Genomic DNA, 57,671 nt, shown 5'->3' on the forward strand with positions numbered 1-57,671 from the left:
ACGACCATAGAGCATTGGAACCACCTGATCCCATCCCGAACTCAGTAGTGAAACGATGCATCGCCGATGGTAGTGTGGGGTTTCCCCATGTGAGAGTAGGTCATCGTCAAGATTAAATTCCGAAACCTCATTTGCGAAAGCAGGTGGGGTTTTGTTTATGTAGAAGTCCATGAATTTCATCGGCACGTTGCTGAAGCAACGCTCCGGTACACAGAATTTCTTGACGACCATAGAGCATTGGAACCACCTGATCCCATCCCGAACTCAGCAGTGAAACGATGCATCGCCGATGGTAGTGTGGGGTTTCCCCATGTGAGAGTAGGTCATCGTCAAGATTAAATTCCAGAACCCCTGTCTGCAATGCAGACAGGGGTTTTGTCGTTTAGAGGCTTTATGAACTCTGTAAGCGAACAGGAGATACGCCTATCCAACTCAAAAAATCAGGTTCATGGCGCCGACCTATTTTTAAGAGCGCGACACAGGTATTAATGAAAATTGGTCGCACGTTTTGAAGGGAAAAATTTTTACCTCTAAATCTTGTACGACAACCTTTGGTCGGCTTCCTACGTAAAAAGAAGATTCGTCCCACAATTCCCTAAGTTTTCCTCCTGCTTGGCCGAAAGCCTGATGAGCCATGCGTGCACCGAAATAGAGCGGCCCGAGACGCCGTCTATACCGTTACATGGAATGTTCCTCTCGGCACGCTCACCCCCTTTGGCAAAAAGAAGTCGATGAAATGAATCTCAAATTCAGTCATAAAATTCTGTTGGCCGCGTCAGGCGTTGTGGTTTTGGCCTTCGCGTTATTCACTCTTTACAACGATTATCTGCAGCGCAGCACCATCAAACAGAACCTGGAGTCGTCTATCCAGCAGTCGGGTGAGCTCACCGCCAGTAGTGTGCAGAACTGGCTTAGCGGTCGAATACTGGTGCTCGAAAGCCTGACGCAAAACGTTGCCCACCAGGGTAGTGCTGTGGATCTCCCGGGGTTGGTCGATCAACCGGCATTCACCTCGAACTTCCAGTTCACCTACGTTGGCCAAACAAACGGTGTGTTCACCCAGCGTCCGGATGCAAAAATGCCTGACGGCTACGACCCTCGTCAGCGTCCCTGGTACAAGCAAGCCGTGGCTGCCGATAAACCCATGCTCACTCCGCCCTATATGGCCGCAGTGGGTGGGCAGATCGTAACTATCGCTATGCCGGTGAAAAAGAACGGTGAGTTGCTCGGCGTGGTGGGCGGAGATCTGAGCCTGCAAACCCTGGTGAAGATTATCAATTCGGTAGACTTTGGCGGCATCGGTCATGCGTTTCTGGTCAGCGGCGACGGCCAAGTTATCGTAAGTCCTGACGAAGATCAGGTGATGAAAAACCTGAAGGACATCTATCCAGGTACTAACGTCCGTATTGAGAAAGTTAACCAGGAGGTAGTACTTAAGGGCCAGGATCGCATCCTGTCGTTCACGCCTATCAGCGGCTTGCCTGGTGCAGATTGGTATATCGGCCTGTCGATCGATAAAGACAAAGCCTACGCACCGCTGGGTAAATTCCGTACGTCTGCATTGATCGCCATGCTGATCGCCGTAGTCGCGATTGCTGTGCTCTTGAGCCTGCTGATTCAAGTGTTACTGCGGCCCCTTACCACCATGGGCATTGCCATGCAGGACATTGCCCAAGGTGAGGGCGACCTGACCCGCCGCTTGACGGTCACCAGTAAAGACGAGTTCGGTGAAGTGGGCAGTGCGTTCAACCGGTTCGTAGAGCGTATACACGCCTCGATTTCCGAAGTGTCTTCTGCCACACGTCAGGTGCATGACCTGTCTCAGCGTGTGATGGCGTCATCCAACGCCTCGATCATCGGCTCTGACGAGCAAAGCGCACGCACCAACAGCGTGGCCGCCGCAATCAACGAATTGGGGGCTGCCACCCAGGAAATCGCGCGTAACGCCGCCGATGCTTCACAGCACGCCAGCGGTGCCAGCGAGCAGGCCGATGATGGGCGTAAAGTGGTCGAGCAAACTATCCTGGCAATGTCGGAGCTGTCGCAGAAGATCAGCCTGTCCTGCACTCAGATCGAAACTCTGAACGCCAGCACTGACAATATCGGCCACATCCTTGATGTGATCAAAGGCATCTCCCAGCAAACCAACTTGTTGGCACTGAACGCTGCAATCGAAGCGGCACGTGCCGGGGAAGCTGGGCGCGGGTTTGCCGTGGTCGCCGACGAGGTGCGTAACCTTGCTCACCGTACCCAGGAGTCGGCTGAGGAGATTCATAAAATGATCACTTCGCTGCAAGTGGGTTCGCGTGAGGCAGTGACCACCATGAATGCCAGCCAGACCTCCAGCGAAGAAAGTGTCCAGGTGGCCAACCAGGCTGGAGAGCGCCTGGTCAGCGTAACGCAGCGAATTGTTGAGATCGACGGCATGAACCAGTCCGTTGCTGCAGCCACCGAAGAACAGACTGCCGTGGTGGAAACCCTCAACGTCGACATCAACCAGATCAACCTGCTGAACCAGCAGGGCGTGACCAACCTCAACGAAACCCTGAAAGACTGCGATGCGTTGTCGCAACAGGCCAATCGGTTGAAGCAGCTGGTCGATAGCTTCAAGATCTGACCCGCTGAGTGTCTGAGTAGGGGCGAGCCGTTTCGCTCCTACCGCTTACCCAGCAAGCGGCGAACATTGTCCAGCGCGCCGTCGGCGAAGCCCTGCACAAACTGTTCAAATCCTGCCTGCGCCGTGTCTATTGGGTCTGCAATGATGGTCCAGGTTACCCTGGAGCAGTGCGCTCCCAGCGCTTCTACCTTGATTGCCGCCCACAACCTGGCCACGCCCAGGGTGTTGTAGATCGTGGTCCAGGTCATGTGCATCGCGTGCTCATCCCGGCTATTGAGCTGTTCTACGACGCGGTTGCCATCGCGGAAAAATTTCGTGCGTAAAGCGCCCACTCCGGTGCCCGTCATTTCGATATGCGTCAGGGCAGGTATGAACGCATCGAAGCCTGCAAACTGCCCGACCATGTTCCAGAGACGGGTGGCATGGCAGTCGATCACCATAGAGGAGACTATCGGCTGGCCGTTCGGGTTATGAATTAACGTATCGGGTTGCAGCGGTTTCATGAAGTTGTCCTGAGCGGTTCAAAGAAAGCCGATGGCCTTGAGGTAATTGCAGCCTTTACTCAGCAGTGCCGGGTCTTTTTTGGGGTACTGCTCACCCATCTGCTGAACGCCGCGTTGCGCGTTGTCATGGCGGATCATCAGGGTGTCGCCGATGTCTTCATCCAGTCGATCAAGGTAAAAACCGAGCACGCCAAACATTGCATTGTCCTGGCTCACCGTTCGCAGCGCGCGCTGCCAATGCGCAGCGCTCACCCGTTCGAACCGGTGGCCCGCCCGGCTGAACGCGTCCAGGTAGCGCTCCCAACTCAATGGTTGTGGGTTGTGCAGGTTGAACACGCTTCTGTCGGCTTGAAAGCGGGTGCAGTGGAACGCAATGAAGCGCGCCACAAAGTCCACGGGCATCAGGTCGAAATTCAGATCCAGCCGAGGCAGCATGCCCAATTGCAGCGAGCCCTTGAGCATCAGCATCAGGCGATTCTTCTGTGGTTGGCAGACACCGTTACGGCTGTTGAAACTGATATTTCCAGGCCGATGGATGTTCACCCAGGCTCCTTGCTCAACTGCACGTCCCAGCACCCGCTCGGCTACCCATTTGGACAGGTTGTAGCCATTTCGGATGTACAGCGGCAGGGTAGTCGCCGCTGGAGCTTCGAGCACATGCCCCATCGTGTCGATGCTACTGGCGGCCGACAACGTCGAGACAAAGTTGAAGACCTTCTTGCAGTGGGTTTCGCACAGACGCAGGCATTCGAATATGGGGTTGACGTTGTCTCTGGCCAGTGAGGCGTAGTCCATGACGTGATTGACCCGTGCTGCGTTGTGCACCAGCGCGCCAAAGTCTGCGGCGAGGGCTTCATACACATCGCAGGCCAAACCCAATCGAGGCTGGTTGATGTTGGCGGGGAATACTCGTATCCGGCTCAAGTCCAGGTGTTCCAGGTGGTATTCACGCAACGCCTGGGTAAAGCGAGCCATCGCAGGATTCCCCGGCAATTCACGCACCAGGCACGCCACCTCCGTTGCACCGGCAGTCAATAACGCTTCGACAATATGGATGCCGACGAAACTGTTGGCTCCCGTCACGATCACCTTGTGTGGATTGCCTGAGCGGCACTCTTGCAACGAATTGATCACCCATTCCCGTTGAGCATCCTGGACCGCCTCGGCGGAAGATGAACCGGGTAGTTCACCATCCTCCATCAGCGTTGCAAGCGTACGAATCGTCGGTGCTTCAATGAAATGGCTCAACGCGAAACTACGGCCAAACTGCTCGCGAACACGCAGCAACAACGTCGACAGCAAAATCGAATGGCCGCCCAGTGCAAAGAAGCTTTCATCGATGGGCAACTGGCTGGTGGGCACGCCCAACAGCTCGCCCCATAGGTCGCGTAATCGCGCTTGAAGGGGTGTGCGCGCAGCGCGGGGAGTGGCCTGAAAAATGGAGTGGAAGGGTAGGGCCAGCAGTTCCTTGCGGTCGACTTTGCCATTGTTACAGTGCGGCATGGCTGGCAGTTCCACCCAGAAACCGGGTTCCATGTAGTCCGGTAGCCACTGGCGCGCGTGCTGCTGTAAGGCCGCCAACGTAGCGTTGGGTTCGGGTTGGGCGACGAAGGCGCAGATCCTGCTTTTTTGGTCGATCACCACTGCCAGCTCGCGATACAGCCTGCTGTTACGCAGGCACTGTTCAATCTCCCGGGGTTCGACTCGAAAGCCGCGGATCTTTACCTGATCGTCGCGGCGCCCACCCAGCACAATGCCTTCGGCGGTCCACTGCGCCAGGTCGCCGCTGCGGTACGCCCGCAGCGTTTGGCCGCCCGGCACCAACAGTTCGACGAATGGGCTGTTAGCCTGCGGCGGCGCATTCACATATCCCAGGCTCACGCCGGGCCCGACGATGTACAGTTCGCCCATCACCTGCTCATCCACCGGCTGCAGATCGTCATCGAGGATCAGCACCTGGCTATTGGCGATGGGGCGGCCGACATTACGATTGTTGTCATCGGGGGCGAACGTCCGGTGCGTAATCAGTACTGTTGTTTCGGTGGGGCCATAGAGGTTGTGAAGCTGGCACTGCCCTGCCAGCCGCTCGATTACATGGGGTTCGCAGGCGTCGCCACCGGTGAGCAGATGCGTAACGCCCAGGGGGTTATCCAGCGGTAGGATATTGAGCAGCGCAGGCGGCAGGAAGGCGTGAGTGACGCGCTGTCGGCGGAGCAATTCCACCAGTTGTACAGGGTCGCGTCGCTGTTCCTCGTTAGGCACGATCAACTCGGCGCCGGCAATCAGGGCGGGGAAGATTTCGATCAATGACGAGTCGAAACCCAAGGGGGAAAACTGCAAGACGCGGCTCCGTTCATCTTGCGTCATGCAGGACCCGAACCAGGCCGTGAAATGCGCCAGGTTACCTTGGCTGAGTAGTACACCCTTGGGCTGGCCAGTACTGCCCGATGTATAGAGCACCATGCACGGTATATCCGAACAAGGGCGATTGTGCGTCAGCGAGGACGCGAAGTTGGCGTTGTGCGGCTCGACGGTGCTGACATCCAGTGCAATGAAATGCTCGCGTAATGGATGCTGGCCGGCATCCAGCAATACGTGGGCCCCGGCGTTTTCGAGCATGGCCCGATGGCGTTGTGTGGGTTGATCAGGTCCCAGTGGCAGGTACACCGCGCCACTGCCCAGTACGGCAAGAATGCTGGCATACAATTCCGTGTTTTTTTCCAGGCATACGCCGATCACCGCGGGCGTCTCAAGCGCTTCCATCAGCGGACGCAATCGCTGCTGAATCGCCATGGCCTGTAGGTGCAGTTGGCGATAGGTTACGGTGTGCCCCGCAATGTTCAGCGCCGGCCGGTCGGCGAACAGATGAAGGCTGGCTTGCACGCGTTCGATCAGCGGTACCTGGGCTTGCTGGATCAGATCGGGGTTTGTCGTACGATTGAATCGATGCATAAATGCCAACGGCTCAAGCCCGTGCAAACTGTGCTCGGACCACTCAGTGGCAATCGCGCTCGTAGAGAGAGATTCGGGGTCACGTGAGAAGCCACTGACTAGCAGCGCGACCCAATCCACCAGCGCGTTTGTTGCGTGTTGACGCAGTCGCTGGCCGTTGCCACTGGGCTCCTCGGCGATGTCCAGCACGGCAGACAAACGTCGGTCATGGCCATAGGCGCGCAATTGCAGCGCGGGTAACCCACAGTCGGTTGACGGACCAACCCCCACTCGCAGACTTATACAGGTGGTTCCGCCCGCGTCATCCGGCAACGGCAGGCTACCGTCTTCAATCCACAGGTCGGTGGCCTCATCCCCCGACACATGGCCGTACTGTTCCAGCATTGGCCTGATTGCGCCAAGTGCCTTGCTTGTGCCGCACCAGCCGATTGTCAGGCGCCTCATGGCGACACCGACAGGTAGTCGTTCAGCACCTGCCCCACACTCGGCGTCTGCAACAAGCCGCTGTGTTGCAGGAAGCCCATGATATTGCCCATCAACGGGTGCTGGCGGGTGATGGGGAATGCCAGCGCCGATACTTCGTCGCGCAGCACGCCGCGCAGGTCCTCGCTGATGTCGAGGTGTTCGATCAGATGCAGGTCGAAGTTTTTCTGCAGGTCGTTGGTCAGGTAATGCGCCAGGAATGTCGGCAGTACGTGAGCGATGCTGTCACGGTCGTCCGGGCTCGCGGCCTGCCAGTAAATGCGCACCAGCCGCGTCCAGAACTGCGCGTGGCGCCCTTCGTCAAACAGGTGGTCGTCCATCAAGCCTCGTATGGAGGCCTTGACACTGCGGTCCTTGGAAAACGCTGCTACATCGTGGGTGACGGTGTTTTCGGCGATGGCCACGCCAATCAGCTCCACAGCATCGCTCAGGTGTGCGGGAGCCTGTGCCTGCGCCGCCGGCAGCGCGCGACTCAGTTCGATATGCCCGGGCAGGTCGAGCGGTTGTATGCCCGTCATTGCGACAGTCTGTTGCATGAAGTCCAGTGCCACCAAGGCGTGGTAGTCCTCGTCCACCACAACCGTCATCGCATCAACGCGACAGGCAAGGGGGAAGGGCAGCGAGAAGCGATTCTTGGCAATGTTGCGTGCGGTCTTGTCGACGATTTCGGTTTCGAAAATAACCACGTCGTTGATGAATTTATAGAAGCTTTGCACCAGCACGAAGTCGCGCCATTGCGGGCAATGTTCCACGAAGGTCGCGCTGAGTACCAAGGGCTGACGGCACAGCGGGTAGATCAGCTTGTCATCGTTTTCCAACCAGCGGCGAGGACGGGTTCGGATGGTTGCGCGGCGTTCCCAGTCGTCGGCAATAGTGGTGTAGCCAGCGGTATTCATGGGTGCACCTCTTGCAGCGCGGCCTGCACCTCGTCCCAGAACGTGATACGGCTTTCTACGGCGGCAAGGGCTGCGTCGTGGGCTTGTTGCGGATAAGTCGGGTCTGAGCCCACCAGGCGTCCGAGCAACTGCTCGGCTGCTGGCCCATGATGTTCAGTGTCCAACTCGATATGGCGTTCGAAGTAGCCACACAAGGTAGGTGCCTGGCGATGGATGAGCGTATCAGGCTGCAGGATGTGCTCGAACATACTTGGGATGACACGTTCACGACCGTGAAGGAATGCGGCTGCTACGCAATGGGTAGGAGCGTTCAGCGCAATGTGCAACGTGTCGCTGACGAAGCGTTCCGCGCCAGCAGGAACATCGGCCATGCGCAGGGCAGCGCTTGCTTCCACGCCTTGGTGCTGCAGCGCAACGAAACGTTTTATCGCCGAGGTACTGGCGCCGACCTCGACCATGGCTTCCAGGTACCACTCGAAGTGGCTGCAGTGGCCTTGCCTGGGATGGGAGTCTGACTCCTCGCCCAGCACTATCTCATTGATAAGGCGTGCAGCTTGCGGGTCGGCCGGTGGCAGCCAGGGCAGGCGAGTGCAGGTCAGGTCTTGTTGCAGGCGTTTGGTGAGTGTCATGAAGTCCCATACAGCGAACACATGGTTTTCCATAAATAGTTGTAACTTTTTCAGTGAAGTTATTTCCTGGAATAACGGATGACTGCATAACTGCAGTTTTCTTTGTTCAAGTAATGATTGGTACATGGTTGATGCCTATAAATTGTTGCGTTTGCTGTTAAAGCAGCATTGGATTTTTGTGAGTGACAAGGAGATAAACAGATTTAAACCAGGGTTGGCACGCACGAGCGCTCACACGTATGGCGCTGCGCCGTCGAATTAAATGTCTGGTTTAGTAAGGGAGAATAATAAGCGGGTTAAACAAATTGGCGAGCATATGAATGCAGTAGATGTTTTTCTAAATAATATAAGCTGTCGGCAAGTTACTTTATAAGAGTGGGAAGTTTCTTCGGCGCGGGGTACTACCCGATCAGGTAGTTAACCCCGCAGCGCTGTACGGGCAAGATGAGCGACCTTGTTATGGCGTCTTCTTACCGGTGGGTTCCAGGCTATTGAGATAGGAAGTGATCACGTCCATCCCGCGCATCAAGTGATTACGCAGCGTCAGGATGCTTTCCTCGACTTTCTTCTGTGCCACCAGGTTCAGCAGTTCACGGTGGTCTTCCTGGGATGTCTCACCCAGCCCCATCGCCTCGAGGTTGAAACGCAGGAAGCGTTCCTCTTCATTCAACCCATGCTCCACCAGCTTGAGCAGCCGCTGGTTGGGGGCCTTGCCATACAGGGTCATGTGAAACAGGCGATTGAGATGGCCAATCTCGGTGTAGTCTTTTTCCTGTTCCAGGGCACAGATGAACGTGTCTGCCTCGACGATATCGGCTTCGGTCAGCAAGGGAATCGACAAGCGCAGGGCTTCAGACTCCAGCAACATCCGCAGCTCATAGGTCTCAGCTGAATTGTCTTCGATCAAAGGTGCAACCACGGCGCCCTTGTGGGTGACCACATGCAGCAGTGACTGGGCCTCCAACTGGCGCAAGGCTTCACGCACCGGCATGCGGCTGACCCCGAACAGGCTGGCCAGCTCTTGCTGACGCATGGCGGTACCGCAGGGCAAGCGGCCATCGAGGATTGCATTGCGCAAGGTTTCTTCAATCACGGAGCGAGCAAGATGGGCGGGAATAGGGCCGGTGATCTTGATGCTGTTCAAAGGGTTCGGCTTCTGCGTCACGGTTACGCTATCCTCCTTATAATAGTGGTGGCTAATTGGATCCAATGCACACTAGAGGCTGCCCATAAGCTTGTCAAACGGGCACGGTTTCGGCTTGTAAGCGTTTCAACGCGCGACTCCGGCGGCCCACGCCTGGGTTTTGCCGGGTCTGACACGGCACTGAGATGTTACGACATTCCCGCATATAGATATTCTTTAACGGTATTTAAATTGCCGTTCTTATACCTATAAAGTCACTCTCCTGTCTGACCGGGAGTGAACTCATGTCCGCCACCTCTACTGTTCCAACAGCGACCCTTACCGCCCAAGCCTTCGAGGTTCGCCCACTGCCCGGCAGCGTGGGGGCCGAGATTGTCGGCCTGGATTTGTCCCTGCCGGTCAACGACCAGGATTTCGCCCGCATTCATCGCGCGCACCTGGATCACCACGTCGTGGTGTTCCGCGACCAGCGTATTACCCCCGAACAACAGATCGCTTTCAGCCGCCGCTTTGGCGTCCTGCAGATTCACGTGCTCAAGCAGTTCCTGCTGGCCAATCACCCGGAAATCCTGATCGTCTCCAACATCATCGAAAACGGCCAATCCATTGGCCTGGGTGATGCGGGCAAGTTCTGGCACTCGGACCTGTCTTATAAAGAGCTGCCAAGCCTGGGCTCGATGCTCCACGCTCAGGAGTTGCCGTCCGAGGGCGGCGATACCCTGTTCGCCGACATGCACAAAGCCTGGGACCAACTGCCCGAGCACCTGCGCAAAGCCGTTGAAGGCCGCAGCGCCGCGCACTCTTATACCGCGCGCTATAGCGAAACCAAATTCGAAGGCAACTGGCGCCCGACGTTGACGCCTGAGCAGCTTGCCCAAGTCGCGGAAGTGGTTCACCCGATCGTGCGCACTCACCCGGAAAACGGCCGCAAGGCGCTGTTCGTCAGCGAAGGCTTCACCACCCGCATCGTCGGCCTGCCGGAAGACGAAAGCCGCGACCTGCTGACCCAGCTCTACGCCCACAGCGTGTTGCCGCACAACATCTACCGCCACCACTGGCAGCCCCACGACCTGGTGTTCTGGGACAACCGCTCGCTGATCCACCTGGCCGCCGGTTGCCCGAGCCATCTGCGCCGCAAGCTGTTTCGCACCACCATCCAGGGCGACGCGCCTTTCTGATTCGGAGCATGACCATGTCCAGGAAAATTCCATTTGCACGGCTGGCCGCCACCGTCGGCCTGGGTGTCAGCCTGTTGGCCGGCAGCCTGGTCGCTCCGACGGCTGCACAGGCCGAAGGCGAGATCCGCATCGCCGAACAGTTCGGTATCGTCTACCTGCTGCTTAACGTGGTGCGCGACCAGAACCTGATCGAAAAATACGGCAAGCAGGAAGGCATCGACATCAAGGTCGACTGGACCCAGCTGTCCGGTGGCGCGGCGGTCAACGACGCACTGCTCTCCGGCTCGATCGATATCGCCGGTGCTGGCGTCGGCCCTCTGCTGACCATCTGGGACCGCACCCACGGCAAGCAGAACGTCAAGGCCGTGGCTTCCCTGGGCAACTTCCCCTACTACCTGGTGAGTAACAATCCCAAGGTCAAGACCCTTGCCGATTTCACCGACAAGGACCGTATCGCCGTGCCCGCGGTGGGCGTGTCGGTGCAGTCGCGCTTCCTGCAATACGCCGCCGCCAAGCAATGGGGCGACAAGGAATTCAATCGCCTCGACAAATACACCGTCGCCGTCCCGCACCCTGATGCCACCGCTGCCCTGATCGCCGGCGGCACCGAACTGACCGGGCACTTTTCCAACCCGCCGTTCCAGGACCAGGCACTGGCCAACCCTAACGTGCATGTGGTGCTGAACACCTACGACCTGCTGGGCCCGAACTCGCCAACGGTGCTGTTCGCCAGCGAAAAATTCCGCAACGACAACCCGAAGACCTACAAGGCATTTGTCGAGGCGTTGACCGAAGCCGCGCAATTCGCCCAGAACGATAAAGGCGCTGCGGCCGACACTTACATCCGCGTCACCAAGGCCAAGATCGACCGCGCCGAGTTGCTGAAAATCATCGACAACCCGCAGTTCGAATTCAGCGTCACGCCGAAAAACACCTACCCGCTGGCGGAATTCCTCTACCGCGTCGGCGCCATCAAAAACAAGCCTGAATCGTGGAAGGACTACTTCTTCCAGGACGCCAAGCCCCTGCAAGGAAGTTGAGATGAACGCGCCCTTGCAAGGCCACACGGCCAGCAACCTGCACACCACTACGCCGTTGCTGGCGGTGGATAACGTCAGCCTGGAATACCGCACCCCCGAGCGCGTGGTGCGGGCCACTCACCAAGTCAGTTTCGAAATCGACCCGGCGGATCGCTACGTGTTACTCGGCCCATCGGGTTGCGGCAAATCCACGCTGCTCAAGTCCATTGCCGGGTTTATCAAACCCTGCGAAGGCGAAATCCGCCTGCTGGGGCAAAAGGTCGAACAGCCGGGCCCGGACCGCATCGTGGTGTTCCAGGAATTCGACCAGTTGCCGCCGTGGAAAACCGTCAAGCAGAACGTGATGTTTCCGCTACTGGCATCGAAGACCCTACCGCGTCGCGAAGCCGAAGAGCGGGCGCTGCACTACCTCGACAAAGTCGGCCTCAGCGCCTTTGTCGATGCTTACCCGCACACGCTTTCCGGCGGTATGAAAGCCCGCGTGGCGATCGCCCGCGCCCTGGCCATGCAGCCGAAAATCCTGTTGATGGATGAGCCCTTCGCCGCCCTCGACGCCCTGACCCGGCGCAAGATGCAGGAAGAATTGCTGCTGCTCTGGGAAGAGGTGCGCTTCACCTTGCTGTTCGTCACCCACTCCATCGAAGAAGCGCTGGTGGTGGGCAATCGCATCCTGTTGCTGTCGCCGCACCCGGGGCGCGTGCGCGCGGAAATCCACAGCCATCAATACGACCTGCACAGCCTCGGTGGCGTGGAGTTCCAGGCGTCGGCGCGGCGGATTCATCGCCTGCTGTTCGATGAAGCGCCCGAGGCCGAACGTGAGTTGGGTTTCGCCGACATCCGCATCGCTTACTAAGAGGGCAGCCCAATGCGCCAGGAATACGAAATTACCCTTGAGCCGTTGCTCAGCGTCCCCGTGGAACGCGAACTGCCCTTGCGCCAACGCCTGTGGCAACAAGGCTGGCTGCGCAAGGGCTTGATCCTGATCGTGCTCGCGATCCTTTGGGAAGCCGTGGCGCGCTACCAGAACAACGACCTGCTGCTGCCGAGTTTCCTGCAAACCTTTCACGCGCTTTATGACGGCCTGCTCAGCGGCGAACTGCTGAGCAAGGTGAGCATCTCGCTGGTGGTGCTGATCAAGGGTTACCTGATCGGCATCGTGCTGGCGTTTGCCCTGACCACCCTGGCGGTGTCGACGCAACTGGGCCGCGACCTGCTGAGCACCCTGACCTCAATGTTCAACCCGCTGCCGGCCATCGCGCTATTGCCGTTGGCGTTGCTGTGGTTCGGCCTGGGGCAGAACAGCCTGATCTTCGTGCTGGTGCATTCGGTGTTGTGGGCGCTGGCGCTCAATACTTATTCAGGGTTCCTCGGCGTGTCCGAAACCCTGCGCATGGCCGGTCGCAACTATGGCCTCAAGGGCATGCGTTTCGTGTTGTTCATCCTGATCCCTGCGGCACTGCCATCGATCCTCGCCGGCCTGAAAATCGGCTGGGCCTTCGCCTGGCGCACACTGATCGCCGCCGAGCTGGTATTTGGTGCGACCAGCGGCAAGGGCGGCCTGGGCTGGTACATCTTCCAGAACCGTAATGAGCTGTACACCGACAAGGTATTTGCCGGGTTGGCGGTGGTGATACTGATCGGCCTGCTGGTGGAAAACCTGGTGTTCGACACCTTCGAGCGGCTCACCGTGAAACGCTGGGGCATGCAGCGCTGACACACCCATCCTGCTACGATTGCGGCCAGCTCACTCCCGACTGATCACGAGTGCTTGCCATGCAACTACCAGACATGAACCTGCTGGTCGCCCTCGACGCCTTGCTCGACGAGGGCAGCGTGGTGGGCGCCGCGCGGCGGATGAACCTCAGCCCGGCGGCCATGAGCCGCACCCTCACGCGTATTCGCGACGCGGTGGGCGATCCGATCCTGGTGCGCGCCGGTCGCGGCCTGGTGCCGACGCCCAAGGCCCTGCAGTTGCAGGGCCAGGTGCGCAACGTGGTGGAGCAGGCCGCGCTGTTGTTTCGCTCGGCGGACCAGGTGGACCTGAGCACCCTGCGCCGTCGCTTCAGTGTGCGCGCCAACGACTTTTTCATCGGCGTGTATGGCGGTCGACTGTTCGACACCATGGAGCGCATGGCGCCACTGTGCGAGCTGTGTTTCGTGCCTGAAGGCGACACCGATGATGAAGCGCTGCGCGAAGGACGGCTGGACTTGCGCGTGAGCAACACCATGCCGGTCACCCCGGAAGTGAAGGTGCAGAACCTGTTTTCCACCACCTTCGTGGGTCTGGCGCGGGAGAACCATCCGTTGTTTGACGAAGAGATTACCGCCGCGCGCTTCGCCAGCTATTCCCATATCAGCATCTCGCGGCGTGGCATCGCCCGTGGCCCGATCGACACTGCACTGAATGCCCAGGGCCTGGAGCGACGCGTGGCGATGATTGCGCCGGGCTTTCACGGGGCGATGTTCATGTTGCCTGACTCCGACTTGATTCTGCCGGTGCCCAAGGAAGCGCTCTACAGCGCCAATCGCCTGAAGCTGCCCCTACGCGCCTTCCCGTTACCGATCTCCTTGCCGACCCTGGTCCTGGCCCAATCCTGGCACCCGCGCTTCGACAAAGACCCCGCTCATAAGTGGCTGCGCGAAACCCTGCGCGAAAGTTGCCACGCCACCTGGCTGGAAGCCCAACCCACCTAAACATCAAGCGTACACAGGGCAAATGTGGGAGGGGGCTTGCCCCCGATTGCGTTGGATCAGATAGAAAATCTGTGTCTGGCACACAGCAATCGGGGGTAAACCCCCTCCCACATGTAGATTTGTGTCGGATTCAGGATTGTGTGTGGTGCAGTTATAAGCTGCCAATAAGTAACTTTTTGTCATGGATGTGCCTGATTAAACTGCTCGGGTATTTCTAATCCTGAGTTACCTGTTCATGACTTCCCTCGCTGCCCCCACCCTTGCGGCCGCAGCCAAACCCATCGCCATCACCCCGCCTGTATTTGGCCCGCGCATCATCATCGGCCTGGTCGGCGTGTTGCTCGCGGTGCTGGTGTCCGGTCTCAACGAGATGGTCACCAAGGTGGCCCTCGCGGATATTCGTGGTGCGCTGTACATCGGTTTTGACGAAGGCACCTGGCTGGTCGCTGCTTACACGGCCACCTCCGTGGCGGCCATGGCCTTTGCGCCCTGGTGTTCGGTGACGTTTTCCCTGCGGCGCTTCACCCTGTGCGCCATCGGCCTGTTCACCCTGCTTGGTATCCTTTGCCCGTTTGCGCCGAACTACCAAAGCCTGTTGCTGCTGCGTACCGTCCAAGGCCTGGCGGGCGGCGCATTGCCGCCGATGCTGATGACCGTAGCGCTGCGCTTCCTGCCGGCCAACGTCAAGTTGTATGGCCTGGCCGGCTACGCGCTTACCGCTACGTTCGGGCCGAGCCTCGGCACGCCGTTGGCGGCGCTGTGGACCGAATACGTCGGCTGGCAGTGGGCGTTCTGGCAGATCGTCGGGCCGTGCCTGCTAGCCATGGCCGCCGTGGCCTACGGCTTGCCGCAAGACCCGCTGCGCCTGGAGCGCTTCAAGCAGTTCAACTGGCGCGGCCTGCTGCTGGGATTTCCGGCGATCTGCATGCTGGTGATCGGCATTCTGCAGGGCAACCGCCTGGACTGGTTCGAGTCGGGCCTGATCACCTTCCTGCTGTGTGGCGGCAGCTTGCTGCTGGTGCTGTTCATGTTCAATGAATGGTCGCACCCGATGCCGTTTTTCAAGTTGCAGATGCTCGGCCTGCGTAACCTGGCGTTTGCCCTGATCGTGCTGGCAGGCGTGCTGATGGTGCTGACCTCGGTGATCATCATCCCCTCGAGTTTCCTCGCCCAGGTCCAGGGTTATCGCCCCCTGCAAACCGCGCCGGTGATGCTGTTGATGGCGCTGCCGCAATTGATCGCGCTGCCACTGGTGGCGGCCTTGTGCAACCTGCGTTGGGTCGATTGCCGCTGGGTGTTGGGGATCGGGCTGGGCCTGTTGGTGCTGTGCTGCGTGGGCAGCACGCACCTGACCTCGGCGTGGATTCGCGATGATTTCTACGGCCTGTACCTGCTGCAAATCTTCGGGCAGCCCATGGCGGTGTTGCCGCTGCTGATGCTCTCCACCGGCAGCATTCAACCGGCGGATGGGCCGTTCGCCTCGGCCTGGTTCAACACCGTCAAAGGCCTGGCCGCCGTGATTGCCACTGGCGTGCTGGATGCGCTGACCACCCAGCGCCTGCACTTTCATTCAACCATGTTGGTGGACCGCCTGGGTAACTCGCCCCTGGTCGACGGCAATGCGCCCGGCCTTGCCCACCGCCTGCACGAACAGGCCGTGGTGCTGACGTCTTCGGATCTTTATTACGTCATGGCCGCTGTCGCGGTGGCGTTGATCCTGCTGATTTTCTGGATGCCCACGCGGATTTTTCCGCCTCGCGCACCGACCTAGCCACAAGGATTTCCCATGAAACGCAAAGACAAAATTGCCGTCTCCGTTATCGCCGTGTTTGCCGTCGGCGTGCTGGTGTATCTGGTCGCGCCGGGCCTGCTGGGCAGCCAGCGCCAGACCACCAACGACGCCTTCGTCGCCGCCGACTTCACCCTGGTGGCGCCGCGTGTGGCGGGCTTTATCAAGGAAGTGCTGGTGGAGGACAACCAGCGCGTCAAGGCCGGCCAACTGCTGGCGCTGATCGACGACCGCGATTTTCGCGCCGCCGCCCAGGCCGCCGACGCCGACACCCTGGTCGCCCAGGCCCAGCTGAAAAACGCCACCGCGACCCTGGAGCGCCAAAGCTCGGTGATCGCCCAGGCCCAGGCCACCGTGGCGGCAGACCGTGCCGAAGTGGCCTTCGCCGAACATGAACTGAACCGCTACAACCACCTCGCCGGCGTGGGCGCGGGCACCGTGCAGAACGCCCAGCAAGCCAAGACCCGCATCGACCAGGCCACTGCGCGCCTGGCCAATGCCACGGCAGTGCTGGCGGCTGAACGTAAGCAAGTGGAGATCCTCGCCGCCCAGCGCGATGCGGCGGAAGGTGGACTCAAGCGTGCCCAGGCTGCGTTGGAAATGGCCAGCTATCAGCTGTCTTACACGCGCATCGTCGCGCCGGTGGATGGCATGGTCGGTGAGCGCGCGGTGCGGGTGGGGGCCTATGTGACGCCGGGCAGCAAGATCCTCGCGGTGGTGCCGTTGGCCGAGGCCTACGTGGTCGCCAATTTCCAGGAAACCCAGCTGTCCCCTATGCATGCCGGCCAGGCCGTGCAGGTGCGGGTCGACAGCCTCGACGGGGCGCTGCTCCACGGCCACCTGGAGAGCCTCGCACCTGCCACAGGCGTGACCTTTGCGTCGGTCAAACCGGATAACGCTACCGGCAACTTCACCAAGGTGGTGCAGCGTATCCCGGTAAAAATCGTCCTCGAACCCAACCAACCGCTGACCGAGCGCCTGCGGGTCGGCATGTCGGTTGAAGCCAGCGTCGACACGCAGCCGGTCAAGCAGCGTGAGGTGGCCCAGCAATGAGACACCTTGCCTGGCTCACCCTGAGCGTTATCAGCCTGGGCGCGTGCACCGTCGGCCCGGATTTTCAGCGCCCGCACACGCCGCACGCCACGCAGTGGAGCGAACCTCAGGGTCGACAAGCCGCCAGCCGCGCTGTCGGCGAGCCGCTGCAAGAGCGCTGGTGGGACGTGTTCCACGACGAGCAACTGTCGGCGCTTACCCGCCGGGCGCTCACCGATAACCTCGACCTGAAACTGGCCAGCCGCCGCCTGCAACAAAGCCGTGCGGTCCGCCAGGTGACCACCGCCGAGCGTTATCCCACTGTCGACGCCACGGGTGCCTACCAGCGCAAACGCAACAGCGGCAAAGGCTTGAACGACCCCTCCGGCGAAAACGGCCGTTCCGCGTTCAACCAGTGGGACGCGGGATTCTCGGCGTCTTGGGAACTGGACTTCTGGGGCCGCGTCAAACGCGAAACCGAAGCCGCCGACGCCACCCTGCAAGTGGCGGAAAACGACCGCCGCGCCGTGCTGTTATCGGTGCTGGCCGAGACCGCCCAGGACTACATCCAACTGCGCGGCGTGCAAAATACCCGCGCGGTGACCGAGCAAAACCTCGACGTCGCCCGCCACAGCCTCAAGCTCTCGCAACTGCGCCTGGCCGACGGCGTGGCCACCGACCTGGACGTCGCCGAAGCCGCCGCCCAGGTCGCTGCCATCGAAGCGCGCCTGCCGGATTTACAGCAACGCCAGGACCAGTTGATCAACGCCCTCAGCCTGTTGATGGGCGAGCCACCGCAAGCCCTGCACGCGCAATTGTCCAAGGACGCCGCCGTACCGCAGACCCAACACCAAGTCGCCATCGGCCTGCCGTCGGAACTCGCCGAGCGCCGCCCCGACATCCGCCAGGCCGAGGCGCGCCTGCACGCCGCCACCGCCAGCATCGGTGTGGCCAAGGGCGACTTTTACCCGCGCATCACCTTGTCCGGCAACCTCGGCTCCCAGGCCATGCAACTGTCGGATTTCGGCTCGTGGAGCTCCCGCGCGTTTGCCTTCGGCCCGCAATTGAGCCTGCCGCTGTTCAACGGTGGACGCCTGCAAGGCATGGTGAACCTGCGCGAAGCCCAGCAACAGGAAGCGGCCCTGGCCTACCAGCAAACCGTGCTGCGCGCCTGGCATGAAATCGACGATCAATTGACCCGCTACAACGCCAGCCAACTGCGCCGCGACAGCCTCGCCGAAGCCGTGCGCCAGAACCAGATCGCCCTGACCACCGCGCAGCACCAGTACGTCGAAGGCGTGGTGGATTTCGTCAACGTACTCACCGTGCAAAGTGCGCTGCTGGCCACGCAGGAGCAGTGGGTGGAGAGTTCCACCGGGGTGTCGCTGGCGATGGTGGGGTTGTACAAGGCGTTGGGGGGAGGGTGGGAGTCGGTCTACCCAGTGGCAATGGCTCAGCATTGAAATTGGAGTATCCGATGTAGGACCGTTCTTGATTTTTGCTGCCTTAAACCTTGGTGAACCTTGATCGTTAAGCTTTCAGTCCGATTATTACCTGTGAGCCTTTCCGATGTCTGTCATCGAAAACCCCTACGCGCCTCCACAAGCTGATCTGCGCACTCCAGTCTCCGCCATCCAACCTACATTCTTCGTGGTCGCGCCGCGCAAGCTGGTCCTGATGGTATTGCTGTCCCAAGGTTTTTATCTCTTCTATTGGTGTTACCAGCAGTGGGCCTGCTATCGGCGGGCTACTGGCGCAAAGGTGTTGCCGCTGGTGCGAGCGTTCTTCTCGGTGTTTTTTCTGTATTCGCTGGTGATGAAAATCAGGCAGAAACTGGCGCTTGACGGTACGCCGTACCGCTGGTGGCCGCGAGCCATGGCGCTGGGGCTTATTGCGTGTGGGTTGTTACCCTTTACCTACGTTTTTTTCGTCACCGCCATGACGGCAATGAAGTTGAGCGTGTGCTTGATGATCGTGCAGGTAGCGCTGTTCGTGCAGGTGCAAGGCGCGGTGAACCTGATCGAGGGCGACACACATGGCGAGGCGAACAATCGCCTGACTTGGGCTAACGCAATCTGGATCGTTATCGGGCTGGGCATGTGGAGCCTGGGCTTTATAGAGGCGTTTTACGAGCAAGGGCTGTCGTGATTGTCCTCAGGGCGCAGTGTTTTTTAAGACCGCAAAAGCATAAAGATGACAACGTCTTGCGTTGAACAACCTTCCTGTAGTTCCAGGCTGATCAGTTTGAACAGGATGACGATGTCTTGCCTTTTCATGGGGCCCCAAAAGCGAGCGTCCTCTGTCCGCGGACAGAGGACACTTTCTTGTATGGGTTGACACTCATGTCAACGGTTTTGCAAAAACACCACATACCCCCGAAACCACTCACTCCCCTGCAAATACCCCGGCTCCTCCCACTCCCCACCCTGAATCAAACCGATCTTGAACGGCAGCCCCATGCGGTTCATCCGTGGCAAATACGCCGCGTAATCCGGGATGCTCTGGCGCCCTTGATAAGTCTGCACCACCACTTCATCCACCACGCCCTTGAGCTGGGCGATGGCGGTGGGGTCGGCGTTGCTGCTCCAGTCCATCAGGCCGGTGATGCTCAGGCGCAGCTCAAAGGGCAGGCGCTGGCGCAGGTCGCGCAGGAAGTCGGCGTATTCGTGCAGGTATTGGGTGCGGGCGTCGAAGTCGATCTGGACGCCGACCACCGGGTTGCCCGCGTCGCGCCAGCGTTGTACCTGGCCGAGCAGTTGGGTGTAGACCTGTTCGGGCCAGTGCAGGGTGTGGGTGCGGTAGACCACCCAGACGTCGCCTCGGGTGAGGCGCGGTACGCTGATGCCTTGGGCGATCAGTTGCACGCCGCGCTGGGGCGCGCGGCGGGTGGAGTTGATCTGGCCCTGGAGGATGTACAGGGTCTTGGCCTGCTTGAGTACCGGCTGTGGCGCGACGCCGCTCCACAGCCAGAAGGCGTCATAGTCACGGGCATCGACGGCGCCGAACGCCGGGCTTGCCAGCAACAGCACGCCCAGCCACAGGCGTTTCACCAGTAGTACTGCAGCGATTTGCCCCACTGGGTGTCGGCGAAACCACTTTTCAGTTGGCGGAACCAGGCTTTGCGCACGGCGGGTTCGACGTCCTGGCCGCCGCAGCTGTTGTAGCCGGCCGGCGCGTAGCAGTTGATGGCGCGGAACAATGCGTAGGCTTTGTCGGTTTTCGGCGCCTTGGCGTTGGCGATGACCTGCTTGTAACCGTCGAGCCGCGAGAAGGTTTCACCCTTGAAGTCCGATGCGCTGCTGCCCAGGCTGCCGGCGGCGCGGGCCTGTTCCAGGGGCATGCCGTCCAGGCCGTTGCGCAGGATGAATTCGCCGAAGCAGTTCAGGGCCTGGGGGTTCTTCGCGTCGGTCTGCAAGGTCGCTGCGGTTTGCGCGATGCTCGGGCAGGCGTAGCCGGATTCGGCCTTGTCGCCGTTCCACTGGAACAGTTTAAGCGTCTGGCTGGCGCTGTAGACGTAACCCAGGCTGGTGCCCAGTTTGTCCTCGGGGGCCTGGGCCGGCAGTTGCTTGAGGTCCTCGGCGAACGTGGCGAACTGGCCGTGCAGCAAGTCTTTGTAGAGCAGCACGAATTGCGCGGTCTGGCGTTCCAGCGGATCGCTCGCCTGGGCGATCTGCTGGCGCAGCAGTTCAGCCCCGGCGACGTTGCGCAGCAGGATGTAGCGCACCTGCCTGGCACTGATCGGCGAATCGCTGGCGAACACCTTGGCCAGTTGGCCGCTGCGCTCGTAGTTCATGGCCAGGGCCAATTCCAGCTGGTCGCGTTGCAGCGGCAGCTTCGCCAGTGGCAACAGTTGCAGCCACACAGCCTCTGCGCCTTTCCAGTCTTGCTTGGCTTCCAGGGCCAGGGCGCGCAGGGTCTGCTGGCTGAAGGCGAAGTAGTTCAGGTTCGACGGCACGCTCTGCGGCAACTGCTTCAAGGCGGCGTCCGGTTGATGCTCGATGTACAGCGCGCACACGGCCAGCAAGTACTCATAGAGCTCTGGCTCGCCGGCGAACGCGGCCTTTTGCTTCTCGAGGTCGGCGCGGCTGAGGGCGGGCTGGTTGCCGCCGCGCATCACCATCAGGTCGCTGACGAGCTGGATCATCGGGGTCTTGACGGTATCGCTATTGACCATCAACAGCTTGAGGTCAGCTTCTTCTATCAGCTCATCCTCAGACACATTGCGCTGCTCGTCGGTGGCCGTCAGTGCCCAGGCGAACGCGTCGGCGAGCTGGGTGTTGTCGTCGGCCAGCCAGTACACCCGCCGCAGCAGGCCGTGGGCCGAGGCCGCGTATTCGCCCTGTGGATAAGTCTTCAGGTAGGCGTTAAAGCCCTGCTCGGCCGTGGCCAATGCGGGCTTATCCACACGGTCCAGGTGCGGCACGCCGTCTTCGTCATAGGTGTCGGCCTGGGCCTGGTTGAGCGCTGTGCGGGCGGTCATGTACAGCGCGGTTTCCTTCAGCCACGGCGATTGGGCACTGCCGACGCTGGCAAAGCCTTGCGCGGCTTCGGCGAAGCGGCCGCTGTAGAAATCGGCGGCGGCTTGCAAGTAGGTGCGAAACAGTTGGCCGTCGGCTGACTGGATCTGCTGCGGCTCGACGATCACCGGGCCATCCCAGGTGCAGGTGGTGAGCAGTTGCAGCCGCGCCTTCGCCAGCAGCTCGCGCTCGGCCGCCGGCATATCGGCCTTGACCACTTGGCGGATAAACGCCGTGGCGCTGTCATCGTCGTTGCTGCGGCAGCGGCTGCCTTCGCCATTGAGGAACGCTTCGCCGGCGGTTTTGTATTCCTCGCGCTTGATGCCCAGGGGCGTCAGCAGGGTGTCGAGCTCGGCGGTAGGCGAATCGTCCGAGTCGGGCTCAGTCTCTGCACTGGAGGCTGCGGCCAGGCGATACACCGGGAACGGCACCGGGCCGAAACCCTGGGCCAGGTCATCTTCGCTCAACGCCTTGGGCGCCAACGGCGCGGCCTTTTTGTCGGCCAGCAATAGGCGCAGGTTGGCCCGGCTGTCATTGCCTGGGCTCAGGAACGGCACGTTGTTGCAAGGGTCCAGGCTGTCACGCGAGACACGCCAGTCGGGGTAGCACGAATCGTCGGAACTGGCCTGGGCCTGCTGGGAAATACCGGCCAGCAGGGCCAGTGCCAGGGGAGAGAGAAAACCGATGCGCATGACGTGTCCTTGATCCTGGGTCCTTGGAGGGCGCCAATCATAACGTGTTCCTACTCAGGCTTCGGTGAAGCCCTACACAAATTGCTGATTTGTCGGGGGGGAAGAGTGGCAATTTAGTCTTGCTGCCCTAGACTGCGGTCATCTTCAGGGAGAAGCATGCGCATGACGCACCTACGTAAATGGATATTAAGTTTTTCCTGTGTGCTGGGTGTGGCAACCATGGCCATGGCCGACGATCCGCTGCTGGATCATCCCTCCACAACCACCGCCGCCAGCACCGACAGCGAAGCCCGTGGCGTATTGCGTGCCCGTGACCAGGCGATGTTGGCCAGTGAGCTGTCCGGGCGCATCGTCGACCTGCCGTTCAGCGAAGGCGAGTCGTTCAAGAAGGGTGACACCCTGGCGCGTTTCGATTGTTCGGCCTACCAGGCCCAACTCAATGCAGCTTCAGCCGCCAGCCGGGGTGCCGGTGAAGAGCTGGCCCATAACAAGCAATTGGCCGCGCTGAATTCCGTCGGGCGTTTTGAAGTAGCCCGCGCTGAGGCCAAGCTCTCCGAAACCCAGGCGCAGTCCCAGGTCTACCAGGTGCAGGTCAAGCGCTGCAGCGTGCTGGCGCCGTATGACGGCCAGGTGGTGCAGCGCAAAGTCCAGCGTTATGAAAGCGTTTCGGCGGGTGCGCCGCTGCTGGAAATCGTCGACAACCGCAGCCTGGAAATCCACCTGCTGGTGCCATCGCGCTGGATGGGCAAGCTCAAGCCCGGCCAGACCTTCAGCTTTACCCCGGACGAAACCGGCCAGGCGTTCAGCGCCACCGTAAAGCGTTTGGGCGCCCGCATCGATGAAGGTAGCCAGACGCTCTTGCTGGTTGCCGCTGTGACCAATGCCACGGGACTGATGGCGGGCATGAGCGGTACTGCCCACTTCGCGCAACTGCAATGAACGCCCCGATGCCGGGCAATACCGAGCGGGTATTCGCCCAGTTTCTGGCGCTTGAGCACCAGACCCGTGCCGCCCGAACCACCGAGCAGTTGGCCTACAGCCTGGTCAACGATGGCCAGCCGTTGTTCGGCTACCGCCATGCTGCGCTGCTGATCGCCGGCAAGGTGCGGGCGGTGACGGCGGTGAGCAGTGTCGATCCGAATGCGCCGTTTGTGGCGTTCGTCGAGCAGGCCGTGGCGCAATTGCACAAGCAGGCGCTGGTCCAGGCCGCACGGGTGGTACCGACCGAGCAATTGAGCGCCCAGGTGCAGGCCGACTGGCAAAGCCTGTCCGCCGGCCATGTGTTCTGGCTGCCTTTTATCGACCCGCAAGGCCGCGTGTTCGGTGGTCTGTGGCTGGCGCGGGACACCCCGTGGAACCCGGCCGAGCAGGTGTTGCTGGCGCAGTGGGGCGATACCTGCAGCCATGCCTGGCTCGCCCTGCAACCGCGCCAGCCGTGGCGGCTGCGCCTGACCCGCAAGCGCCAGGTGCTGGTGGGGGTTGCGTTGTTGCTCGCGCTGCTGATCCCGGTGCGCCAATCGGTATTGGCGCCGGCTGAAGTGGTGCCGCTGGCCGGGCAGGTGGTGGCAGCGCCATTGGACGGGGTGATCGCCGAATTCCTGGTCAAACCCAACCAGGTCGTCAAGACCGGTGACCTGCTGCTGCGCTTTGAAAGCACCACCCTCACGGCTCAGGCCGACGTGGCGGCGCGCGCCCTGGGCGTGGCCGAAGCGGAACTCAAGGCCAATGCCCAACGTGCCTTTGCCGATGCCGAATCCAGTTCGCGCATCGACCTGCTGGCCGCGCGGGTCGAGCAAAAACGTGCCGAACGTGACTATGCCCGCGAGTTGCTTAAGCGCAGCGAAGTGCGCGCCGAGCGCGACGGTATTGCGGTATTCGCCGACGCCGAACGCTGGACCGGCAAACCGGTGCAGACCGGCGAGCGCCTGTTGCAGATCGCCGACCCGGCCCAGGCCGAGTTGCGCATTGAACTGGCAGTGGGCGATGCGATTGCGCTGGAACCGAACGCCCAGGTCGCGCTGTTCCTCGACAGCGACCCATTGCAGCGCCATCTCGCTACCCTGCAACGCGCCGCCTACGAGGCCCAGCCCACTCCGGGCGGGCAATTGGCTTATCGCCTGGACGCGCAGTTCGATGGAGCGCCGCCGCGTATTGGCCTGCGCGGTACCGCGAAAATTTTTGGCGAGCGCGCGCCGCTGGCCCTGTACCTTTTGCGCCGACCGCTGGCGGGCCTGCGCCAGAGTGTGGGCCTGTGACGAGCCTACCCAAGCTGCGCGAAGACCTGCAACTGTCCAGCGCCGGCGCCGCCCTGGATGGCTCGCCGCGCTGGACCTTGGCCGATCCGGTGCGCGGGCGCTATTTCAAGCTCGGTGCCACCGCCATCCGCCTGTTGCGTCACTGGGCTTTGGGCGACCCGGAAAAAGTCTTGCAAGCCGCCAACCGCGAGCCGGGCCTGCCCTTGGGCGGCAGCGAGGTGGACGAGCTGCTGAGTTTTCTGCGCGCCCACGACCTGATCGCCGCCCTCGACCCCGAACAACGGGCCAGCTACCTGTATAAAGCCGCCGCACAGAAACAAAGCCTGGGGAAAGTCCTGCTGCACCAATACCTGTTTTTCCGCATCCCGCTGTGGCGTCCGGACACTTTTCTCAACCGGGCGTGGCCGTGGCTGGCGCGCTTCGGGCCGGGCCTGTTGCGCTATGGTTTGCCGATCATCCTGGGGCTCGGCGTGTTTCTGGTCGCGCGGGACTGGCAGCGGTTCCTGGCGACCTTCCCGCACCTGTTCAGCCTGGGGGGCGCCCTGGCCTTTGGCAGCGCGTTGTTTTTCGCCAAGCTGTGCCATGAGTTCGGCCATGCGTTCATGGCCAAGCGCGCCGGCTGCCGGGTACAGAGCATGGGCGTGGCGTTCATGGTGATGCTGCCGATGTTCTACACCGATGTGAGTGACGCCTGGCGCGTCAATGACCGCCGCTCTCGCCTGATGATCGGCGCGGGTGGGGTGATGGCCGAATTACTGCTCGCCTGTGTCGCGCTGCTGGCCTGGTCGCTGTTGCCGGACGGCCCGGCCCGCACGGCGGCGTTCATGCTGGCCAGTGCCACGTGGTTGACCACCTTGGCGATCAACCTCAACCCGTTCATGCGCTTTGATGGTTATTTTTTGATCAGTGACGTGTGGGGTGTCGATAACCTGCAAGGCCGCGCGTTCGCCCTGTGCCGCTGGCGCCTGCGTGAGTGGCTGTTCGGCTACGGCGAGCCGGCCCCGGAGCCTTGGTCGCCGACGATGCAGCGGCGCCTGCTGTGGTGGGGCTACCTGGCGTGGTTGTGGCGGGCGGCGTTGTTCCTGGGGATCGCCTTGGCGGTGTACCACCTGTTTTTCAAATTGCTCGGGATCTTCCTGATGCTGGTGGAGTTGGTGTGGTTCATCTTCCTGCCGATCTTCAAGGAATGGCGCGAATGGTGGAGCCGGCGCAGCCAGGCCTATGCACCGAGGGTGCTGCTGACCGGCCTGGGGTTGCTGTTGATCCTGCTGGCGCTGGTGGTGCCATGGCGCAGCGCCGTGGAGCTGCCGACGATGCTCGAGGCGGGACGCGCCAGTGCGCTGCATGCACCGGTGGCGGCGCGGGTCAAGGGGCTGAAGGTCGTCGATAGTCAAGCGGTGACTCAGGGCCAGGTGCTGATTGAGCTGGAATCCCCCGACCTTGATGCCCGGCAAAGTATCGTGCGCCGCGAAGTGGAGATCCTGCAGTTGCAGATGCGCCGCCAGGCGGGTCGCAGTGAAACGGCGGCGGACGCGGGCATCAATGACCAGCGCCTGTCCCAGGCCCTGGCCGAGTACCGTGGCCTCGCCGCGCAGCGTGAGCGCCTGCTGCTGCGAGCGCCCCATGCCGGCATCGTGCGCGATGTGCTGCCGCAGTTGAGCGTGGGCCGCTGGCTGTCACCCAAGGACGCGCTGGCGCGGGTGGTGGAAGACGGCGCCCGTCTGCGCGGCTATGTGGCTGAAGCCGAGTTGTGGCGCGTGGCGCCGGGGGCGACCGGGCGTTTTATCGCCGATGACCCGATGCACGCCGCCATCGCGGTGGAATTGACCGACATCGACGCCAACGGCGTGGCCTACCTGGATCAAGAGGCGTTGACCTCCGACCACCATGGGCCGATAGCCGTGCGCCGTGACGAAAACCAGCGCCCGGAGCCGGTACAGGCCCAATACGGCGCCCGCTTGAAAAGTGTGCAATCGATCCCGACGCCCCATCAGCCGCTGCGCGGTGTGGTGGTGTTACAAGGGCGCAGCGAGTCGGTGCTGGGCGTGGCCTGGCGACGGGTCGCCGCATTGGGGGTCAGGGAAAGCGGGTTCTGACAGGAGTTGAACGCGATGTTGAACAAGGAAGGCGCTTTGGCGCAGGGCCTCTCGGTGCGCCCGTCACGCAGTACCGACGAGCCGTTTTTGCACAGGCTTTACCGCTCGGCACGCGCGGACTTGCAGTGGATCGATGGTGAGCAGGCCCTGGTGGAAGAGGTCATCGCCCAGCAGTTTCAAGTTCAGGAACGCGGCATGGGCGAGCACTTTCCGGGTGCGCTGCATTACGTGATCGAGAAACTCGATACCCCCATCGGCGCCTTGAGTGCCGACTTCGGGCCCAATGAAATCCGCGTGTTGTACCTGGCGTTTATCCCTGCCGCCCGAGGCCAAGGCTTTGGCCGGGCAGTGCTGCAGGGCGTGCAGCAAGCCGCACAACAGGTGTGTTGCCCAGTGGCCACGGTGGTCTGGGCGAGCAACCCCCATGCGCGCCAGCATTACCTGGCGCTGGGGTTTCGGGTGGAAGAAGCGACGCCTGCCGCTCAGCGCTTGGTGTGGTACCCGTCTCAGTTGAACACGATGCAGAAATAACCGCGCTGCGCGTCACGGCCCATGGCGGGCTCGCGGGACACAAACACGTGTTCCAGGCAGGTGTGCGCCAGTGGCAAACGGCACAGGCCATCGACGAAGTCGGTAGGTTCCAGGCTATTGAACAACACACTGAACGCCCCGCGAGGGCTGCCCGGCATGCTCGCTTGCGGTGCATCGTTCAAGCGTTGGATCTGGATCGGCAGCGCCGAACCATCGGGCAGGTACAGCACGCTGGTGCGGTTCAGCAACGGCCGAAAATGCTCAGGGGTGACCAGGTTCAACATAGGGGGCTCCGCGTCAGAAGGGCCGAGGCCTGTAAGCCTCGGCCACGTGCAGGTGTCAGCTGCGTGATGGAAAGATCCCGTTCAGGGCAATGCTGAAGTTGATCGCCAGGAACGGATTCATCGACCCCATCGGCAGGCCTTGGCCCGCAGGCGCGAGGGTTCCCGTCACCGTGGAGGCGACGCCCTTGAGCGGCACCGGGCTGACGCCTTGTTGGTCGGAGTAGATCGTGGCACTGCCCGGTCCCGCGCCGGAAGCACCGATAAACGCGTTGGTGGCGGTGGGCACCGTCACTGGGTTGCTGGTGACGCTGGTCAGTTGCACCGAGGTGCTGATGGCGAGCGTTGTTGCATCGTGGGTGTGGGCGGGCAGGTTGGCCAGGGTGGCTGTGACGCTTTCGGTGCCGGCGAATTCGCCCATGACCCGTGGCGACAGCCCTGCACCGTTGCCTTGGCCGATGGGTAGCCGACCTTGCAGGTCCGGTAGCTTGAACGTTTGCACGCCATCGCCGCCGTAGGTGACGCCTATCAAGGCGAACAGCGTTTGGAACTGGCTGAGCGAAAGGGTCTGACCGGCGCACAAGGCCCAGTCTCGTGGAGCGAAATTAAAGGCGAAGGGTTGGATGGTGCCGATGAATACTTCCATGATTCGTTCATCCTTGTATGGGCTTTACGGGGTGTGACGCCAATCGATCGGGCGTCATCGCAGAGCGTAGACGCAGCGCTCGCTCGCTGCCTGGCGCTTTCGAAACAGCGAGCGAACCGGGGGCTTTTGACCTAGAGTGGCGACTGTTTGTGCATGCACGGGTTTTGCTTTGGAAACAGGCAATGGCAGGGGAATTGAGGTGCGACGGTCTGTGGTAGAGCAAGACGAAAAGGCTGCGGCCGTTACCGCGTACAACGGCGCCTGGGCAGGCGCCGGATGGCTGAGCCGGCTATGGTGGTTGCCGATCCTGGCGCTGGCCATGGCCGTGCGTTTTTATGGCCTGACGGCGGCGGCGATCTGGGGCGACGAAGGCTCCAGCCTGCTGCTGAGCGAATACGCCGTGGGCGACCTGTGGTTTCACGCCGCGCACGATGTGCATCCACCCCTGTACTTTTTCATGCTGCGCGGCTGGATCGAACTGTTTGGCGACGGGATCTGGTCCATACGCAGCATGAGTGCGCTGCCCGGCGTGGTGGTCGTGGGGCTTGGCGTCTGGCTGACACGCCAGCTGTCGACCCAGCGTGCCGCCGTATTGGCCGGCGTACTGCTGGCGCTGATGCCCACGGCGGTGCGCTATAGCCAGGAAGTGCGGATGTATTCGCTGCTCGGCGTGTGGCTGCTGGCCGCCACGTTGGCGCTGGTGTATTGGGTGCGCCAACCCGAACGCAGCCGCTGCCTGGTGGCCTACGTGTTGCTGATGGCCGCCGGTTTCTACACCCACTACTTCACCGCGTTGTGCGTGCTGGTGCATTGGGCGTGGCTGGGCGTGCTGTGCACGTCCCAGCGGCCTGGCGAGCGCCTGATTCTGCGTCGGCAGTGGTGGCTGGCCAACGTGGCCATCGTGCTGTTGTACCTGCCGTGGCTGCCGAACCTGCTGGGCTTGGTGCAGCATGTCGATGAACTCAAGGTGGGCGGCGATATAGGCTGGGAAGACCCGGTCAGCCTGCTCTCCGTGCCGTCGATGATCTGGCAGTTTCTGCTCCAGGATGAGGGCCTGGGCATTTGGGCGCCGCTGTTCTGGCTGTTCCCGTTGCTGCTGCTGGGTGTAGTGGGTGTTACGGCCTGGCGTGATCGCGAGCGTTATCGTCCGGCCAGCCTGTTGGCGCTGTTCTTCCTGTTGCCGCTGTTACTCGTCTACGGCGTGTCGTTTATCTCCCCGGTGTTTATCGAGCGTTACCTCACCGTATACGCCCTGGGCTTGCCGATTCTGGTGACGATAGCCATCGACCGCTTGCCCTCGCGCCTGTCTCTGCTGGGGGCGGCGCTGTTCGTGCTGTTGGTCGGTGTGGAACTACTGGGGCTGAAGAACAACTTCACGGTGGATGAACATGACCAGTTCAACGGCCCAGTGGAGTTCGTCAATCGCAACTACCAGGAAGACGACCGCATCGTTCTCAGTGACATGCTGTGGTACCTCAGCTACGTGTATTACGACCAGACCGACGCCCAGTTGCAGCTCTACACCCCGCCCAAGGCCGATGGCACGCCAACCCGGCCGAATGCCTACGGCTTTGGCACCCTGGTGGACCAGGACGGCGGGCGCATCTACCTCGACCGCTTGTCGGATTTGCCGGCCGATACCCGGCGTGTCTGGCTGATCAGCAGCAACGAACAGCCGGACGAATTTGCGCCGCTGCCAGCGGATTGGCGACTAGTCAGCCAACAAGACGGCGGTGGGGCGAGGGCGCGTCTTTATGTGTTGTGCCGCGGCCCCGAGCCCTTGCGACCGGAAGGTTGCCGCTAATACCCATTCGTTATGAAAGGAATATCAAAATAGTGGCAACTGCGTCCTAGTGGTGCGTGCAATCTTCAACTACTCTTCGGCGACAAATGGATGTTGTCCTACAAAGTGGTGAACGGATGCAGTATCACTTTATCTCCGGACTGCCGCGTTCCGGTTCGACTCTGCTCTCTGCGATTCTCCTGCAGAACCCGCGTTTCCACGCAGGCATGAGCAGCCCAGTGAGCCCTTTGTTCAACGGGGTGCTGGCGCAATGCAGCGCCGGCAGCGAGTTCGGCTCGGTAATCGATGCCAGCACTCGCCGCCGTTTGTTGCGCGGGCTATTCGACGCCTATTACGCCAACCAGACCTCCACCCCGGTGGTGTTCGACACCAATCGCCAGTGGTGCGCGCGCATGCCCGCACTGCATGACCTGTTCCCCCAGGGCAAGGTAATCGCCTGCGTGCGCAACGTGGCGTGGGTCTTGGACAGCCTTGAACGTCTGTACCGCGCCAATCCGTTCGAGAACACCAAACTGTTCAATGACGATGACGAGCGCAACACCGTGTACAGCCGTTGCGAAACCCTGGCCCAGCGTAATCGCTTGGTGGGCTTTGCCTGGACGGCGCTCAAAGAGGCGTATTACGGCGAGAACGCCGAGTCGTTGCTGATCGTCGATTACGACTTGTTGAGCCAGGCCCCGGAGCGCGTGATGCGGCTGGTGTATGAGTTCATCGGTGAACCGTGGTTCGAACATGATTTCAATCACCTGACCTACGACGCACCGGCCTTTGACGAGGCGCTGGGGCTTGCCGGCCTGCACAAGGTCAAGCCCAAGGTCGCGCCACAAGCCCGGCGAACCGTGTTACCGCCGGACCTGTTTGAAAAGTATGCCGCGTTGTCGTTCTGGCGCGATGGGTCTGCCAGTGCAGCCAATGTCATTCGTATGAAAACCGACGCCGCGATCAGCTGATTGCGGTTTTTCTTTTTTGCGTGTTCAAAGCGTTCGAGTCCAGGTGATCGTCATGTGGTGGAGCAAAGGCAAATCGCGGGTAACCGAAGGTGCACACGCCCTGGCATCGCCAATGATCATGTTCCTGGAGCCGCGAATGCTGTTCGACGGTGCAGTGGCCGCAACCGTGGTCGATGCCGCGCAGCCGGATGCCCAGCCTACGGCCGAGGCGGCCAAGACCCCCACGGCGGATCAGCCGGCGGACACTCACGCGCCCCAGGGCCAGGTCGATGCAACCCAGGCGGCGGTGCCGGGCAAGAGCGTGCTGTTCGTCGACTCACGAGTCAAGGATTCCGCCAGCCTGCTCGAAGGCGTGGCGACCGGTACCCAGGTGGTGCAACTGGATGCGACCAAGGACGGTTTGCAGCAGATCGCCGACTACTTGGATAGCCACCAGGGCGTCAGCTCGGTGCAGATCATCGCCCACGGTAACGCCGGCGATTTGTGGTTGGGCAACAGCTACCTGTCGGCGGATAACGTCCAGGCCCGCAGCGAGGTGCTGGCGCAGATCGGCCAGGACATGAATGTCGGTGGCGATATCCTGATCTATGGCTGCTACACCGCCGAAGGCGAGCGTGGCTTGAGCCTGGTCGATTCATTGGCGCAGTTGACCGGCCGCGACGTGGCGGCGTCAACCGACCGCACCGGCCTGGGTGGCGACTGGGACCTGGAAATCGCCACGGGCAATATCGAAAGCGCCAACGTGTTGTCGGCCAGCGCCATGAGCGAGTATCAATGGGGCCTGGCCACCTGGACCGCCACCAACAACCTCAATGCCGGCGTGGGTTCCCTGCGCGCGGCGCTGACGTCCGCGCAGAACGGCGACATTGTCACGTTCAATAACACCATGACCATCGGGCTGACGTCGGTGCTGGTGATCGACAAGAACGTCACTATCGATGGTGACCTCAATAACGACAACGTGGCCGACGTGACCCTCGACGGCCAGTACCGCACACAGGTCATCAATGTGACGGCCGGCACCACGGCCACCCTCGATGGCTTGGTGATTACCCGTGGCATGGCGGCAGGCAACGGCGGTAACGGCGGCGACGATGCGCTGGTGAGCAAGGGCGGCGGCATCTACAACGCCGGTACCTTGACCCTGAAAAACGTCACGGTGACCGCGAACGCCGCTTCGGGCGGTGGCGGTGGCGGCGGTGTAACGCCGCAATATGCCGGGGGCGGCGGTGGCGGCGGCGGCGCGATCACCGGCGGTACCGGCGGCAAGGGCGGCGACACGCTCAACTCCACGGGCTCCAACGGCACGGCGGGGCAGGGCGGTGCGGGCGGTGGTTTCTTCAATATTGGTGGGCGTGGCGGTTCCACCACCGGTGGCGCCGGCGGTGCGGCGTATCCGGGTTATAGCACCGGTTCGGCCGGTGGCACGGCCACCAGTGGCGGATTGTCCATCGGCGGTGGCGGCGGTGGTGACGGCTATGACGACATCGGTGGCGCTGGCGGCGGTGCAGTCGGCGGGATCTACAACGATACCGGCGCGACCTTGCGGGTCATCGGTAACTCGGTCATTTCCAATAACGTGGGTGCCGGCGGTGGTGGCGGTGGCGGCGGTGCGGGGGGTAGCTATCTCCAGGCGGGCGGTGCGGGTGGCGTCGGCGTCGGTGCTATCTGGAACAAGGGTTCGATCCTGATGACCGCGGCCAACTTCATGGCACTGGCCGGTAACGTCGGCGGCAGCGGCGTAGGGGGTACGAGCGCGGGCTCTGCCGGTGTTTCTCCGGCGTCGGTGGTCAATATCTATGGCGACGGCGGCACTCTCAACACCAACTATGTGCCGGACGAGACACCTCCCACCGCGACCGTCGTGGTCGCCAATACCAACCTGAACTCCGGCGGTACGTCGCTGGTGACCATCACCTTCTCCGAAGCCGTGACCGGCCTCACTGCGGCAGACCTGGCAGTGCAGAACGGCAGCGTCGGGACCTTGACCAGTGGCGACGGTGGGATCACATGGACGGGGACGTTGACCGCAGCCGGCAACATTGCTGACACCACCAACATCATCACCCTGAACAACACCGGCGTGACCGACTTGGCTGGCAATGCCGGCGTGGGCACCACTGACTCGAACAACTACATCGTCAACGATACCGTGGCACCCACGGCGTCCATCGTGGTCACCGACACCGCCCTCAGGATCGGCGAAACGAGCGTAGTGACCATCACCTTCAGCGAAGCAGTCAGCGGTTTCACCACCGCCGACCTGACCGTTGCCAACGGCTCAATCAGCGGCCTGAGCAGCAGCGACGGTGGCATCACCTGGACGGCCACGCTGACGCCGGACGCGGCTATCACCGATGCCACCAATCTCATTGTCCTGAATAAAACCGGCGTGGCAGACCTCAGTGGCAATGTTGGTGTGGGCTCTATCAATTCCAATAACTACGCCGTCGACACGCAACGCCCGACCGCCACCATTGTGGTGGCCGACAACGCGCTAAGCGTCGGCGAAACCTCGCTGGTGACCATCACCTTCATCGAAGCGGTGACAGGCTTTACCAGCGCCGACCTGACGGTTGCCAACGGTACGGTCACCGGCCTGAGCAGCGGCGACGGCGGTATCACCTGGACCGGCACGCTCACGCCGAGCGCCAGCACCAGTGACACCACCAACCTGATCACCCTGGACAACACCGGCTTGAGTGACCTGGCGGGCAACGCCGGCAGTGGCACCACCGACTCCAATAACTATGCCATCGATACCCTGCGCCCGACCGCCACCATCGTGGTGGCCGACAACGCCCTGAGCATCGGCGAAACCTCGCTGGTGACCATCACCTTCAGCGAGGCCGTGACCGGTTTCACCCTGGCCGACCTGACCGTTGCCAATGGCGTGTTGAGCGGGCTGAGCAGCAGCGACGGCGGTATCACCTGGACCGCGACGCTCACGCCGAGCGCCAGCACCAGCGATGCCACCAACCTGATCGTCCTGGCCAATACCGGTGTGGCGGACGCGGCCGGTAATGCTGGCAGTGGTACCACCAACTCCAACAACTACGCTGTCGATACCCAGCGCCCCACCGCCACTATCGTGGTGGCCGACAACGCGCTGAGCGTCGGCGAAACCTCGCTGGTGACCATCACCTTCAGCGAAGCGGTGACAGGTTTTACCAGCGCCGACCTGACGGTCGCCAACGGCACGCTTACCGGCCTGAGCAGCGGCGACGGCGGCATCACCTGGACCGGCACGCTCACGCCGAGCGCCAATACCAGCGATGCCAGCAACCTCATCACCCTGGACAACACTGGCGTGAGTGACGCGGCGGGCAACGCCGGCAGCGGCACCACCGATTCCAACAACTACGCCATCGACATGCTGCGCCCGACCGCCACCATCGTGGTGGCCGACACCGCGCTGAACATCGGCGAAACGTCCCTGGTCACGATTACCTTCAGTGAGGCGGTGACCGGTTTCACCCTGGCCGACCTGACCGTTGCCAACGGCAGCCTCAGCGGCCTGAGCACCAGCGACAACATCACCTACACCGCGACCTTCACCCCGAGCGCCGGCACCAGCGATGCCACCAACCTGATCACCCTCAATAACACCGGCGTCGTGGATGGGGCGGGCAACGTCGGCAGTGGCAACACCGACTCCAACAACTACGCCATCGATACCCAGCGCCCGACCGCGACCATCGTCGTGGCTGACACTGCGTTGAGCGTCGGCGAAACCTCGCTGGTGACCATTACGTTCTCCGAGGCGGTCAGCGGTTTCGACAATTCGGACCTGAGCGTGGCCAATGGCACATTGAGCGCGGTCAGCAGCAGTGATGGTGGTATCACCTGGACCGCCACCTTCACACCGGCCCTCGGTATCAGCGACACGTCCAATGTGATTACCCTGAACAACACCGGCATCAACGATGCGGCGGGCAACACAGGTACCGGCACCACCAGCTCCAACAACTACCAGGTCGACACCAACGTGCCGACGGCGACCATCGTCATCGCCGATACCATGCTGAGTATTGGCGAGACATCGTTGGTCACGGTGACCTTCAACTCGGCGGTCAGCGGGTTCGACAATGCGGACCTGACCGTCAGCAACGGCACGCTCAGCACTCTGAGCAGCAGCGACGGCGGCGTCACCTGGACGGCCACGTTTACGCCGAGCGCCAGTATTTCCGACACCAGCAACGTGATTACCCTGGACAATACCGGCTTGGTCAACGGCGCCGGCAACGCGGGTGTGGGCACCACCGATTCGAACACCTACGCCGTCGACACGGTGCGCCCGACCGCGACCATCGTCGTGGCCGACACCGCCATTGCCGCCGGCGAGACCTCGCTGGTGACCATCACCTTCAGCGAGGCCGTAACGGCGTTCACCAGTGCTGACCTGACCGTCGCCAACGGCTTGATTTCGGGGCTGAGCAGCAGTGACGGCGGCATCACCTGGACTGCAACTTTCACGCCGACCAATGGCGTCGCCGACACCAGCAACGTCATCACGCTAAACAATGGTGGCATCGTTGATTTGGCCGGCAACGCCAACGTCGGCACCACCGATTCCAACAACTACGCGCTGGATACCCAGCGCCCAACTGCAACGATTGTGCTGGCCGATCCCTCCCTCAGTGTTGGAGAAACCTCGCTGGTGACCATCACCTTCAGCGAGGCCGTGACCGGTTTCAGCAACGATGACCTCAGCGTTGCCAACGGCACCCTGAGCGCTGTCAGCAGCAGCGACGGCGGCGTGACCTGGACCGCCGTCTTCACCCCGACCCTCGGCGTGCGCGACGCGACCAACCTGATCACCCTGGACAACACCGGCGTGAGTGACGCGGCGGGCAATACCGGAAACGGTACCAGCGATTCCGCCAACTACAGCATCGATACGCAGGTGCCGACGGCAACCATCGTGGTCGCCGATACATCGCTGAACATCGGTGAAACCAGCCAGGTGACCATCACCTTCAACGAAGCGGTGAGCGGTTTCGACAACAGCGACCTGAACATCAGTAACGGCACGCTGAGCAACGTCGTGTCCGCCGACGGCGGTGTTACCTGGACCGCCATGTTCACACCGAACGCCAGCACCAGCGACACCACCAACCTGATCACCCTGGACAATACCGGCTTGGTCAACGGCGCCGGCAACGCAGGCGTCGGCACCACCGATTCCAACAATTTCACGATTGACACCCAGCGCCCAACCGCGACGATTTCCGTAGCTGACAACAACCTGGGCATCGGGCAGACCACCACGGTGACCATCGGCTTCAGTGAAGCGGTCAGCGGTTTCGATCTGTCAGACCTGAGCGTGGCCAATGCTGTCTTGTCCAACCTGGCCAGCAGCGATGGCGGTAAAACCTGGACCGCCACCTTGACGCCGACGGCGGCCATCAGCGATGCCACCAACCTGATCGTACTGGACACCAGCCTGGTGAATGATGCCGCGGGTAACGTCGGCAGCGGCATCGTAATTTCCAACAACTTTGCGATTGATGGGGAGCGACCTACCGCGATCATCAGCGTCGCCAACCCCAGTCTGACGGTCGGGCAGACCACCACGGTGACCTTCACCTTCAACGAGAAGGTCAGCGGCTTCGAGCTTGATGACCTCAGTGTGGCCAACGGCACCGTGTCCAACCTGGCCACCAACGACGGCGGCAAGACCTGGACTGCGACCCTGACACCCACGGCGAACATCAACGATCCGAGCAACTTCATCACGTTGGATTCCAGCCTGGTGGTAGACCTGGCGGGCAACGCGGGCAGCGGTTTTGCCAACTCCAACAATTTTGCGATCAACACCATTGCGCTGACGGGCGATCCCCTCTTCCGCGTCACCGTTCCGGTTGCGCCCCAGGATGCGCCGAACCAGCCGTTGCAGCCGATCATCTTCGGCCGTCCGGGTGGCGATCTGGGTTCGCCCATCGGTTTCCCGCCGCTGTTCGAGCAACGTGAGATGGGTGGCGGCTTGCCGCCCATCGGCAGCATTTTCATCAACACCGGCGCGTCGTCGCCCAGCTTTATCGCCCAGGTGTTCAGCGCTGACGGTAGCGGGGACGGCAGTGGCCAGGGTTTCCTTGGCTTCGGCGGCGGCGACGGCGGGGTATTTGGCTCAAGCACGTTGTCAGGCCTGTTCAACCGCGATACCGGTGGCAGCGACTCAGGCTTCAAAGCGTTCGACAACCAGTCGATCAAGAGCGGCGGCGATGCGGCCCAAGGCCTGCGCGGCGTCTTTGGCGCACCGACCCTTGGCCAACAATTGCAACAGATCAACGAGAGGGAGCGTCACCAGGTGATGGACCTGGCACACGCACTGCAACAAGTCGGCATCAGCGAAATGCAGGCTTGAACACAACTAATTTCGACGCAGGAACAGGGGCAGTACAAGGATGAATACACGTCATAAGTTGTTCGGCGCCAGCGTGCTGGTGCTGGCGATCAGCGGTTGCGCGGTCACCAGTGAGCCGATTGAGCGCAGTGTCAGCGAGCAACGCGCCCGCAATGATCTGCACGGTATGTACACGGGGCAGGAACCCCTCAGCGGCCCGCTTACCTTGCACCAGGCCATGGCCCGCGCCGTGAAATACAACCTCGAAGGCCGTTTGAAGGTAATGGAAGAAGCCTTGGCCAAGCGTCAGTCGGACCTCTCCAGCTTTGACATGTTGCCGCGCATGGCGCTGTCCGCCGGCTACGCTGGGCGCAACAACACCAACGCCTCCAGCAGCCAGAGCGTGCTCACCGGCACCCAGTCCCTGGAACCGTCGACCTCCCAGGACCGCGACCGCCGTGTGGCGGACTTGACCATGGTGTGGAACGTCCTCGACTTCGGCGTCAGCTACATCAGTGCCAAACAGCAAGGCGACCAGCGCCTGATCATCCAGGAGCGTCGGCGCAAGGTCATCAACACCATCGTCCAGGACGTGCGCTCGGCCTATTGGCGAGCGGTGGCGGCCGAGCGTCTGCTGACCCAGATCGACAGCCTGATGGTACGGGTCGACCAGGCCCAGACCGACAGCCAGAACATGAGCGAACAGCGCATCGGCGACCCGATCCAGGCCCTTGGATACCAGCGCTCGCTGATCGAAGCCACGCGCCAGTTGCAGGAACAGCGCCGCGCCTTGTCCCTGGCCAAGACCGAACTGGCGACCTTGATCAACTTGCCGATGGGCACCGACCTGAAACTGGCCACGCCGGACGATTACGTGGTGCCCCAGCTCAAGGTCAACCTGGCGAGCCTGGAACAGGAAGCCCTGGCCAATCGTCCCGAACTGCGCGAGCAGGACTACCAGACCCGCATCAGCGCCGCCGAAACCCGCAAAGCCATGCTGCGCCTGCTGCCCGGCCTGGAGTTCTCCGCCGGCGGCCATTACGACAGCAACTCGTTCCTGGTGGACAACCGCTGGGCCGACTACGGCGCCAAGATCACCTGGAATCTGTTCAACGTGATCTCCGCCCCGGCCGCCATCGACGTCGCCAAGGCCGGTGAAGAAGTCGCTACCGCTCGGCGCCAGGCCATGTCCATCGCGGTATTGGCGCAGGTCTACGTGGCCAACGCCAACTTCCAGGACGCCGTGCGCCAGTTCAAGACCAACGAACAACTGGCCAATATCGACGGGCAAATCCTCACCCAACTGCGCAACCGTCACGAAGCGGCGGGCCTGGGCGAACTCGACCTGATCCAGGGCGAGCTCAACACCCTGCAAGCCGACCTGCGCCGCGACCTGGCCTACGCTGACCTGCGCAACGCCTACGGCCAGATCTTCGCCAGCGCCGGTCTCGACCCGCTGCCGGAGCAACTGGACTCCGACCGCGTGCAAAGCATCGCCACCGCCCTGGCCAGCCGTGAATCGGCCTGGGCCGCCGGCAACATCACCGCACCGGTGCCGCGTGCCCTCGTCCAATAACCTGGTGGCGCCGACGGCGAGCATCACCCGCCGTCAACGCGAGGCGCGCAATGGCCATCGCGGTGTGGCGATCCTGCTCACCGGCTTGCCCGCCTCGGGCAAGTCGACCCTGGCCCAGGGCCTCCAGGCCGCGTTCTTCGAACAAGGCCGCCAGAGCATCGTGCTCGACGGCGATGCCTTGCGCGTTGGGCTCAACAAAGACCTGGGCTTTGCCGACAGTGACCGCCTGGAAAACATCCGCCGCGCCAGCGAACTGGCGGCGCTGCTGGTGGACCACGGGCAGATCGTGATCCTGGCGCTGATTGCGCCCCTGGTGCAATTGCGCGCGGTCTTTGCCGAGCGCCTGGGGGCTGACTATCGCGAAGTGTGGTGCAGTGCCTCGCTGGCCGTCTGTGAGCAGCGCGACCCCAAGGGCCATTACGCCCGCGCACGGCGGGGCGAGCTACCGGGTTTTACCGGCATTGGTTCGCCCTACGAGCCACCGCCCCACGCGTCGCTGGTACTGGATACCGGCGTGCTGTCGGCACCGCAGAGCGTCGAGCGGCTGTTGGCCTGGCTGGCGCCTGAACTAGACTCTGGGAAATCCTCTTCTTAGGAGTCCGCCATGCAATCGCCCGTGCACAGCTTGCCGTCACTGTTCAAACAGCTTGGACTGCCGGATGACCCGGTCAGTATTGATCAGTTTGTGACCGCCCACTCGCCACTCAAGCCGGATCTGAAATTGGCAGATGCGTTTTTTTGGACAGACAGCCAGAGAGCGTTTTTGCGTGAGGAAATTTTGGACGATGCGGATTGGGCGGAAGTGGTGGATGAGTTAAATCTGATGTTGCGGGGTGGGCGAGGGGTGTAAAAAAATTAGAGAAATCGCGAAAACTTGAAAAAATCGGGTGAGAGTTGAAAAAAAACTGGGCTTTAATCGCGTAAGTGAACTTTTTTTGAGGTTGCGCGATGTCTTTTGTTGGTTATGCCCATCTCCATCAATCCCTCGGGTTAAAAGCCATTGCGCCTACCCGGGCCGCGATGATCAAGCCAGTCACCCGGATTTCGATCATAGGTGATTGCCTCGCGGTTCCTCAGGCTGTTGCGCCCGTCACTGGCGCAGTGCTCGACCATATTCTTTTCGCCCTCAAACACGAAGGTATCAACCTTGGCATTCTGGCTCAGGCGCTTGAAACCGTCAGCGCAGACCAGTTATTGAACGAGCTGGATAAGGCACCTAACGGAGTATTTATTCGCAAGGTCTGTTACTTATGGGAAGGCCTGACCCTTCAGCAGCTCAATTACAGCAAGCCGATCAATAGCCGCGTTTCTCCCTTGTTTGACCCTCAACGTTACGTGACGGGACCGTCAACGCGTAATTCCCGCTGACGCATCGACTTTAATGGGCTGGGCTCTTTGGCTTATTGCGCGACCGTAGAGCGGACGCCGGAAATTGACGCTTTACGGAGCCTCGACATCCTCGGCCGCGCCAAATCCTTCATGGCCACCCTCCCACCCGAAATGATGGACCGTGCCATCCAGTGGGCCTACTTCCACGAAACGCGCGACTCGTTCGCCATCGAAAAAGAACAACCCAGCGAAGAAAAATCCCGCCGCTTCGTTCATCTATTACGTCAGGCCCACGAAGGCCGCTTGCTGACCGAAGACTACTTGGTAGATCTGCAGAACAACACCGTCTCCAACCCCTTCGACAAAGCCGTCGCGTTTCGCCATGAGCAGAATCATCTGCACAACGGCCTGCGCGGCGCGGCGGGCGTCAGCTATGTTCCTCCAGCCCCTGAACTTTGCCAGGAACTGATGGAAGAGCTGATGGCCTTCGCCAATCAGCCTGTACGTGAGGTCGACCCCTTGGTAGCGGCGGCAGTCACTGCGTTCGGCTTCGTATTCCTGCACCCGTTTATGGACGGCAACGGGCGATTGTCGCGCTTCCTGATCCATCAAACGCTCTGCCATTACGGGGCACTGGAAAACGGCCTGCTGCTGCCGGTGTCCGTCGCGATGAAGCACGAAGAGCAAGCCTATCTGGCTGCACTCAAAGCATTTTCCCAGCCGACGCCTGAATTCTGGAACGTCACGTGGCTGGACGGCGATCAAATGGCCTTCGACTTCATCGGCCACCCCTCGATCTACCGCTACTGGGACGCCACTCACTGCGTCGAATTCACCCTGCAAATGGCCCGCCGCGCGCTGGAAGTGGAACTGCGCGAAGAAACCGAATTTCTGGACCGCTACGACCGCGTGATCAAGGCCGTGAATCAACGCTTTGATGTGCGCGGCAGCGATTTGTCGAAGTTGGTAATGATGTGCCTGGATAACGAGGGCAAGGTTTCCAAGCACCGACGCAAGCAGTTTCAGTACAGCGTGTCGGAGGAGGTGTTTGAGTTTATTGAGGAGGCGGTGGGGGATGCTCTGCGCGACATTGGGAAATTTCCTATCGACTAAACGGAAGTGGACGATAGTGGCCGGTGGGAGGGAGTCGCTATTAACAGGCGCTAACTCCCTGCTCTGGACACAACATGAAACGCCTGGTCCCACACAACGAAATTGAAGGCTATGAACTCACAAAGATCGAGAGTCCCTATTTTGCAGGATTAAAAGTTCGAGAGTTTTTTCGTGCCCCATATGCGCTGCCCGGGTTGAGTGAATTGCTCAGTGAGTGCGGTCTTTCTCCCGTTTGCTGCTCTGCTGAAAAAGACCAACGGCGGGTTTTGGATAAACAGGCAGCCGGTGAGTGGTTGTTTGTGATGGACTATCCCTTTCTCCCTTTAAGTCGCGAATGTCGCGTAAATATGGACATCTAATGGGACGCCGACTTTATGTTGGGCCTGGCAAATGGGAGAAGGTAAGCATCGATTACGATGGAATTAAAAATACCGCGATACTCGCTGCTAATCGGTTAGTTTCAGCAGCTGATGAGGGAAGGGTATTTCTCTCGGATGGGAAAGGTCTCGCGAACACCACTAGAGTTATGACTCAACGGTGGGTAAGGCTTGATAGTCGAGATGATCAACTTGCCCACCGATCAGTTGAGCGTCGGTATGGAGAGCTGCGGCATATAAAACAACGTTATCTGGAGGGCGATGACAACTGGCAGGTGGGTGGTAAGTCATGGCATTGGCAGCCTGTAACACCGGATGTGGCCTATGAGTACAAGGAAGCAGGAAAATGACGCGCAAGCATGTTTTTTGGTTTTGGGGAGCCATGGATGCCCTCTATCTGATTCGGTATGCAGTGGCCAGCGCAATAGCGGGAAGAATTCCTTATTTGAGCGATCTTGAAAGTGCTTTATGGGGGCTGCGTGATCATAGTGTTGTGCAGTTATACATGTTCGGCTTTGCCATGCTGCTGCAAGTTTCCATCGTAATCTCGTGCTTGCTGTTCTTTCTTGGACATGAACAGGTGAGGTGGGTTACTTACCTTCAAACACCCTTGCGATTGGCTTTTATTGTGCCTTCTGTTTCGCTGTTGCTGGTAGGTGCTCAGTTTTTTCCTAACTACAACTTGGTGTTAATGGCTGCGTTAGTCGTTGCGTCCGAGGCAGTGAAAATCTGGAGCGTCTGGCGGTGGAGCAAAAGGTGCTGATGTTTTCCAGCAGGGCCGCTTAGGAGACTGAGCGCTCAATAAGCCGGTTGCACAGACCCAACCATCCACTTGGTCACGGCCACACGGATCCCCCTGCGCGATGTGATGGGCCAAAACAAGCGCCGCCTGGATGGCCAGGCCGCACAGCAACCCTGAAGCCGACACCGATCCAAAGGTGGGAGGGGGCTTGCCCCCGATGGCGGTGGATCATCTAATGAATCTGTTCACTGACGCTCCGCTATCGGGAGCAAGCCCCTCCCACATTCGTCCTGCGGTGTTGTCACTGAATCGCTCCATCCATCGCTAAATTGTTTCTAAACTTGACGCAGTTCGATGCGTCCATCATATTGATAGTTAGCAAACTAACTGTATGCGAACTATCCAGTGCCTCAATCCCTCGAACAACTCCAGATGAACCTCAGCAGCAGCATGGTGGTGGGCGCCCGTAACTGGCGCAAAATCTGCCAGAGCACGCTGGTGAGCTATGGCATCTCCGAAGCCTGCGCCGTGCCGTTGTTGATGATCGGCCGCCTGGGCGACGGGGTGCACCAGGTAAAAGTCGCCCAGGCCTCCGGGATGGAAAGCCCGTCGCTGGTGCGCCTGCTCGACCGGCTGTGCCATGACGGCTATGTGTGCCGTACCGAAGACATCCACGACCGCCGCGCCAAGGCCCTGAGCCTGACCGAGCGAGGTCGCGAGTTGGTGCAGGCGGTGGAGATGCAACTGGTGCGCCTGCGTCGCGAAGTGCTGGCGGACATTGCGACCGCCGACATGGAAGCGGCACTGCGTGTACTGCGGGCTTTTGAGGCGGCGACGCTTTGAGCGGATTTTTTACCGGCTTTCCGCCCGCCCGTGACTGGTTCTATGGGGTTCGTACATTCGCCGCGTCGATGATCGCGCTGTACATCGCCATGCTCATGCAAATGCCGCGTCCCTACTGGGCGATGGCCACGGTGTATATCGTCTCCAGCCCGTTTGTCGGCCCTACCAGTTCCAAGGCGTTGTACCGCGCCATCGGCACCTTGATGGGGGCGGCGGCGGCGGTGTTTTTTGTGCCGATGTTCGTGCAGTCGCCGTACATCCTGGTGGTGGTGATCGCATTGTGGACGGGCACCTTGCTGTTCCTCTCGATGCACCTGCGCACCGCCAACAACTATGCCTTGATGCTCGCCGGCTACACCTTGCCGCTGATCGCCCTGCCTGTGGTGGATAACCCGTTGGCGGTATGGGATGTCGCCGAGGCGCGTACCGAAGAAATCTTCCTCGGTATCGCGGTCGCAGCGGTGGTGGGCGCCATGTTCTGGCCACGGCGGCTGATGCCGGTGTTTGATGGCTCGGTGGCCAAGTGGTTCAGCGACGCCCAGGTCTATAGCCAGCGCTTTCTTTCGCGCAATGTGCAGCCGGAAGAAGTCAGCACCCTGCGCGGCGGCATGGTTGCCACCTTCAATACCCTTGAGTTGATGATCGGCCAGTTGCCCCACGAAGGCGCGCGGCCGCAGACGGTGCGCAACACCAAGGAACTGCGCGGGCGCATGATCCATCTGTTGCCGGTGATCGATGCCCTCGACGATGCGCTGTACGCCATCGAGCACCGCGCGCCGCAGTTTCTCGACCCGCTCACGCCGCTGCTGGAAGCCAGCCGGCAGTGGCTGGAAAACACCACGGAAAGCGCACCGCTGGAACTTTGGCGCGCCCTGCGTGACCAGGTCGACGCCCTGCAACCCCACGGCGAAGCGCTGGACGACCGCCACACGCTGCTGTTCTCCAACGCCCTCTACCGCCTTGGTGAGTGGATCGACCTGTGGCAAGACTGTCGCAGCCTGCAAGCCGCCATCCAGTGCGAGAGCCAGGACTCCTGGCGCGCCGTCTACCGCCACTGGCGCCTGGGCCGGCTCACGCCGTTCCTTGACCGTGGCCTGATGTTCTACTCGGCGTTTTCCACCGTCACCGCGATCATTGTCGCTTCGGTGCTGTGGATTCTGCTGGGCTGGACCGACGGCGGCAGCGCGGTGATCCTGGCAGCGGTGGCCTGCAGCTTTTTCGCCTCGATGGACGACCCGGCACCGCAGATCTATCGGTTCTTTTTCTGGACCGCCATGTCGGTGCTGTTCGCCAGCCTCTATCTGTTCCTGGTACTGCCCAACCTGCATGACTTCCCGATGCTGGTGCTGGCGTTCGCGGTGCCGTTTATCTGCGTCGGCACGCTGACCGTGCAGCCGCGTTTTTACCTGGGCATGCTGCTGACGCTGGTAAACACCTCGTCGTTCATCAGCATCCAGGGCGCCTACGACGCGGACTTCCTCAACTTCGCCAACGTCAACCTGGCCGGGCCCGTGGGCCTGTTGTTCGCCTTTGTGTGGACGTTGATCGCACGGCCGTTCGGCGCCGAACTGGCAGCCAAGCGCCTGACCCGTTTCAGCTGGCGCGACATCGTCGGCCTGACCGAGCCCGCCACCCTGAACGAACACCGCTACCTGGCCGTGCAAATGCTCGACCGCCTGATGCAGCACCTGCCGCGCCTGGCGTTGATTAACCAGGACACCGGCAGCGCCCTGCGCGACTTGCGCGTGGCGCTCAACCTGCTCGACCTGCTGGCCTATTCGCCGCGCATCCTCGGCGTACCGCGGGTGCTGCTCAACCAGGTGGTGGAAGGCGTGGGCGGTTACTTCAAGGCCTGCCTCAAGGCGGGTGAACGCTTGCCCGCGCCCAGTGGTCTGCTGATGACCCTCGACCGCACGCGCCGCGCCCTCAACGGCCAGGGCCTGCAAGACGAAGACGATACCCGCCTGCACCTGCTGCACGCGCTGGCCGGCCTGCGCCTGGCGTTGTTGCCGGGTGTGGAATTCATTGGCGGCACGGAGATGGAAGCGCCGCTACCCGATGGAGCGCCTTTATGATCGGTGATCTGGATATCAGCGGGGTGTTCCTGCCCACGCTGCTGGTGCTGATGGGCATTACGTACGTGTTGTTCCTGGTGGTGCACGGGCTGTTGACCCGCGTCCACTTCTATCGCCTGGTCTGGCACCGGGCATTGTTCAATGTGGGGCTCTACGCGCTGTTGCTGGGCGCGGTGGACTCACTCAGTCGATACCTGATGACATGAAAAAACCTTTTTTGACCATCGGCCGTGTAGTCCTGACGTTGTTGATCGTGAGCTTCGCGGTCGTCGTTGTGTGGCGCATGGTCATGTACTACATGTTTGCGCCCTGGACCCGTGACGGGCACATCCGTGCCGACATCGTGCAGATCGCGCCGGACGTATCCGGGCTGATCCAGCGCGTCGATGTGCGTGACAACCAACTGGTGACCAAGGGCCAGGTACTGTTTGCCGTGGACCAGGACCGCTTCAAGCTGGCCTTGCGCCAAGCCCAGGCCGCCGTGGCCGACCGCCAGGAAACCCTGGCCCAGGCCCAGCGCGAGTACAAGCGTAACCGTGGCCTCGGCAACCTGGTGCCCAGCGAGCAACTGGAAGAAAGCCAGTCCCGCGTTGCCCGCGCCCAATCGGCCCTGGCCGAAGCGCAAGTGACGGTGGATTCGGCCCAACTCAACCTTGACCGCTCGGTGATCCGCAGCCCGGTGGACGGCTACGTCAACGACCGCGCGCCGCGTACCCAGGAGTTCGTCACCGCCGGGCGCCCGGTGCTGTCGGTGGTGGACAGCAATTCGTTCCACATCGACGGCTACTTCGAAGAGACCAAGCTCGACGGTATCCACGTCGGCATGGGCGTCGACATCCGTGTGATCGGCGACAACGCCCGCCTGCACGGGCATGTGCAGAGCATCGTCGCCGGTATCGAAGACCGCGACCGCAGCAGCGGCTCGAACCTGCTGCCCAACGTCAACCCGGCGTTCAGCTGGGTACGCCTGGCCCAGCGGATTCCGGTGCGCATCGCCTTTGACGATGTACCGGCGGACTTCCGCATGATCGCCGGGCGTACGGCCACCGTGTCGATCATTGGCGACAAACCCCATGAGGGAGCCAAGCCATGAAGCAGCTTTGGGCAACCGCTGCGCTGGGGTTGTTGCTGTCGGCCTGCCAAGTGGTGGGGCCGGATTACAAGCTGCCGCGAACGTCTGCCGTCAACCGTGCTGACCTGCAGGGGCACCTGGCGGGTGAGGGCAACAACGTGGTGTCGGCGCCAGTGCCGGCCGACTGGTGGAAGCTCTACAAGGACCCGCGCCTGGACGAGTTGGTGCGCCAGGCCATGGCCTCCAACACCGACCTGCGCGTGGCGGCCGCCAACCTGCAGCGCTCGCGCTATCAGACCCAACAGGCTGAATCCGCCGGCGGCTGGAGTGCCGGTGCGAAGGCCGAGGTGCAGCGCCTGCAGGAATCCGGCGAAGCTTTTTTGCAGGCGGACAAAGTGCCGGTGGATAACATCGGCAGCGTAGGCATTACCACCTCATATCAATTCGATCTGTTCGGCACCTTGCAACGTGGCATCGAAAGCGCCCAGGCCAGCGCCGATGCGGCCCAGGCCGCCGTGGATATTGCGCGCATCACCCTGGTGGCCGATGTGGTGCGCTCCTACACCCAGGTGTGCGCGGCCAACGAAGAGCTGGCGATTGCCAACGAGTCCCTCGACCTGCAAGCCCAGAGCACCAAGCTGACCCAGCGCCTGCGCGACGCGGGCCGTGGTGATGAAACCCAGGTCACCCGCTCGCAAACCCAATACAAATCCTTGCGCGCCGACATGCCGCGCTACGAAGCGGCGCGCCAGGCCGGGCTGTTCCGCCTGTCGATGCTGCTGGCCAAGCCCGTCGACCAACTGCCGGCGGGCACCGGCAGCTGCGCCGAGTTGCCGCACATCGCCCAACTGTTGCCGGTGGGCGACGGTGCGGCACTGCTCAAGCGTCGCCCCGACGTGCGCCAGGCCGAACGCCAACTGGCCGCCGCCACCGCGCGTATCGGCGTGGCCACCGGCGCGTTGTACCCGGACATCGCCATCGGCGCCACGGTGGGCACCGTGGGTCTGCTCGACAACCTCGGCCAGCCGGCGACCAACCGCTGGGGCTTCGGTCCGATGATCAGTTGGACGGTGCCGACCAACGGTGCCCGTGCGCGTATCCACGAGGCCGAAGCCGCGACCCAGGGCGCGCTGGCGCATTTCGACGGTGTGGTACTCAACGCCATCCGCGAAACCCAGACCGGCCTGGCGCAATACACCGCCGTGTTGCAACGGCGCGAGGCGCTGGCTGACGCCGAGCAATCGGCCCAAGAGGCTGCGGACCAGACCCACCGGTTCTTCCAGGCTGGCCGTGAATCGTTCCTCGCCGACCTGCAAGCCACCCGCACCTACACCGCGATGCGCGCGCAACTGGCGGCGGCGAACACCCAGGTTGCCATGAGCCAGATCGATCTGTTCCTGGCCCTGGGCGGCGGCTGGGAAAGCGGACGAACGCAAGCGTCACAGCCCGGCAAACCCTGAGCGAATGACTATGCTTTGTCAGGTGGAGCGCACTGCGGTTTGACGGGCAGGCGCTCCCCAGACACTGCTCGCGTTTGCTCATGGGGATTCCAATAATGAAAAACCCTTATGCTCCCGCTTTCTGGTGCGTGCTCTTCGCACTGGTGTTGTTATCGGCCGCGTATTTCTACGGCGTCATGCTCGCCCATCAACTCGACAAGGCCATGGTGTTTCTCGACAGCGCCTGCCTGGTGATCGGTTCCTTGTCCATCGGCGTGGTGGCCTGGGCCTCCTACCAGAACCAACGCGTGAAGAAAAAACTCCTCGAACAAGGCAAGACCCGCGTGGCGATCTGGGATACAAAGGTCGCGCTGCGTCGGGTCGAAACCGTGTTCGACCGCTATTTCTGGGGCAGCTATTGGCAGCCGGGGCGCACCTTCCAGGAAGTCATGGGCGACCTCACCGGCACGCCCCTGGAAAAAAGTCTCGAAGTTCTGAAAAAACAGTGTGTGTTGCTTGATCGGCAGGTCGCCGATGGCAGGCATTGGCTGAATAACGCGCGGGAATTGTCCGACGTTGCCACGCAGATGGCCCGTGAGCGCTACCAACTGGACTTCTGCGACCCCAAGACCGACACCCCCGGCAATGCGGTCATACACCGCGAGTTTGAGGTGCTGGTGTACACCTGGACGGCGCGCCTGAAGACCTTCGACCACCAGCTCGACGAGATCGAATTGGAGTATTCCTGACGTAGCAGTGGTCGAGTAGAACGAGGCCGCGTTCGAGGACGAAGTCCTCGTAAAACCAGCACGCACGGTTTTTGATAAGCCAAGGTGTGTGGTTTTACGACTGCTTCGCAGTCGAACGCGGCCTCGCTGCGCTCGACCGCTGCTACGGAGCCTATGCTAACCTCTCCCGGATTTTTCGGCGGGCTTGAGCCAACCCCAACAGGGTCCAAGGAAGACAGCCCACTTCTCACAGGATTTGATCAGGTCACTTCATGAATAAGCCAGCAGTCGTTCTTTTGGGTTTTGTTGTCGCCGTAGGCGTCGTTAGTGCAGGCGGCGCCTGGTACACCGGTAAACAACTGGAGCCGGTGCTGCAAACCGCGATCCAGAACGCCAACAAGGAACTGCGGACCTCCATGGCGGGCGTCGATGGCACCGTGGACCTGGAGCTGGTGTCCCTGGAGCGTGGCGTGTTCAGCAGCACCGCCCATTACCGCTTGAAAGGCCAGGGTTCGGTCTTCGGCGAAGACAACCCTAATCCGGAACTGCTGTTCGTCGACCATATCGAACACGGGCCGCTGCCGTTCTCGCGCCTGGTGACGCTCAAATGGCTGCCGGTCATGGCCACCAGTCACTACGAACTGGAAAAGAACGCCACCACCGAGAAGTGGTTCGCTGCCGCTAAAGACGTGTCGCCGCTCAAAGGCGTGGCCAATATCGGCTATAGCCGCTCGGTCAACGGCAACATCGAATTGCTGCCCCTGGAGTTCAAGGACGCCGCAGCTTCGGCGAGCTTTTCTGGCGCCAACCTGAATTTCGACAGCACCGCCGAAGGCCAGAAGGTCAAGGCTGACGGCTTCATGAACAGCTTCAAGATCGCCGGGCTAGACAGCAAGGGCGAACACTTCGAAGCTCAATTATCTGGCCTGACCCTCGCCAGCAACCTGGAAAAATCCACCTTTGGCTTCTACACCGGGCAAAACACCGTTGAGCTGACCGACAGCAAGTTCACCTTCGGCCCGCAGAAAGCCGTGCTGACGGTCAAAGGCTTCGAGCAGAAAGACTCCAGCGAAACCAAGGACAACAACCTGGCCGGCCGTGTCGACTACAAGATCGACGAGATCGGCTACCAGGGCAAACCCGTGGGTTCGGCGGCCATGGCCTTGAGCATGAAGAACGTCGACATCCCGGCCATGCTGGTGCTGACCAAGCTTTACCAGGACAAGATGCAGCCGGTGCAAGCCGCTGCCGCAGCGGGCGAGCCCGCACCTGAGCTGCAACTGACCGAAGCCGAGCAGGCCCTGGCCGAAGCGAACGTCAATCAGGTCCTGGCCGCCAAGCCGCAAATAGCCGTGGAAAACCTGTCCCTGAAAACCACCCATGGCGAAAGCAAATTCAACCTGCTGGTGGACCTGGCCAAGCCGGCCTCCATGGAGCTGCCACCGGTCGAACTGGGCAAGCAGATGATTGCATTGCTGGATACCAACCTGACCCTGTCCAAGCCGATGATTGGCGACGTTGCCGCCTTGCAAGCGCAACTCGGTGGCGTGACCGACCCGAAAGCCATCGAGCAGCAGTCCCAAATGGCCGCCGAGATGGTCAGCGGCATGGCGGTCGGCACTCAGTTGGCGACCCTGGTCGGCAGCGACGTGGTGTCCAAGTTGCACTACGCCAACAATGAAGTGACCTTCAACGGCCAGAAGATGACCGTCGAGCAATTCATTGGTTTTGTGATGGCCAAGGTCGGCGCGGTCAGCGGCGCACAGTAAAGATTTCGCCATCGCCCGGAAATAAATAATGTGGGAGCGGGAGTGCCCGCGATAAGGGTCAAACAGTCGACGCGCGTGTCGGCTGGCACCCCGTTATCGCAGGCAAGTTCGCTCCCACATTCACATTTCAGAGGGGCCGCGCAATTCTGAACAATTGTTTTGAATTGGTCTTTTTCCTACTTTCCTAAGAGATAGTTCACACAGGAAAGCTAGGCCGGGTCATTAGACGCCGGCACCCTGCGGCAATTCGCTCAGGACCACCTATCGTTACAGCTTTCCGTGTGTAAGGAAGCTCACGATATGTTGCGAAACCTACCACTCAGTGCATCAGGCCGGTTGCGACTGCTCGTCGGGGCAGCCTTATGCAGCCAATTACTGATGCCCACCTTCGCCATGGCCGATCCGGCCTATGACGCGCTGATTATTCAGGCGCGCAACGGCAACTTCACCCCCGCCCTGACCCAATTGCGCCAACTGTCCGCCGAGCGCCAGACGCCAGGCCAGGTCAGCGATCATGTGGTGATCGCCGGTTGGGCCGGCCAGGACGCCGAAGTGCTGAAGGTGTACGAGGCCCAGGGTAAAAACCGCAACCTCAGCACCCAGGCGCTCGCCACCGTTGCGCGTACGTATCGCAACCAGCGGCAATGGGCCCAGGCCGAGGCGGTCTATCGCCAGGCGTTGCTGCGTGAACCGAACAATGTCGACCTGCAACTGGGCCTGGCCCTGACCCAGGCCGACGGTGGCAAAACCAGCGAAGCCGTGCAGCGTACTCGCGCGCTGGTGGCGGCCAAGCCCGATGACCCCAACCGCCGCATGGCCCTGGGTTATGCACTGACCCGCGCCGGCTTGAACTACGACGCACTGTTTGAGTTCGACCAGGCGTTTATCCGCGCCGGCGACAAACCTGACGTCGCCCGCGAATACATCGTCGCCCTGCAAAAGGCCCGCCTGCCGGAAGCCGCGTTGCGCCTGTCGGCCCAGCGTCCTGGCCTCTTGGACCCGGTGACCCAGCGCCGCCTGGAAGGCGACCTCGCCGCCGAACGCGTGCGCATGGCCGAATTCGCCACGCGCAGCGAAAAAGAACGCTACGTGATTGCCGACCGGGCCCTGGCAGACTACGACAAACTGCTCGCCCGCTGGACGCCTGACGCCACCGCCCATGACGATGTGGTGCGCTGGCGTATCGACCGCCTCGGTGCACTCAAGGCGCGTGCGCGTACCGCCGAGGTGATCCGCGAATACGAAACGCTTAAGGCCGAAGGCGTGCAACTGCCGACCTACGCCGTGCGTTGGGTGGCCGCGTCCTACCTCGATCAGCGCCAGCCGGAAAAAGCCGAGCCGCTGTACCGCCAGGCCCTGAGCGCCACCGACGCCGAGCCCGATGATCGGGTCGAAGACACCACCGCACTGTTCTACGCCTTGCAGGAAAGCAACAAGGGCGAGGATGCCAACGAGGTCGCCAAGGGCCTCGCCAACAGCCAGAACCCGCGGGTCGAACTCAAGGGCTTGCCCATCGGCAACCCCAACGACGCGTGGATGGACGCCCAGCAACTGTCGGCCCAGGCCGGCGTCTACGGCGGCGACCTGCCGGGCAGTGAAGCTGGCCTGGAAGCGCTGGTAGCGAAAGCCCCCGGCAACGTAGGCCTGCGCCTGGCCCAGGCTGACATGTACCGCGCCCGCGACCTGCCACGGCGCGCCGAAGGCGTTCTCAAGGAAACCGAAGCCCAGGCCCCGCGCGACATCGGCCTGGAAGTGAGCCAGGCCTACACCGCCATGGACCTGCAGGAGTGGCGCCAGCTCGATGTGCTCACCGACGATGTGGTCGCGCGCAACCCGGACAACCGCCAGGTGCAGCGCCTGAGTCGCCTGCGCGACGTGCATGACATGGCCGAGCTGCGGGTCGAGGCCTATACCGGTAAAAGTTTTGGCGGCGGCAATGACGGTGATGCGGGCGCTGTCGCGGGTAGCCGCGATTGGGGCATTGAGAGTCGGATCTACACGCCGCCCATCGACGAAGACTGGCGTGTATTCGCGGGCGCCGGGTACGCCAAGGCCGATTTCAGCGAAGGCACCGGCCAGCATCGCTGGCAGGTCGTGGGCGTGGAGCGGCGCACCCGTGACATGACCATTGAAGCCGAGGTCTCCAACCATTCCTACGGCGATGGCTCCAAACAAGGCGCCGCGATCTCGATTGCCCGCGACATCAACGACAATTGGCAATACGGCGGCAGCCTCGGCTACCTGCTGAGCACCACGCCGTTGCGCGCGTTGAATGACGGGGTCACGGCCAACGGCGGCAGTGGCTTTATCCGCTGGCGCGCCAATGAAAGCCGCGAATGGAAACTGACCCTCAGCCCCTCCCATTTCAGCGATGGCAACGACCGCTTCGAAGCCTTGCTCAGCGGCCGCGAAGGCCTCTACAGCTCGCCGAAAGTGCAAGTGGACCTGGGCCTGGAAGTCGGCGCCAGCCGCAACAGCAAGGAAGACACGGTGTACTTCAACCCGAAGTCGGACTTCACCGTGTTGCCCGTCCTCAACATCAACCATGTGCTCTATCACCGCTACGAGACCCAGTGGAGTCAGCAGTTCCAGGTCGGTGCGGGTACGTATAGCCAGCGGGATTATTCCACCGGTGGCATCGGTCTGGTGGGCTATGGCCAACGCTTTCGCTGGAACGACGTCCTGGAAGCCGGCGCCAACCTGAGCCTGATCAGCCGACCTTATGACGGCGATCGCGAACGCGATCTACGCCTGCTCGTCGACCTCACTTACCGTTTCTAAAAGAGCCTGACCATGACCTTCCTCAGCCGTTGCTTGTTGGTTCTGGGCGTATTGCTGGCCAGTGCCTGCGCCCAGCAACCCGCACCTTTCACTCCACCCGCCGAGCGGCCGACACCGCCCAACGAAGCGGCGTGGCCGAAAAACCACTTCCTGGGCATTGCCTACCATGACGTGTCGGACCGCGATCCTGACCAGGCCGTGGTGGCGGTGCGCACCGAGCGATTGATCGAACAGTTGGCCTGGCTGCGCGAGAACGGCTACCAGGCCGTCAGCGTTGACCAGATCCTGGCTGCCCGCCGTGGCGGCCCCGCGCTGCCGCCCAAAGCCATCATGCTCAGCTTCGATGACGGTTATTCCAGCTTCTACACCCGCGTAATGCCGATTTTGCGCGCCTATCGCTGGCCGGCCTTGCTGGCGCCGGTGGGCTACTGGATCGACACGCCGATGAACAAACCGGTGGACTTCGCCGGCTCGCCACGGCCGCGCGGCGAGTTCCTCACCTGGCAGCAGATCCGCGAAGTGTCGCAATCGGGCCTGGTGGAAATCGCCGCGCATACCGATGCCAGCCACACCGGGATCCTGGCCAACCCCCAGGGCAACCTGGAGCCGGCGGCGACATCGTTGCGTTATGACCCGGCCACTGGTCGCTATGAAACCCAGGCGCAGTTCGATGCTCGTCTACGTGCGGATGTCGTGGCGATCTCCAACAAGATCCAAACCGTGACTGGCAAAAAACCACGGGTATGGGTGTGGCCGTACGGCGCCGCCAAGGGCACCTCGCTGGCAATCGTCGGCGAGCAGGGCTACCAGATGGCGCTGACCCTGGAAGACGGTCTCGACAGCTCCAATGACTTGATGAACAGCCCGCGCTTCCTGGTGGCCTCCGACCCGGACGGCGAGCATTTCGCCAACAGCATCGTCGCCGTGCAAACCCCGGCGCCGCTGCGGGTGCTGCATGTGGACCTGGACAACGTCTACGACCCGGACCCGGCCCAGCAAGCGCGCAACCTCGACCAATTGGTGCAACGCGTGGTGGACATGGGCGCCGGTACGGTGTTCCTGCAAGCCTTTGCCGACCCCAAGGGTGATGGCCTGGTGCACGAACTGTACTTCCCCAACCGTCACTTGCCGGTGCGCGCCGACCTGTTCAACCGCGTCTCCTGGCAGTTGCATACCCGTGCCCATGCCGCCGTGTATGCGTGGATGCCGGTGTTGAGTTTTGCCCTCGATCCCAAGCTGCCCCGCGTGACGCGCTGGGACCCGGAAACCGGCAAGGTCGGCACAGACCCGGACCAATACAAGCGCCTGTCGCCGTTCGACCCGCAGGTGCGCAAGATCATTGGCGAGATCTATGAAGACCTGGCGCGCAACAATGCCATCGACGGTGTGCTGTACCACGACGATGCGGTGCTCTCGGACTTCGAAGACGCCAGCCCCGCCGCGCTCAAGGCCTATGCCGCCAACGGCCTGCCGGGCAGCATCGAGGCCCTGCGCGCCGACCCGGCGGTGATGCAGCGCTGGACGCGTTTCAAGAGCCGCTACCTGATCGACTTCACCAAAGAGCTGACCGCCAAGGTCCACGCCATCGGTGGGCCGCAGGTGCTGACCGCGCGCAATATCTTCGCCGAGCCGATGCTCAACCCGGCGAGCGAGGCCTGGTTCGCCCAGAACCTCGATGATTTCCTCCAGGCCTATGACTGGACCGCGCCGATGGCCATGCCGCTGATGGAAGGCCAGGAGTACAAGACCTCCAATGCCTGGCTGGAGAAGCTGGTGGCGACGGTCAAGGCGCGTCCCGGCGCGATGGAACGCACGGTGTTCGAACTGCAAGCCAAAGACTGGCGCACCAAGGCCGCGCCGGATATCGACGCTGTGCAGATGGCTGAATGGATGGCTGTGCTCAAGCGCCAGGGTGTCACGAGTTTTGGCTACTACCCGGACAACTTCCTGGAAAACTCCCCGGACCTGAAGACTGTGCGTCCGGCCCTTTCCAACCAATGGAACCCTTGACCATGTTCGACAGAATCCTGGCTTTATTCGTGCTGGCACTGGTATTAGGCGTGCCCCTGGGCCTGATCTTCCTGGTCACCGGGCAGTTCCTGATGGACTTCGTGTTTTTCTACCCGCTGTTCATGTCGGCGCTGTGGATCGCCGGCGGTTTGTACTTCTGGCTGCACTGGGAGCGCCACTGGCCCTGGGAAGAAGACACCCCGGCGCCAACCCTGGCCGGCAACCCGCTGATCTCGATCATCATCCCTTGCTACAACGAAGGGGATAACGCCGCCGACACCATCCATGCGGCGCTGGGCCAGTTGTACCCGAACATCGAAGTGATCGCGGTCAACGACGGTTCCAAGGACAACACCGCCGCCGTCCTCGACGCCCTGGCGCTGGAGCATCCACGCCTGCGGGTGCTGCACCTGGCGCAGAACCAGGGCAAGGCCGTGGCCTTGCGCATGGGCGCGGTGGCCTCGCGCAGCGAATACCTGGTGTGCATCGACGGCGATGCGCTGCTGGATAAAAACGCGGCGGCCTACATGGTCGCGCCGATGCTCGACAACCCGCGCCTGGGCGCCGTCACCGGCAACCCGCGCATTCGCACACGCTCGACCTTGATCGGCCGCGTACAGGTAGGTGAGTTCTCCTCGATCATCGGCTTGATCAAGCGCACCCAGCGCGTATTCGGGCGGATCTTCACGGTGTCGGGTGTGGTGGTAGCGTTCCGTAAAAAGGCGCTGGACCGCATCGACTACTGGAGCACCGACATGATCACCGAGGACATCGATGTCAGTTGGAAGCTGCAACTCGATCACTGGAGCATTTTCTACGAGCCGCGTGCACTGTGCTGGATCCTGATGCCCGAGACCGTCGGCGGCCTGTGGAAACAGCGCCTGCGCTGGGCCCAGGGTGGCGCCGAAGTGTTGTTCAAGAACATCCGCGGTATCTGGCAGTGGCGTCATCGCTACCTGTGGCCGCTGCTGTTCGAGTACTGCCTGTCCACCGGTTGGGCCTTTACCTTCCTGCTCTCGGTGATTTTCTGGGTCCTGGGCAAATTCATCGTGCTGCCGCCGGCGATCACGGTGGACTCCCTGGTTCCCCCGGCCTTTACCGGCCTGGTGCTGGCGATGGTGTGCCTGGTGCAGTTCGCAGTGAGCATCCTGATCGACCGTCGCTACGAGAAAGACCTGTGGAAAACCCTGTTCTGGACCGTGTGGTACCCAATGGTGTTCTGGCTGGTCAGCCTGTTTACCACCCTGGTCAGTTTTCCCAAGGTGCTGTTCAACCAGCACCAGAAGCGCGCGCGTTGGGTCAGCCCGGATCGCGGTATCAAGCCTGTTGAAGAGGAGGCGTGAGCATGAAACTGGTCCGAACTCGCCAAAGTACTGTGATGTGGCTCATCGACGTGATCCTGACCTTGATGGCCTGGGCCGGACTGGTCTGGCTGCTGGCGCGCGGGATCACCTCGATGCTTGAAACCCATGGTGGTCCGCGCATCGAGGCGCCGATTTTTGCAGCGCTCAACACCCTGCAGATCTACCTGTGGATCGCGCTGTTCAACGCCGTGATCCTGGTCACCTGGGCACGCTACCAGCAACGCAAGGGGCGCAAGTTCGCCCAGCGCCGCGCCGAGGCCAAGGCCCTCACCGACAAGAACCTGAGCGAGAGCTTCAGCCTCGCCGACGGCGACCTGGAGCAACTGCGCCGTCCGGGCGTACTGGTGATCCACAACGACGAAGACGGCGGTGTGTCGGAAGTCAAAGCCCACGTCTCCCGCGACGTGGAAAAACCAGGCTTGACCCTCGTGCCTGGCGCGTCTCAGAACAAAGACGCCAGCTAAGGCTGTAAGCCCAATCCAATGTGGGGGGGGCTTGCCCCCGATGGGCATAGGTACCTACACAACTTTGTCTCAACGCTGAACGCCCGGCCGAGAGAGCTGTTGTGGCGAGCGGGCTTGTCCCGCGTTGGGCTGCGTAGCGGCCCCAGTAAAGACGAACGCGGTGTATCAGACGCTATCGGGAGCAAGTCGAATCGTCCTACCACCCCCCCACATGGGGCTATCACCCTGCCAATACCGGTTATTGCGATCCAATTCACAAAACCCCCGCGAACTTATCTGCTTTTTTCGGTACTAACTTATCTCGGCAAGAACTTGATGGCTAAATAATGGCAATTATAAGTTCTCCGACGAATAGCTATCAAAACAGCCGCCGCCTGTCGGATTAATACTTTCCTTTAACGGTTGTGAGTCTGTTTGATTATTTTTTATTGTTATTAATCAATTGGTTGCGTGAATAGCTAGTGTGGAAGTTCAACTAACCCAGTTTCTTGGGTTGGCGCAATTTCGATGTTAGTTTTCCGGCCCTTGAATTTCGACGGACCGAACATGTCTTTTTTATTGCCACGGACTCGGTATTTCCTGTGCACTTTGCTGCTCTCTTATTTGAGCGCAAACAGTGCCTCGGCCGCCCCTACGCCGGGTGATCAGGACCTGATCCGCGACCGCCAGAACCGCCTGCTCGAAGAGCAGCGCCGGCGCCTGGAAGAGCTCCAGGACCTGCCCGGCAAGAGCAACCAGCCACAGGCCCCGGCACAGCCCGCGGACACACGTTGCTTCCCCATCCAGGACATCGAGCTCAAGGGCGCCGACAGCCTCTCCGCTGCCGACCGTAACCGCCTGCTCAAACCCTATATCGGCCAATGCCTGGGCGTTACGCAGCTCAATGAACTGCTCAAGGTCATCACCGACGACTA

At 61.5% G+C, this 57,671-nt stretch carries 44 protein-coding genes, 2 rRNA genes and 1 pseudogene (1 of these 47 running past the window's edge); 38 read left to right on the plus strand and 9 right to left on the minus strand.

The window, feature by feature from the left end; genetic code table 11:
• From rrf (AB1462_RS24040) to AB1462_RS24050, 3 genes are all read left to right on the plus strand, one after another.
• Positions 1–112, plus strand: a 5S ribosomal RNA gene (gene rrf, locus AB1462_RS24040); the annotation flags it as partial.
• Positions 113–219: 107 nt separating this feature from the next.
• Positions 220–335: ribosomal RNA gene (rrf, locus tag AB1462_RS24045) — 5S ribosomal RNA — on the plus strand.
• 401 nt (positions 336–736) lie between these two features.
• On the plus strand, positions 737–2,617 hold the full coding sequence (locus AB1462_RS24050) for a methyl-accepting chemotaxis protein (RefSeq protein WP_090401233.1): 1,881 nt from the start codon (positions 737–739) through the stop codon (positions 2,615–2,617).
• Between the two features lie 38 nt (positions 2,618–2,655).
• Here AB1462_RS24050 and AB1462_RS24055 read toward each other — a convergent pair whose 3' ends face one another.
• The 5 genes from AB1462_RS24055 to AB1462_RS24075 all read right to left on the minus strand — a co-directional run bounded on the left by AB1462_RS24055 (position 2,656) and on the right by AB1462_RS24075 (position 9,245).
• Positions 2,656–3,120: an SRPBCC family protein gene (locus tag AB1462_RS24055; RefSeq protein WP_090401232.1), complete on the minus strand. Its 465-nt coding sequence runs from the start codon at positions 3,118–3,120 to the stop codon at positions 2,656–2,658.
• A gap of 18 nt (positions 3,121–3,138) precedes the next feature.
• Entirely contained in the window at positions 3,139–6,516 is a 3,378-nt protein-coding gene (locus AB1462_RS24060) for an amino acid adenylation domain-containing protein (RefSeq protein ID WP_367248060.1), read from the minus strand.
• On the minus strand, positions 6,513–7,451 hold the full coding sequence (locus AB1462_RS24065; RefSeq protein ID WP_259194412.1) for a diiron oxygenase: 939 nt from the start codon (positions 7,449–7,451) through the stop codon (positions 6,513–6,515). Before AB1462_RS24065 ends, AB1462_RS24060 begins: the two co-directional genes overlap by 4 nt.
• Entirely contained in the window at positions 7,448–8,206 is a 759-nt protein-coding gene (locus AB1462_RS24070; protein ID WP_367248061.1) for a DUF3050 domain-containing protein, read from the minus strand. Before AB1462_RS24070 ends, AB1462_RS24065 begins: the two co-directional genes overlap by 4 nt.
• 331 nt (positions 8,207–8,537) lie before the next feature.
• The gene (locus AB1462_RS24075) at positions 8,538–9,245 is read right to left on the minus strand and encodes a GntR family transcriptional regulator (protein ID WP_315338582.1); all 708 of its coding nucleotides are present in this window, start codon (positions 9,243–9,245) and stop codon (positions 8,538–8,540) included.
• Positions 9,246–9,508: 263 nt separating this feature from the next.
• On the opposite strand from AB1462_RS24075, the gene AB1462_RS24080 reads away from it, so the two are divergent.
• The 9 genes from AB1462_RS24080 (at position 9,509) to AB1462_RS24120 (ending at position 19,105) form a co-directional block, all read left to right on the plus strand.
• The gene (locus AB1462_RS24080; RefSeq protein WP_367248062.1) at positions 9,509–10,402 is read left to right on the plus strand and encodes a TauD/TfdA dioxygenase family protein; all 894 of its coding nucleotides are present in this window, start codon (positions 9,509–9,511) and stop codon (positions 10,400–10,402) included.
• Positions 10,403–10,416: 14 nt separating this feature from the next.
• Positions 10,417–11,442 carry an ABC transporter substrate-binding protein gene (locus AB1462_RS24085; protein WP_090401226.1) on the plus strand — a complete coding sequence of 342 codons (1,026 nt, stop codon included), beginning with the start codon at positions 10,417–10,419 and terminating at the stop codon, positions 11,440–11,442.
• Between the two features lies 1 nt (position 11,443).
• On the plus strand, positions 11,444–12,295 hold the full coding sequence (locus tag AB1462_RS24090; protein ID WP_367248063.1) for an ABC transporter ATP-binding protein: 852 nt from the start codon (positions 11,444–11,446) through the stop codon (positions 12,293–12,295).
• Positions 12,296–12,307: 12 nt separating this feature from the next.
• The gene (locus tag AB1462_RS24095; RefSeq protein WP_012721565.1) at positions 12,308–13,156 is read left to right on the plus strand and encodes an ABC transporter permease; all 849 of its coding nucleotides are present in this window, start codon (positions 12,308–12,310) and stop codon (positions 13,154–13,156) included.
• Positions 13,157–13,215: 59 nt separating this feature from the next.
• Positions 13,216–14,136, plus strand: a complete 921-nt coding sequence (locus AB1462_RS24100; protein ID WP_259194409.1) for a LysR family transcriptional regulator — start codon at positions 13,216–13,218, stop codon at positions 14,134–14,136.
• A gap of 235 nt (positions 14,137–14,371) precedes the next feature.
• Positions 14,372–15,907, plus strand: coding sequence for an MFS transporter (locus AB1462_RS24105; RefSeq protein WP_367248064.1), 1,536 nt, complete (start codon positions 14,372–14,374; stop codon positions 15,905–15,907).
• 15 nt (positions 15,908–15,922) lie between these two features.
• Positions 15,923–16,978 carry an HlyD family secretion protein gene (locus tag AB1462_RS24110; RefSeq protein ID WP_259194407.1) on the plus strand — a complete coding sequence of 352 codons (1,056 nt, stop codon included), beginning with the start codon at positions 15,923–15,925 and terminating at the stop codon, positions 16,976–16,978.
• Positions 16,975–18,420 (plus strand): efflux transporter outer membrane subunit, encoded by a 1,446-nt coding sequence (locus AB1462_RS24115; RefSeq protein WP_259194406.1) that lies wholly within the window; start codon positions 16,975–16,977, stop codon positions 18,418–18,420. The genes AB1462_RS24110 and AB1462_RS24115 overlap by 4 nt, the downstream gene beginning before the upstream one ends.
• A 106-nt stretch (positions 18,421–18,526) precedes the next feature.
• Positions 18,527–19,105, plus strand: a complete 579-nt coding sequence (locus AB1462_RS24120) for a hypothetical protein (protein WP_090401220.1) — start codon at positions 18,527–18,529, stop codon at positions 19,103–19,105.
• Between the two features lie 197 nt (positions 19,106–19,302).
• On the opposite strand, the gene AB1462_RS24125 is transcribed toward AB1462_RS24120, so the two are convergent.
• Positions 19,303–20,007, minus strand: coding sequence for a DUF3142 domain-containing protein (locus AB1462_RS24125; protein WP_259194405.1), 705 nt, complete (start codon positions 20,005–20,007; stop codon positions 19,303–19,305).
• Positions 20,004–22,166, minus strand: a complete 2,163-nt coding sequence (locus tag AB1462_RS24130) for an outer membrane assembly lipoprotein YfiO (protein ID WP_259194404.1) — start codon at positions 22,164–22,166, stop codon at positions 20,004–20,006. The genes AB1462_RS24125 and AB1462_RS24130 overlap by 4 nt, the downstream gene beginning before the upstream one ends.
• Before the next feature lie 162 nt (positions 22,167–22,328).
• Here AB1462_RS24130 and AB1462_RS24135 point away from each other — a divergent pair, with 162 nt between their 5' ends.
• Genes AB1462_RS24135 through AB1462_RS24150 form a run of 4 tightly spaced genes read left to right on the plus strand, consistent with a single transcriptional unit; the run spans position 22,329 to position 27,048 of the window.
• Positions 22,329–23,105 carry an efflux RND transporter periplasmic adaptor subunit gene (locus AB1462_RS24135; RefSeq protein ID WP_090409826.1) on the plus strand — a complete coding sequence of 259 codons (777 nt, stop codon included), beginning with the start codon at positions 22,329–22,331 and terminating at the stop codon, positions 23,103–23,105.
• On the plus strand, positions 23,102–24,421 hold the full coding sequence (locus tag AB1462_RS24140; RefSeq protein WP_090401217.1) for an HlyD family efflux transporter periplasmic adaptor subunit: 1,320 nt from the start codon (positions 23,102–23,104) through the stop codon (positions 24,419–24,421). Before AB1462_RS24135 ends, AB1462_RS24140 begins: the two co-directional genes overlap by 4 nt.
• On the plus strand, positions 24,418–26,517 hold the full coding sequence (locus AB1462_RS24145) for an HlyD family efflux transporter periplasmic adaptor subunit (RefSeq protein ID WP_259194402.1): 2,100 nt from the start codon (positions 24,418–24,420) through the stop codon (positions 26,515–26,517). The genes AB1462_RS24140 and AB1462_RS24145 overlap by 4 nt, the downstream gene beginning before the upstream one ends.
• Before the next feature lie 15 nt (positions 26,518–26,532).
• A complete protein-coding gene (locus AB1462_RS24150) occupies positions 26,533–27,048 on the plus strand; it encodes a GNAT family N-acetyltransferase (protein ID WP_259194401.1) in 516 nt (171 codons plus the stop codon).
• Here AB1462_RS24150 and AB1462_RS24155 read toward each other — a convergent pair.
• Both AB1462_RS24155 and AB1462_RS24160 read right to left on the minus strand, forming a co-directional pair.
• Positions 27,024–27,332, minus strand: a complete 309-nt coding sequence (locus tag AB1462_RS24155) for a hypothetical protein (protein ID WP_090401214.1) — start codon at positions 27,330–27,332, stop codon at positions 27,024–27,026. The two genes, AB1462_RS24150 and AB1462_RS24155, sit on opposite strands and share 25 nt — an antisense overlap.
• A gap of 55 nt (positions 27,333–27,387) precedes the next feature.
• Positions 27,388–27,975 (minus strand): phage tail protein, encoded by a 588-nt coding sequence (locus AB1462_RS24160; RefSeq protein WP_090401213.1) that lies wholly within the window; start codon positions 27,973–27,975, stop codon positions 27,388–27,390.
• A 199-nt stretch (positions 27,976–28,174) separates the two neighbouring features.
• Here AB1462_RS24160 and AB1462_RS24165 point away from each other — a divergent pair, with 199 nt between their 5' ends.
• From AB1462_RS24165 to AB1462_RS24270, 22 genes and pseudogenes are all read left to right on the plus strand, one after another.
• The gene (locus tag AB1462_RS24165) at positions 28,175–29,779 is read left to right on the plus strand and encodes a glycosyltransferase family 39 protein (RefSeq protein ID WP_259194400.1); all 1,605 of its coding nucleotides are present in this window, start codon (positions 28,175–28,177) and stop codon (positions 29,777–29,779) included.
• A 116-nt stretch (positions 29,780–29,895) separates the two neighbouring features.
• Complete coding sequence (locus AB1462_RS24170; protein ID WP_259194399.1) at positions 29,896–30,729, plus strand: sulfotransferase; 834 nt, start codon at positions 29,896–29,898, stop codon at positions 30,727–30,729.
• Positions 30,730–30,781: 52 nt separating this feature from the next.
• Positions 30,782–37,096: an Ig-like domain-containing protein gene (locus tag AB1462_RS24175; RefSeq protein ID WP_367248065.1), complete on the plus strand. Its 6,315-nt coding sequence runs from the start codon at positions 30,782–30,784 to the stop codon at positions 37,094–37,096.
• A 40-nt stretch (positions 37,097–37,136) separates the two neighbouring features.
• The gene (locus AB1462_RS24180) at positions 37,137–38,651 is read left to right on the plus strand and encodes a TolC family protein (protein WP_090401209.1); all 1,515 of its coding nucleotides are present in this window, start codon (positions 37,137–37,139) and stop codon (positions 38,649–38,651) included.
• Entirely contained in the window at positions 38,635–39,246 is a 612-nt protein-coding gene (cysC, locus tag AB1462_RS24185; RefSeq protein ID WP_259194397.1) for an adenylyl-sulfate kinase, read from the plus strand. The genes AB1462_RS24180 and cysC overlap by 17 nt, the downstream gene beginning before the upstream one ends.
• Positions 39,247–39,255: 9 nt before the next feature.
• On the plus strand, positions 39,256–39,501 hold the full coding sequence (locus tag AB1462_RS24190) for a DUF2789 domain-containing protein (RefSeq protein WP_090401207.1): 246 nt from the start codon (positions 39,256–39,258) through the stop codon (positions 39,499–39,501).
• Positions 39,502–39,599: 98 nt separating this feature from the next.
• A pseudogene (locus AB1462_RS24195) lies at positions 39,600–41,093 on the plus strand (Fic family protein).
• 74 nt (positions 41,094–41,167) lie between these two features.
• Positions 41,168–41,452, plus strand: coding sequence for a hypothetical protein (locus AB1462_RS24200; protein WP_367248066.1), 285 nt, complete (start codon positions 41,168–41,170; stop codon positions 41,450–41,452).
• A complete protein-coding gene (locus tag AB1462_RS24205; protein WP_367248067.1) occupies positions 41,452–41,820 on the plus strand; it encodes a hypothetical protein in 369 nt (122 codons plus the stop codon). The genes AB1462_RS24200 and AB1462_RS24205 overlap by 1 nt, the downstream gene beginning before the upstream one ends.
• The gene (locus tag AB1462_RS24210; protein WP_367248068.1) at positions 41,817–42,233 is read left to right on the plus strand and encodes a hypothetical protein; all 417 of its coding nucleotides are present in this window, start codon (positions 41,817–41,819) and stop codon (positions 42,231–42,233) included. The genes AB1462_RS24205 and AB1462_RS24210 overlap by 4 nt, the downstream gene beginning before the upstream one ends.
• Positions 42,234–42,644: 411 nt before the next feature.
• Positions 42,645–43,055, plus strand: a complete 411-nt coding sequence (locus AB1462_RS24215; RefSeq protein WP_090401204.1) for a MarR family transcriptional regulator — start codon at positions 42,645–42,647, stop codon at positions 43,053–43,055.
• Entirely contained in the window at positions 43,052–45,130 is a 2,079-nt protein-coding gene (locus AB1462_RS24220; RefSeq protein WP_367248069.1) for an FUSC family protein, read from the plus strand. The genes AB1462_RS24215 and AB1462_RS24220 overlap by 4 nt, the downstream gene beginning before the upstream one ends.
• A complete protein-coding gene (locus AB1462_RS24225; RefSeq protein ID WP_012721577.1) occupies positions 45,127–45,336 on the plus strand; it encodes a DUF1656 domain-containing protein in 210 nt (69 codons plus the stop codon). The genes AB1462_RS24220 and AB1462_RS24225 overlap by 4 nt, the downstream gene beginning before the upstream one ends.
• Entirely contained in the window at positions 45,333–46,223 is an 891-nt protein-coding gene (locus AB1462_RS24230; protein ID WP_259194392.1) for an efflux RND transporter periplasmic adaptor subunit, read from the plus strand. The genes AB1462_RS24225 and AB1462_RS24230 overlap by 4 nt, the downstream gene beginning before the upstream one ends.
• Positions 46,220–47,662 carry an efflux transporter outer membrane subunit gene (locus tag AB1462_RS24235; protein WP_259194391.1) on the plus strand — a complete coding sequence of 481 codons (1,443 nt, stop codon included), beginning with the start codon at positions 46,220–46,222 and terminating at the stop codon, positions 47,660–47,662. The genes AB1462_RS24230 and AB1462_RS24235 overlap by 4 nt, the downstream gene beginning before the upstream one ends.
• Positions 47,663–47,757: 95 nt before the next feature.
• Positions 47,758–48,390, plus strand: a complete 633-nt coding sequence (locus AB1462_RS24240; RefSeq protein ID WP_315338595.1) for an NADH:ubiquinone oxidoreductase subunit N — start codon at positions 47,758–47,760, stop codon at positions 48,388–48,390.
• 251 nt (positions 48,391–48,641) lie between these two features.
• Positions 48,642–50,138: a YdgA family protein gene (locus AB1462_RS24245; RefSeq protein WP_367248070.1), complete on the plus strand. Its 1,497-nt coding sequence runs from the start codon at positions 48,642–48,644 to the stop codon at positions 50,136–50,138.
• A 300-nt stretch (positions 50,139–50,438) separates the two neighbouring features.
• Positions 50,439–52,919, plus strand: coding sequence for a poly-beta-1,6 N-acetyl-D-glucosamine export porin PgaA (gene pgaA, locus AB1462_RS24250; RefSeq protein WP_259194390.1), 2,481 nt, complete (start codon positions 50,439–50,441; stop codon positions 52,917–52,919).
• A gap of 12 nt (positions 52,920–52,931) precedes the next feature.
• Entirely contained in the window at positions 52,932–54,929 is a 1,998-nt protein-coding gene (gene pgaB / locus AB1462_RS24255; protein ID WP_090401197.1) for a poly-beta-1,6-N-acetyl-D-glucosamine N-deacetylase PgaB, read from the plus strand.
• Between the two features lie 2 nt (positions 54,930–54,931).
• A complete protein-coding gene (gene pgaC, locus AB1462_RS24260) occupies positions 54,932–56,272 on the plus strand; it encodes a poly-beta-1,6-N-acetyl-D-glucosamine synthase (protein ID WP_259194388.1) in 1,341 nt (446 codons plus the stop codon).
• Positions 56,273–56,274: 2 nt separating this feature from the next.
• Complete coding sequence (gene pgaD / locus AB1462_RS24265; protein ID WP_090401195.1) at positions 56,275–56,757, plus strand: poly-beta-1,6-N-acetyl-D-glucosamine biosynthesis protein PgaD; 483 nt, start codon at positions 56,275–56,277, stop codon at positions 56,755–56,757.
• A 546-nt stretch (positions 56,758–57,303) separates the two neighbouring features.
• Positions 57,304–57,671 carry the 5' portion of a ShlB/FhaC/HecB family hemolysin secretion/activation protein gene (locus AB1462_RS24270; protein ID WP_367248071.1) on the plus strand. The gene runs 1,354 nt beyond the window's last position, so 368 of the gene's 1,722 nt are visible here — the first part of the coding sequence; it begins with the start codon at positions 57,304–57,306; the stop codon falls past the right edge of the window.

The organism is Pseudomonas sp. SB113, from assembly GCF_040754745.1.
Taxonomy (GTDB): Bacteria; Pseudomonadota; Gammaproteobacteria; order Pseudomonadales; family Pseudomonadaceae; genus Aquipseudomonas; species Aquipseudomonas grimontii.

Excerpts from the sequence above, each read along its gene's own strand:
- AB1462_RS24100 (WP_259194409.1), top strand. The coding sequence starts at position 13,216 with ATGCAACTACCAGACATGAACCTGCTGGTCGCCCTCGACGCCTTGCTC.
- AB1462_RS24175 (WP_367248065.1), top strand. The coding sequence starts at position 30,782 with ATGTGGTGGAGCAAAGGCAAATCGCGGGTAACCGAAGGTGCACACGCC.
- AB1462_RS24205 (WP_367248067.1), top strand. The coding sequence starts at position 41,452 with ATGGGACGCCGACTTTATGTTGGGCCTGGCAAATGGGAGAAGGTAAGC.
- AB1462_RS24120 (WP_090401220.1), top strand. The coding sequence starts at position 18,527 with ATGTCTGTCATCGAAAACCCCTACGCGCCTCCACAAGCTGATCTGCGC.
- AB1462_RS24155 (WP_090401214.1), bottom strand. The coding sequence starts at position 27,332 with ATGTTGAACCTGGTCACCCCTGAGCATTTTCGGCCGTTGCTGAACCGC.
- AB1462_RS24170 (WP_259194399.1), top strand. The coding sequence starts at position 29,896 with ATGCAGTATCACTTTATCTCCGGACTGCCGCGTTCCGGTTCGACTCTG.
- AB1462_RS24090 (WP_367248063.1), top strand. The coding sequence starts at position 11,444 with ATGAACGCGCCCTTGCAAGGCCACACGGCCAGCAACCTGCACACCACT.
- AB1462_RS24235 (WP_259194391.1), top strand. The coding sequence starts at position 46,220 with ATGAAGCAGCTTTGGGCAACCGCTGCGCTGGGGTTGTTGCTGTCGGCC.
- AB1462_RS24110 (WP_259194407.1), top strand. The coding sequence starts at position 15,923 with ATGAAACGCAAAGACAAAATTGCCGTCTCCGTTATCGCCGTGTTTGCC.
- AB1462_RS24050 (WP_090401233.1), top strand. The coding sequence starts at position 737 with ATGAATCTCAAATTCAGTCATAAAATTCTGTTGGCCGCGTCAGGCGTT.
- AB1462_RS24115 (WP_259194406.1), top strand. The coding sequence starts at position 16,975 with ATGAGACACCTTGCCTGGCTCACCCTGAGCGTTATCAGCCTGGGCGCG.
- AB1462_RS24180 (WP_090401209.1), top strand. The coding sequence starts at position 37,137 with ATGAATACACGTCATAAGTTGTTCGGCGCCAGCGTGCTGGTGCTGGCG.
- AB1462_RS24240 (WP_315338595.1), top strand. The coding sequence starts at position 47,758 with ATGAAAAACCCTTATGCTCCCGCTTTCTGGTGCGTGCTCTTCGCACTG.
- AB1462_RS24085 (WP_090401226.1), top strand. The coding sequence starts at position 10,417 with ATGTCCAGGAAAATTCCATTTGCACGGCTGGCCGCCACCGTCGGCCTG.
- AB1462_RS24230 (WP_259194392.1), top strand. The coding sequence starts at position 45,333 with ATGAAAAAACCTTTTTTGACCATCGGCCGTGTAGTCCTGACGTTGTTG.
- AB1462_RS24200 (WP_367248066.1), top strand. The coding sequence starts at position 41,168 with ATGAAACGCCTGGTCCCACACAACGAAATTGAAGGCTATGAACTCACA.
- AB1462_RS24065 (WP_259194412.1), bottom strand. The coding sequence starts at position 7,451 with ATGAATACCGCTGGCTACACCACTATTGCCGACGACTGGGAACGCCGC.
- pgaA (WP_259194390.1), top strand. The coding sequence starts at position 50,439 with ATGTTGCGAAACCTACCACTCAGTGCATCAGGCCGGTTGCGACTGCTC.
- AB1462_RS24160 (WP_090401213.1), bottom strand. The coding sequence starts at position 27,975 with ATGGAAGTATTCATCGGCACCATCCAACCCTTCGCCTTTAATTTCGCT.
- AB1462_RS24225 (WP_012721577.1), top strand. The coding sequence starts at position 45,127 with ATGATCGGTGATCTGGATATCAGCGGGGTGTTCCTGCCCACGCTGCTG.
- AB1462_RS24130 (WP_259194404.1), bottom strand. The coding sequence starts at position 22,166 with ATGCGCATCGGTTTTCTCTCTCCCCTGGCACTGGCCCTGCTGGCCGGT.
- AB1462_RS24105 (WP_367248064.1), top strand. The coding sequence starts at position 14,372 with ATGACTTCCCTCGCTGCCCCCACCCTTGCGGCCGCAGCCAAACCCATC.
- AB1462_RS24055 (WP_090401232.1), bottom strand. The coding sequence starts at position 3,120 with ATGAAACCGCTGCAACCCGATACGTTAATTCATAACCCGAACGGCCAG.
- AB1462_RS24215 (WP_090401204.1), top strand. The coding sequence starts at position 42,645 with ATGAACCTCAGCAGCAGCATGGTGGTGGGCGCCCGTAACTGGCGCAAA.
- pgaB (WP_090401197.1), top strand. The coding sequence starts at position 52,932 with ATGACCTTCCTCAGCCGTTGCTTGTTGGTTCTGGGCGTATTGCTGGCC.
- AB1462_RS24210 (WP_367248068.1), top strand. The coding sequence starts at position 41,817 with ATGACGCGCAAGCATGTTTTTTGGTTTTGGGGAGCCATGGATGCCCTC.
- AB1462_RS24060 (WP_367248060.1), bottom strand. The coding sequence starts at position 6,516 with ATGAGGCGCCTGACAATCGGCTGGTGCGGCACAAGCAAGGCACTTGGC.
- AB1462_RS24135 (WP_090409826.1), top strand. The coding sequence starts at position 22,329 with ATGACGCACCTACGTAAATGGATATTAAGTTTTTCCTGTGTGCTGGGT.
- pgaD (WP_090401195.1), top strand. The coding sequence starts at position 56,275 with ATGAAACTGGTCCGAACTCGCCAAAGTACTGTGATGTGGCTCATCGAC.
- AB1462_RS24140 (WP_090401217.1), top strand. The coding sequence starts at position 23,102 with ATGAACGCCCCGATGCCGGGCAATACCGAGCGGGTATTCGCCCAGTTT.
- AB1462_RS24245 (WP_367248070.1), top strand. The coding sequence starts at position 48,642 with ATGAATAAGCCAGCAGTCGTTCTTTTGGGTTTTGTTGTCGCCGTAGGC.
- pgaC (WP_259194388.1), top strand. The coding sequence starts at position 54,932 with ATGTTCGACAGAATCCTGGCTTTATTCGTGCTGGCACTGGTATTAGGC.
- AB1462_RS24150 (WP_259194401.1), top strand. The coding sequence starts at position 26,533 with ATGTTGAACAAGGAAGGCGCTTTGGCGCAGGGCCTCTCGGTGCGCCCG.
- AB1462_RS24080 (WP_367248062.1), top strand. The coding sequence starts at position 9,509 with ATGTCCGCCACCTCTACTGTTCCAACAGCGACCCTTACCGCCCAAGCC.
- AB1462_RS24190 (WP_090401207.1), top strand. The coding sequence starts at position 39,256 with ATGCAATCGCCCGTGCACAGCTTGCCGTCACTGTTCAAACAGCTTGGA.
- AB1462_RS24070 (WP_367248061.1), bottom strand. The coding sequence starts at position 8,206 with ATGTACCAATCATTACTTGAACAAAGAAAACTGCAGTTATGCAGTCAT.
- AB1462_RS24095 (WP_012721565.1), top strand. The coding sequence starts at position 12,308 with ATGCGCCAGGAATACGAAATTACCCTTGAGCCGTTGCTCAGCGTCCCC.